This is a genomic window from Streptomyces sp. NPDC096040 (assembly GCF_040303265.1).
In the GTDB taxonomy this organism is placed as follows: Bacteria; Actinomycetota; Actinomycetes; order Streptomycetales; family Streptomycetaceae; genus Streptomyces.
On the sequence record NZ_JBEOTA010000005.1, the window covers coordinates 1 to 56138 of the forward strand.

Consider the following 56138-nt stretch of genomic DNA (forward strand, 5'->3'; position numbering starts at 1 on the left):
CCCGCAGCCCGCCCCAGCAGAATCCGCGAACTGTGCACCGCTCACGGCCTCGCAGCGGCCTGACCTCAACCAGTCGACTTCGCCAACGGAATCAGCCCTGCGCCAACCCGAACCACACGCGGACACCCAATCCCGCGCACCCCGGTCCTCGCCCACAGAACCCAACCCCGCACCCCGGACCACACCCCCAGAACTCAGCCCCGCGCCAACCCGAGCCACAGGCGGGGCACACTTCCCGCGCACCCCCAACCACACCCGCAGAACCACAACCCCCACCACCCGCATCACGCCCACAGAACCCGAACCCTGCGCCAACCCGAATCACGGGCGCTCAACACCCGCCACCCGAGCCCCGCCCCCAGAACTCAGTCCCGCGCCAGTCCGAACCGTGCCCGCAGTCCCGGTCGTTCGTCCGCTGCCACCGCGGCCGCGCCCGCCGTCACCGTCTCGTAGACCGACAGGATGTCCGCACCCACCGTCGACCAGTCGAAGCGGCGCACATGCAGACTGCCGCGTGCGCTCAGCGCGGCCCGGCGCTCCGGGTCCGCCAGGAGCCGTACCGCCGCCTCCGCCAGCGTGTCCGCGTCCTCGTTGGCGAAGAGTTCGCCCGCCGCCCCCTGGTCCAGGACCTGGGTGAAGGCATCGAGGTCGGAGGCGAGGACGGGAGCCCCGGCGGAGAGAGCTTCGACCAGGATGATCCCGAAGCTCTCGCCGCCCGTGTTGGGTGCGACGTACAGGTCGAGGCTGCGCAGGAAGCGGGCCTTGTCCTCGTCGCTGATCATGCCGAGGAACTCGACGCGGGAGCGCAGCTCGGCGGGGAGGGACTCGACCGCGGCGGCCTCGTCGCCGCGGCCCGCCACCAGGAGCCTGGTCCGCGGTCGGGCGGCGAGGATCGCAGGCAGGGCCTTCATCAGCACCGGGAGGCCCTTACGGGGCTCGTCGATCCGGCCGATGAAGCCGATGGTGTCGCCCTGCCACTCGGGGCGCGGCTCGGCCTTGGCGAAGAAGTCGACGTCGACGCCGTTGGGGATGACCACCGCGTCCCCGCCCAGGTGCTCGACCAGCGTGCGGCGGGCGTACTCGCTGACCGCGATCCGGGCGCTGATCTTCTCCAGAGCGGCCTGGAGGATCGAGTACGCGGCGATCATCGCGCGGGAGCGGGGGTTGGAGGTGTGGAAGGTCGCGACCATCGGGCCCTGCGCCGCCCAGCAGGTCAGCAGGCCGAGGGAGGGCGAGGCCGGCTCGTGGATGTGGACCACGTCGAACGCGCCGTCGTGCAGCCAGCGCCGCACCCGCGCGGCCGACAGGAAGCCGAAGTTGAGACGGGCCACCGAGCCGTTGTACGGCACCGGGACCGCGCGGCCGGCCGAGACGACGTAGGGAGGGAGTGGGGTGTCGTCGTCGGCGGGGGCAAGGACGGAGACGTCATGGCCGAGGCGGATGAAGTATTCGGCGAGGTCGCGGATGTGGAACTGGACGCCACCTGGCACGTCCCAGGAGTACGGGCAGACGATGCCGATCCTCACGACGGTCCCTTCGCGGGGTCGAGGTCGGCGAGCCACAGCCGCTGGAGCATGTGCCAGTCCTCCGGATGGTCGGCGATCCCGGTGGCGAAGGCATCGGCCAGCGCCTGTGTCATGACAGACGTCTTCGACGCCCGGTCACCTGACCCGGGTACGTCGATCGGGGCGTGCACCCGGCCCTTCATGACGGGAGTGTCGTCGTACCAGAGGGTCACGGGGAGCAGATACGCGCCGGTCTGCTGGGCCAGGAGGGCCGGTCCGGCGGGCATCCGCGCGGTGGCGCCGAAGAAGTCGACCTCGACACCGGAGGCGGACAGGTCGCGGTCGGCGACCAGGCAGATCAGGCCGCCGTCCCGCAGCCTGCGGGCGAGGGTGCCGAAGGCGGAGCCCCCGCTGTGCGGCAGGACCTCCATGCCGAGGCTCTCGCGGTAGGCGACGAAACGATCGTAGAGCGTCTCGGGCTTCAGGCGCTCGGCGACCGTGGTGAACGGGGTCTTCAGCTCGGTGGTGACCCAGGCGCCGGCGAGATCCCAGTTGGCCAGGTGCGGCAGCGCGATGATCACGCCCTTGCCGGAGGCGAGGCCGTCGGTGAGGTGGTGGACGTCCTTGACGTCGAAGCCGGACCGGATGCGGTCCTCGCTCCAGGCCGGGAGCCGGAAGGACTCCATCCAGTAGCGCAGGTACGAGCGCATGCCCGCGCGCGACAGCTCGCGCAGCCGCTCCGGGCCCGCGTCGGGCAGGACGCGCGCGTAGTTGGACTCCAGGCGCTGGACGCCCTTGCCGCGCTGCCTCCAGGCGAGGTCCGCGATGGACCGGCCGAGGCGCACGGCGACCGGCTCGGGGAGCTTCTTGACGGTGCTCCAGCCGAGCCCGTACAGACCGTCGGTGAGCCGGTCGGCGGCGGTCACTGCGCCGCCTCGCTCCCGTGGGAGGCCTTCTCCCGCTCGGCCGCCGCCTCCGCCTCGGCGGACTCCCGGCGGACCGTGACGACCCGCTGGACCAGCGTGATCAGGCTGCCCACGGCGACGACCCACAGGGCGATCGGGAGCAGAATCTGGATGCCCGGCACACCGAACTTGTGGAAACCGGCCAGACCGGCTGCCACCAGCGAGATCACCAGACGCTCGGCGCGCTCCACCAGACCGTTGACAGCGACCGGCAACCCGATCGACTCGCCGCGAGCCTTGGTGTAGGACACCACCTGGCCGCTCGCCAGGCAGAAGATCGAGACGGCGCACAGGACGTTGTTGTTCCCGTTGCCCGCGTACCAGAGGGCGAAGCCGCCGAAGATCGCGCCGTCGGCGACCCGGTCCAGGGTGGAGTCCAGGAAGGCGCCCCAGCGGCTGGTCCGGCCCAGCTGGCGGGCCATGTTGCCGTCCACCAGGTCCGAGAACACGAACAGCGTGATCACGATCGTGCCCCAGAAGAACTCGCCCCGGGGGAAGAAGACCAGGGCGCCCGCGACCACTCCGGCCGTGCCGAGGAGTGTGACCGTGTCCGGGCTCACACCCCGGCGGATGAGAAACGCGGCGAACGGTGTGAGGACACGCGTGAAAAATGCACGCGCGTACTTGTTCAGCATGGCCTTCCCGACGGTCGTTGCGCCGTGCGGCCCCTGCTGGCCACCCCGGCTGGCCCATCGTAGCCACGCGCGCCTGTGCGCGACGCCATCACGGACGCGGTGGTGAAGGTCTCGGTCATCGTAGCCACGGGCGCCTGTGCGCGACGGGTGGGCACTCGCGGACGGGACCCGCGGCGGCACGCGGAGGGGCACGCGGGCGCGATCACGTCCTTCGTATGGACGCACCGTGACGGGAGTGGAAAGCTCGAATAACCGCGGGCGTCATCGGAGCCGTCACCGCACGCGGCCCGGCATGCTCGCCCGCGCCCACACAGACCTCACCGTGCACGGGAGGCAAGGCCATGGGCGACAAGGTCAAGGAACACCCCGGAGCCGCCGGCAGGGCTACAGCGGCCGACCACCCCGCGTCCGTACGGAATGTGGTGCTGGTCGGCCACTCCGGATCGGGCAAGACCACCTTGGTGGAGGCTCTCGCGCTGACCGCGGGAGCGGTGAACCGGGCGGGCCGGGTGGAGGACGGCGGCACGGTCTCGGACTACGACGACATCGAGCACCGGCAGCAGCGCTCCGTACAGCTGTCGCTGGTACCGGTCGACTGGAACGGAATCAAGATCAATATCCTGGACACCCCGGGATACGCCGACTTCGTCGGTGAGCTGAGGGCCGGTCTGCGCGCCGCGGACGCGGCCCTTTTCGTCGTCTCGGCCTCGGACGGGGTGGACGGCTCGACCCGGATGGTGTGGGAGGAGTGCGCGGCCGTCGGGATGCCGCGGGCGATCGTCGTCACGCACCTGGAGGCCGCCCGCGCCGACTTCGAGGAGATGACCAGGGTCTGCGCCGAGGCCTTCGGCGCCGACGACCCCGACGCCGTACTCCCCCTCTATCTGCCGCTGCACGGCCCGCAGGGACCGGACGGGCACGCGCCCGTGACCGGCCTGGTCGGGCTGCTCACGCAGAAGCTGTTCGACTACTCCTCCGGGGAGCGCAAGGAGTCCGAGCCGGGGCCCGACCAGCTGCCGGACATCGACGAGGCCCGTAACCGGCTCATCGAGGGGATCATCTCGGAGAGCGAGGACGAGACGCTCATGGACCGCTATCTGGGCGGCGAGCAGATCGACCTCAAGACACTGATCGAGGACCTGGAGCGGGCCGTGGCACGCGGGGTGTTCTTCCCCGTCCTGGCCGCCGCCCCGGCCTCCGACGGCGCCCGCCAGGGGCTCGGCACGGTGGAACTCCTGGAGCTGGTCACCGGCGGGTTCCCGACCCCGTTCGAGCACCCCACTCCGGGGGTCACCACCATCGGCGGCGAGCCGCGCGACATCAAACCGTGCGACACGGGCGGCCCGCTGGTCGCCGAGGTGGTGAAGACCGCCTCCGACCCGTACGTCGGCCGGGTCTCGCTGGTCCGGGTCTTCTCCGGCACCCTGCGCCCCGACGAGACGGTCCATGTCTCCGGGCACGGTCTCGCCGACCGCGGCCACGAGGACCACGACGTCGACGAACGCATCGGCGCCCTGTCCACCCCGTTCGGCAAGCAGCAGCGCCCGGTCACCCATGTCATCGCCGGTGACCTCGCGTGCGTGGCCAAGCTCGGCCGCGCGGAGACCGGGGACACCCTCTCCGGCAAGGACGACCCACTGCTCATGGAGCCGTGGCAGATGCCCGACCCGCTGCTGCCGCTCGCCATCCAGGCGCACAGCAAGGCGGACGAGGACAAGCTCTCGCAGGGACTGTCCCGCCTGGTCGCCGAGGACCCGACCATGCGGCTCGAACAGAACCAGGACACCCACCAGGTCGTCCTGTGGTGCCTCGGGGAGGCGCACGCGGACGTCGCCCTGGAGCGGCTGCGCAGCCGGTACGGCGTCCAGGTGGACGTCGTACCGCACCGGGTGTCCCTGCGCGAGACGTTCGCCGGCCGGTCCGCCGGACGCGGCCGGCACGTCAAGCAGTCCGGTGGGCACGGCCAGTTCGCGATCTGCGAGATCGAGGTGGAACCCCTGCCCGGCGGCTCCGGCATCGAGTTCGTCGACAAGGTGGTCGGCGGCGCCGTGCCCCGGCAGTTCATCCCGTCCGTCGAGAAGGGCATCAGGACCCAGGCCGCCAGGGGCGTCGCCGCCGGCTATCCGCTCGTCGACGTGCGGGTCACCCTCCTCGACGGCAAGGCGCACTCGGTGGACTCCTCCGACGCCGCCTTCCAGACGGCGGGCGCGCTGGCGCTGCGGGAAGCCGCCGCGGACGCGAAGATCCATCTGCTTGAGCCGGTGGCCGAGGTGTCCGTGCTGGTCGGCGACGACTATGTCGGCGCGGTGATGAGCGACCTGTCCGGGCGGCGCGGCCGGGTCCTCGGCACCGAGCAGACCAGCGGCGGGCGCACCCTGATCAAGGCCGAGGTGCCCGAGTTCGAGATCGGCCGGTACGCGGTCGACCTGCGCTCCCTCTCGCACGGCACGGCGCGTTTCAGCCGCTCGTACGCCCGTCACGAGCCGATGCCGCCGCAGATCGCCGAGAAGATTCGCGAACAGGCCAAGGAGGCCTCGTAGTTGGTCTCATAGTTGGTCTCATAGTTGGCCTCGGGGTCGACATGGCCGATGTGGCCGCCTTGGTCGCCGTGGTCGCCGTGGTCGCCGTGGTCGACGACAAGGGTGTTCGGCGGACGGCTTCGGCCGTCCGCCGACGGTTGTCGGTGGCCGGGGATACCCTGAGTACTTGATCAACAGGTGTGCGGAGTACGGAAGTCGGGAAAGCCGCAGAAGCGGGATGGCGGCAAGTGGGGGCGGGAATGAGCTTCGAGGACTTCTTCGGGCCACAGGTGCCCAGGCCGGGCGGCGAGGCACAGGCCCCGACCTATGCCCTGGCCTCGGCGGCCTACCGGGACACGCCGATGGAGGAGATCAAGAAGGCCGACAACGAGTGGCACCAGTCCACGGTCAACGAGGGCCGCAAGTGGGCGAAGATCTTCCGGCCCAACTTCGGTGAGGCGTACTCGCAGGCGATCATCGACCGCATGCTGGGCGTCGGCCGCAAACCGCTCATCCAGTCCTTCGGCAGCGAACCCCAGGTGGTCGTCGAGCACTGCCTCGCGGCCAACCGCATCCGCAAGGAGCGGGACAAGCGGCTCACCGCCGTCATGTTCCTGTGCGGCGTGCTGTTCCTGCCCGGCCTGGTGGTCTGGCTGCTCGTCTTCCAGCTCCGGGCCGGCATGCTGAAGGCCGACAACAAGCGGGTCTCCGGTCTCGGCAGCGCCCTGCTGGCCGCCGTCGGCGTCCTCGCGGTGCTCTTCCTGATCAAAATGCCGCTCACCGGCTTCTGGGGCTGGTACGCGCGCGGCTGCATCGTGCTCCCCGTCGTCGGCTGGTACCTGGCCAAGCGGCTCTGCGAGCGGACCGCCACGGACCTGCGCAAGGCCTGGGGCGGTCTGCTCTCCGGCGGCAGCGTCGGCGCGAAGGTCCCCGAGGCGGTGCCGACCAGCCCCGACCAGGCCGCGGCCGAGCAGCTGCGCCAGTCGCTGGCCCGGCTCAGCGCCGAGCAGCAGTCCAACTCGGTCTTCTACGCCGGCTCCAAGGGCATACTCGGCATGGGCACCCGCTGGGGTTCCTGGGTACTCGCGGAGGAACTGGTCCCCCTCGACCCGGTCAAGGGCGTCCACGAGTTCCGGGCCTGGACGGTCGTCCGGGAGATCGAGAAGGAGCTGAGCGTGCTGCACCGGCAGCACCTGAAGACCGGCGGCTTCCCGGAACCCCAGGTCAGGCACTGGATCGTCACCCATGTCGGAGCGGGCGCCAAGGCGGTGTCCAGGCCCGAGGGCACCGACTACAAGGTGGGGCCCAAGGACGTCGAGAACATCTGCAACAACAACCACTTCGGCAAGGGCGACCGCCACTATCTGGGCGTGCAGTGGCCGTACCTGTGGAACGGCGATCTGATCATCACGATGATGGCGACCGTGACCGTGCTGAAGGAGACCCTGCGCATCGAGGTCAGCGGACACGCCCTGGGCCCGGTCAACGGCCTGTTCAACGGCAAGCCCGAGGCGCCCACCAAGAAGGTCGCCAAGACCGTGCGGTTCTGGGAGACCCGGACCGTCAAGCTGCCGCTGGTCACGACCGACGAGGTGGTCCGCCTCACCGCCCGTGCCAGCGTCAGCTGGTATCCGCCGGTGCTGAAGTGGCTCGGCGGTTCGATAGGCCTGCCCGAACCGTTCGGTCTGCGGCACGCCTGGGCCGACCAGCCCTGGGACCACCGCTTCATGGCCGACGACGCGCTGCGCGCGGCCACACCGATACTCCGTGCGGTGCACCGGGCGGCGCTCAGTGTGCTCAAGGAGCACGACGTCGACATCGACAAGTTCACCTCGCGGGCGGGAGCGCTCAGCGGGTCGGTCCAGGAGGCGTCACCGAAGAAGGCGGACAAGTACGACGCGTGACCCCCTCCCCGCGCCGGGGGACGGGAGCCGTCAGGCCTGCCCCGTCGGCCAGGCCTCTGCCAGCATCTTTCGGGTGTCCGCCAGCAGTTGCGGCAGTACCCGCGTGTGGCCCACCACCGGCATGAAGTTCGTGTCGCCGCCCCAGCGGGGGACGACGTGCTGGTGCAGATGGGCCGCGATGCCGGCACCGGCCACCGTGCCCTGGTTCATGCCGATGTTGAAGCCGTGGGCACCGGACGCGGTGCGCAGCGCGGTCATCGCCTGCTTGGTCAGCTCGGCCAGTTCGGCCGTCTCCAGGTCCGTCAGGTCCGTGTAGTCGGCGACATGGCGGTACGGGACCGTCATCAGATGGCCGCCGTTGTACGGGTAGAGGTTGAGCACCGCGTAGACGTGCTCGCCGCGCCGGACGACCAGCCCGTCCTCGTCGGATTTGGCCGGGATCGAGCAGAAGGGACAGCCGTCGTCGGCCCCCGGGCCGGTCGGCTTGTTCTCACCCTGGATGTAGGCCATCCGGTGGGGCGTCCACAGGCGCTGGAACGCGTCCTGCGTCCCCACTCCGATCTGCTGCTCCGGCTCACTCGTCATGCTAGGCAGCATATGGCTTCGCCCGTTCGCGGCGTGTCGCCGGGGCCAGCGCAAACCGCTCGGCGGCGAAGCCGGGCGGATGGACGACGACAGCCGCCTGGACCGCTGGGAGCGAGGGACGGACCTCCCGCTCGGCATCGCGTCCCTGGTCTTTCCGGGCTCGTACGCGGTGCATGTGCCGGCGCCCGGCTGCCCGGGGCCGTACACGTCCTGTTCCTGTCTTGTGACCCCGGTGACCACGCTCGGCCGGAGCATCGCCGCAGGGCCGATGGCGTGCGGGATCGCCCTGCTCGGCGCGGTCACCGGGTCGTTCTCCTCGATGCTGCTGCAGCGGTTCGCGCTGGAGGCGAGGAGGACGCACTGGAGGGCCGGGCAGCGAAGAGGCCCCCGGAGAAGTGATCTCCGAGGGCCTTTCGCAGGGGGCGGGATCAGACCTGGGTCCGCTCCTCGACCACCTGCACGATCTTGGCGATGGCCTCGTCGAACGGAATGCCGTTCTCCTGCGAGCCGTCGCGGTAGCGGAAGGAGACCGAGCCGGCCGTCATGTCCTCGTCGCCCGCGATGACCATGAAGGGCACCTTCTGCTTCTGGGCGTTGCGGATCTTCTTCTGCATCCGGTCGGACGACGCGTCGACCTCGACCCGCAGGCCCTTCTTCTTGGCCTCGGCCGCGAACTTCTGCAGATACTCGACGTGCCCGTCGCCGATCGGGATGCCGACCGCCTGCACCGGCGCCAGCCACGCCGGGAAGGCGCCCGCGTAGTGCTCAAGGAGCACCGCGAAGAACCGCTCGATGGAGCCGAACAGGGCACGGTGGATCATCACCGGGCGCTGCTTGGAGCCGTCGGCCGAGGTGTACTCCAGGTCGAACCGCTCGGGCAGGTTGAAGTCGAGCTGGACGGTCGACATCTGCCAGGTGCGGCCGATGGCGTCCTTGGTCTGCACCGAGATCTTCGGGCCGTAGAAGGCGGCGCCGCCCGGGTCGGGGACGAGCGGGAGGCCCTGCTTCTCGGCGACCGCGCGGAGGGTCTCCGTGGCCTCCTCCCAGACCTCGTCGGAGCCCACGAACTTCTCCGGGTCCTTGGTGGACAGCTCCAGGTAGAAGTCGGTGAGACCGTAGTCGCGCAGCAGGTTCAGGACGAAGGTGAGCGTCTTGTCGAGCTCCTCCGCCATCTGCTCCTTGGTGCAGTAGATGTGCGCGTCGTCCTGCGTGAACCCTCGGGCCCGGGTCAGGCCGTGCACGACGCCGGACTTCTCGTAGCGATACACCGTGCCGAACTCGAAGAGGCGCAGCGGCAGTTCACGGTAGGAGCGGCCGCGCGCGTCGAAGATCAGGTTGTGCATCGGGCAGTTCATGGGCTTGAGGTAGTAGTCCACGCCCTCGTCGAGCTGCATGGGCGGGTACATGCCGTCGGCGTACCAGTCCAGGTGCCCGGACGTCTCGAAGAGCTTCCCCTTCGTGGCGTGCGGGGTGTAGACGAACTCGTAGCCCTCCTCCTCGTGCCGGCGGCGCGAGTAGTCCTCCATCACCCGGCGGACGATGCCGCCCTTGGGGTGGAAGACGGCCAGGCCGGAACCGATCTGCTCGGGGATGGAGAACAGGTCCAGCTCGCTGCCCAGCTTGCGGTGGTCGCGCTTCTCGGCCTCGGCGAGGAAGTCGAGGTACTCCTTCAGCTCGTCCTTGGACGGCCAGGCGGTGCCGTAGATGCGCTGGAGCATCGGGTTCTTCTCGCTGCCGCGCCAGTAGGCGGCCGCGTTGCGCATCAGCTTGAACGCCGGGATGAGGCGGGTTGAGGGCAGGTGGGGACCGCGGCAGAGGTCCTTCCAGCACAGCTCGCCGGTCTTGGCGTCCAGGTTGTCGTAGATCGTCAGCTCACCGGCGCCGACCTCGACGTCCGCGCCGTCGTCGCTGGACGCCGAGCCCTTGAGGCCGATCAGTTCCAGCTTGTACGGCTCGTTCGCCAGCTCCTCACGGGCGGCTTCGTCGGTCACCACGCGACGGGAGAACTTCTGCCCCCGCTTCTGGATCTCCTGCATCTTCTTCTCGATGGCCTTGAGATCCTCGGGCGTGAACGGCTTCTCGACGTCGAAGTCGTAGTAGAAGCCGTCCTTGACCGGCGGGCCGATGCCCAGCTTGGCCTCCGGGAAGATCTCCTGGACGGCCTGCGCCATGACGTGCGCAGTGGAGTGACGGAGGATGTTGAGACCGTCCTCGGAGGCGATCTCGACGCCCTCGACGGTTTCGCCGTCCTTCGGCTCGTACGCGAGGTCCTTGAGCTCGCCGCCCACGCGCGCGGCGATGATCGAGCGCTCGCCGGCGAAGAGCTCGGCGGCCGTAGTGCCCGTCGTCACCACGCGCTCTTCCCGCTCGGAATCGCGTTGGATGATCACACGGACGTCTGACACCGGTCTCTCCTGCCTGAAGGTGGATGCGGCGCCATACCAGGAGCGCGCGCAATACCGGATCGTACCGACCCGGCCCCACCGACCGCTAAACGGTCACCCACAGTCCACGCTCAGTCGCAGTCGTCGCCGCTGCACGCCTCCTCGAAGAAGTCCAGGTTCTCCTGCAGCGACTTCATCAGCCGGTCCCGCTCGGCCTCGTCCACCTGCACCGGTACGACCCCGGAGGCACCGGACAGCCGCCGGAACCCGCCCCGGCTCTCCAGCCGCCCGTGCACCCGCACCGGCAGCCCGACGAGGTGGGCCTGCCCGGCTATCCGGTAGTCCTCCTCGTCGAGAGTGACCCGGACGTACGGCACCTCGGCGCCGGCGATGACCCGCAGCCGTACCGCGCCTTCGCCGCGCTGTTCCGAGCGGCGCATCCGGACCACGGTGCCGGTGATCCGGACCGGGACGGACGGTTCGTCGCGCAGGAAGCGGGCGCCTGCCTCGCGCAGCACGGGCAGGTCGCCGGGTGAGAACTCGACGGGCTCGGCGGTGGACGCGCAGTCGTCGGGGACCCCGGCGCCCGGGGCCCACTCGACGGAGATCCTGGCGCCCTCGGTGCCGCGCACGAGCGTGACGAGGGCGTCGGTCAGTTCGCGGCTCACGCCCGCCTCGACGGCTCCGTCGAAGGCGTCCATGCCGCCGGTGGCCCGCTGGTAGTCGATGGCCTCGCGGGCGGCGTACAGGGCCTGGTGGAGGCGTACGGCGAGGGGGCGCCCGGTGTCGACGGGCACGAAGGCGGTCAGGCCGCGGCCGCCCTCCGCCGAGCCGACGATGACGGACTCCAGCATGGCGGCGGCCGCACGCTTGTGCCGGGCGCCGTAGTAGCCGGCACGCGCGCGGGTGGCGAGCGCGCCGGCCAGCAGGGTCTGCCGGGCCGCGGTGCGCAACTGCTCCTCGACCGTCCAGGGCGCGGCGTCCACGGGCCCGCTCGGCACATCCCGCCACCAGCGGATCTCGTCGCTGGGCACCGCGAGCCCGACCAGCACCTCACGCGCGGCGGGCGTGCCGCTGCGCACGAGAGCCGTGAGCGCCTCCCCGAGCAGATCGTCACTGTCCGGGAAGGCGCGGCTCTCTGGTACGAGCAGGCTGGTGCCGGTGCTGCCCGGCCCGGGTGGGGTCCAGCGGCCGTAACGCCCCGGGGCTCCCCCGCGCCGCTGCCAGCCGTGCCGGCGCAGCAGGGCACCGAGCACGGCGGGGTCGACCTCGGTGGGCTCGGGAGGACGGTTCCAGTGGGGGTCCACGGGATGCGGCCGGACTTCCCGGAGCTGCTCCTCGTACGGACGGTGCCTCATGGTCGTCCTCCCGTCCCGACCCGCGTCATGATCTCGCAGAGCGCCCGGTCGTCGAAGATGCGCGAGGTCGGAATCCGCACGGTGGTCCGGTTCCGGCCGGTGATCGGGTGCCCTGCCAGGTTGACCCAGTAGCAGCAGTGGCGCAGATCGAGCCGGTCGTGGCTGGCGCGCAACCAGTCGTCCTGGGAGCGCGGAACCAGCATCACCACGAGGATCTTGTGCACCGACACCGGTGTGCGGGCGAGCTTGCGCAGGTGGTCGTTGTCCAGCGTGAAGGAGAAGAAACGTCCCGGTGGGTTGGGTGGGATCTGGTACGTGCACTTGAGCTGCACCTTTATGGTCACCTCGTCGTCGACGGTGTGCCCGGGCGAGCCATGGCTGACGTGCCAGTCGATGCCGTTGTCCGGGAATGGCTGCGAGAGCGAGCAGCCGGCCGCCGCGGCGACGGCGTGCAGATATCCCACCTGCAGTGTCTCCATGCAGGCGGTGGTGGCGAGTGTGCCGCGATGAGGGCCCGTGCGTTCGGGCAGCAGCCCGCCCCGCTCGGGCTGCGCTATCGCCATGACCAACAGCCTTCCCAGCCAAAGAGTTTCCCCGTGGCGGGCCGTTGAACTGCAAAGACCCGCACTCCTGTTGTGTCCTTCCGGCGTACGCCGCAAACGGCCCGGGTATCACCAAACGGGCAGAAGACGGAACGTCAGCTGCCGTGGGTGAACGAGGAGTTGTATTGGCATGACGTGCTGGTACGAGGGGCCCTTGGCGGCCTTCGACACGGAGACCACGGGCGTGGACGTGGAGACCGACCGCATCGTGTCCGCCGCGGTCGTCGTCCAGGACGCCCCGGGCACCCGACCCCGGGTGACCCGCTGGCTGGTGAACCCGGGCGTGCCGGTGCCGGAAGCGGCGACGGCGGTGCACGGGCTGACGGACGAACACCTGCAGCGCAACGGCCGTTGGCCGGCGCCGGTGATGTACGAGATAGCCGAGGAACTGACCGAGCACGCGGCGATGCACCGCCCACTGGTGGTGATGAACGCGCCGTTCGATCTGACGCTTCTGGACCGCGAGTTGCGGCGGCACCGGGCGTCCTCACTGGACCGCTGGTTCGAGGCGAGCCCCCTGCTCGTCCTCGATCCGCGGGTCCTGGACAAGCATCTGGACCGCTACCGCAAGGGCCGCCGCACCCTGACCGACCTCTGCGCGCACTACGAGGTCACCCTGGAGGGGGCGCACGACGCGGCCGCCGACGCACTGGCCTCGCTGGATCTCGTACGAGCGCTGGGCCGCCGTTTCGCGGCCCGGCTGGAGCGCCTGAGCCCCGCCGAGCTGCACACGTTGCAGACGACGTGGCACGCGGCGCAGGCGCGGGGCCTTCAGGCCTGGTTCGCGCGCAGCGGCACACCGGAGACGGTGAACACGTACTGGCCGCTACGGCCGGAACTGCCGACGGCGGCGTGAGTGACGGGGCGCCGGCACCGGCGGCCCGCAGCGAAAAAGGCCGGTCCGCTGGTGCGGACCGGCCTTCCCGGTGGTGGGCGATACTGGGTTCGAACCAGTGACCTCTTCGGTGTGAACGAAGCGCTCTCCCACTGAGCTAATCGCCCGGGAACGCAGGGAACGATACAGGGACCGGCGGGTTTCGTTCAAACCGCTTGCAGGTGCCTGAGCAGTCCCCGCCGCCCCGCCCGCATCATCAGCCGGTGGTTGGCGCGGAAGAACGGCCGCCCGGGGACCGCCAGTCGGCGCAGCAGCGGCTTGTTGACGTCGACGACCTGGTCGTAGCGGGCGAGGGTGCCGGTGCCGTCGGCGGTGATCGTCCAACGGGACCAGCCCTCGATGTCGCCGGTCATCACGATCTCCAGCACCCCGGCGGCCGGGTCGCGCCGCGTCTCGCGTGCGGTGAACGTCATGTCGTACGGCAGGACCGAGCGGATGGTGATGACGCCGGTGGTGTCGTTCAGCCGGGTGACCGTACGCACCTGCGGCCACCAGCGCGGGTAGTCCTCGACCCGCTCCAGGGCCTGGTAGACGGCGGTGGACTCGGCGGGCAGCGGCCACAGGCTGCGGAAGCGGTAATGGGTCCAGTCCATGGGCGGAGTCTGCCCACCGGGTCGACCTGAGTACGCGTACTCATGCCGTAGCGAGTGACCTGGACCACACTCATGGGTGCGAGCGCCGCCGCCCGTGCGACGGCGCTCCCCCGCCTTCTTATGAGGGCATCCTGTCGCCCAGCAGGGCGAGGTTCTCGATGGCCGCGAGCCCGTACAGCGCCGTGTCGTTCGAGGACACCCAGCTCGCCTCACTCCCCGCGACGAGCGTGACCGGCCCGGAGAGCGGCTCGGTCTTCCACGGCGAGGACTCCGTATAGCCGTCCGAGCTGTAGAACTTCGTCCACGCGCGCCTGGCGAGCGTCTCGTCACCGGTCTGTACGGCGGCGTAGGCGTCGAGCCGCGAGTGGCCCTGGAAGAGCAGGAGGGTGCCGAAGTTCGAGCCGTAGCGTGCCGCCTGTTCGGCCTTGGTGGCGTTGAAGTAGCGGCAGTAGTCGAGGTACACCTCGTTGAACTTCGGCATGTCGATCAGGTGGATGAGTTCGGCGCAGAGTTCGTTGAGGCCGAAGACCGCCGAGAGATGCGAGACCGAGACGACCGGAGCGGTCGCCGTGGCGAACCTGCCGGTGTCGAGGTCGTACAGGCCGCTGCCCTGGACGAAGCCGTTGGGCTGGGCGGCGATGCCCTCCATGGTCGACAGCACACGTGCCTTGGCCTTCTCCCACTTGGGGCCCTTGCGTTCCCACTCGGTCAGCCAGGCCGACACCAGGCCGCTCCAGTCGGTGCCGAAGCCGATGGAGAGGGCGTGCCGGTCCGGGGTGTAGGGGTCGGTGCGGACCTTGCGGAGTGGGTCGAGGACGAGGAAGGTCTCGTCGGAGTCGACGTTGGCGGCCATGAGGTCGCCGACGCGTTCGTCGGCGGTGAGGAAGTAGTAGAAGCGCCGGTAGGTGGTGTTGGAGATGCGCTGCTGCTTGGCGCTGTCCGCGAAGTGCTGGACGCCGTGCCGGGTGCCGAGGCCGGCCCACTGGCCGATGTGGTAGACGTCGACCTCGCCGGTGTGCCGGGTGAGCGCCTCCGCGAACCGGAAGATGTCCGAACGCCCGCTTCTGAGGTACGCGTACCAGAGCCAGAGGTCGGGTGAGAGTTCGGAGTTGTCCCAGGCGTACCCGCCCACGTCGTACCGCCACTGGTGGCGCACGGTGTCGTAGGTGTGCATGAAGTCGCCGTAGTCCCAGAAGCCGTACCAACGGCGTTGCTCCACCTGGTCCTTGTAGTAGGTGAAGAGGAAGTCGAGGTGGTCCTCGATCCTGGCCTTGGCGGCGGTGGAGCGGTCGGGCTCGGAGTAGAGGCCGGGGCCGAAGACCTTGGCCTTGATGAGCTGCTTGGGCGGGGCGGTGAGCTGGGGCAGCGTCCGTACGGCCTCGACCTGCGCGGCGAGGGTCTCCGGCGCGGGCGTCGACTCGTTGGCCCAGAAGAGGAGTTCGGAGGTGCGGGCGATGCCGTAGGGCGTGCCGAATTCGGGCTCGTAGTCCTCGTAGGTGATGTTGAGGCCTTCGAGTTGTTCGGCGTAGGTGTCCTGGCCCATGCCGTCGTGGTAGAAGCGCAGGTCCATCGGCTGGGCCTCGGGCGACCAGAGCCAGAGGGTGACCTCGGCCTCGTCGGTGTGGGCGTCGCGGATGTCGAGCTGGGCCGGGAACTTCTCCCAGAAGTCCCGCAGGCCGAAGGAGAATCCGCCGCTCGCGCCACCGACGTAACCGAAACCGGAGGCCCGCCTGCCGCCGCCGGCCGCGATCCAGCCGTACCCCTTCCTGGTGCGCTTGCGCAGGGTGAAGCCGTCGGCGGAGAGCTGGGAGAGGGTGTAGTCGCCCCAGTGCGGGATGTACTGCAACCGTGTCGTCACCCGCTGGTCCCAGGTGGACGGGTCGGGCAGCTTCTCCCCCGCGTACTGGGCCGCCTGCACGGCCGCGCCCGGGTCGCGCCGTAGCCCGGTGATGCCCTGGACGGCCTCCCGTAGCAGCCCCGTTCCCTCGCCGCCGAGGCGGATGTGCCGGTCGTAGGCCTCGTCGCGCATCGGCACGCCGAAGCGGACACCGAGCCCGCGGATGAAGTCACCGCTCGCCCCGCCCGGCTGCTGGGTGCCGTCGTAGGTGATCGTGTGGACCATCCGGAAGGAGTCGGCGCCCGCGTAGAAGTAGAGACGGAGGGAGAACGGCAGCCAACTCCGGCCTCCCTTGCGGTGTTTGCCGTCGATGCGGACCACGGCCCGGACCGGGCCCTCCTGCTCGACGGTCACCGCGTCGATGGCACCGTCGAAGCGCTCGGTCCTGACCGTGCCCTGGTCCTCGTCCTCGATCTCGGGCTGGCGGATGAGGACGAGCCGCCCGTTCCTGGCGATCTCCGTCGCACCACGAGTGACCGACTTGATGAGCGTCGAGCCGTTCTTGCCGATCCTCACGCCGATCACGCCGGTGGACACGTCGATCGTGCCGCCGCTCTTGTCGACGGTGACCTTCTGGGAGGGGGCGGCCGGGGTGCCCGCGGCGAGCGTGAGGTTGCCGTGGCCGGAACTCACCGCGTGGGCAGTCCACTTGAGGGAGCCGTCCGGCCAGTAGGCGATCGGCCAGGACTGGACGGGCACGTCCTTGCCGTCCTCGTCCGTCAGCGCGAAGGTCTGGTCCTCCTGGAACGTGCCCTTCGGCCAGGGCACACCGACGGTCGAGCCGGGCGCGGCGCCGAGACCGCCGCCCTCCAGCCAGTCGAGGGTCACCGGGTCCGCGTCGGCGGCCGCGGCTCTGGGCGCCGCCTGCGCCTCCTTCGCGCCCAGCGCCCAGCTGAACTGGGCGGCGGCACCGGCGACGGCGGCCGCCTTGAGAAGGGACCTGCGGGGGATGGGAGACATGGTCCGCCTTTCCTTTCCGTCCACGTGCGGGGTAGTCAGGGGCATGACAGTGCGAGGTGCGGCGCCGGGAGACGCCACCCCTGGGTATGAGGCTGGTCAGCGGCGGCGCCGGTGGCGCTCCTCCACGGCGACGGCCGCCGCCGCGACGGCACCCAGCACGGGCACCGCCAGCGGCGCGACGAGCAGCGCGGAACAGACCACCAGAACCGCTCCCCCGACGAGCAGGAAGGATCCGCCGGGGTCGAGGACGGTACGGCGGCCGGCCGCCGCGAGCAGGGTGCGCCAGCGGTCGCCCGGCGCCCAGACGGCCGCCGCGCGCAGCCCCGCGACGGCGAGACCCATCACCGCGAACAGGCCGACGGCCCCGACGAGCGGCCCGCCCGGCAGCCCGGCCCGCACGGCCTGGACGTCCACCCAGGCGACGGCGACCGCACCCCATCCGGCGAGCCCGACCAGCCGGCCGCCGCGCAGGGCGCTACGGAAGTCCTCGACGAACTCCCGCCAACCGCCGCCGACTTGGCCGGTGCGGCGGCGCAGATGGCGGGCGCCGGCGGCGAAGGCGGCCGGGTAGGTGACGACTCCCAGGGACGCGACGGCGATCCACACGCCGGTGAGCAGGCACTCGGCGAAGACGCCGAAACGGTCCGAGAAGGTGGCGGACTTCGCCCGTACGTCGTCGGCCACGGCCTCAGCCCTTCAGTCCGGAGGTCGCCATTCCGTCGATCAGATAGCGCTGGAAGGCGAGGAAGAACAGCAGCACGGGCAGCAGCGCGACCAGGGACATGGCGATCATCCCGCCGTAGTTGGCGGCCACGCCGTCGGAGTCGCGGAACATCATCAGGCCCAGGGAGACCGTGTACTTGCCGGGCTCGTTGAGGTAGATCAGCGGGCCCATGAAGTCGTTCCAGGCGTTGATGAAGGTGAAGATCGCGCTGGTGATGAGAGCGGGCCGGCACAGCGGCAGCACGATCGACCAGTAGATACGGAAGTGCCCGCAGCCGTCGAGCCGGGCCGCCTCGTCCAGTTCCCGGGGCAGGTTCCGCATGAACTGCACCATCAGGAAGACGAAGAAGGCCTCGGTGGCGAGGTACTTCCCGATCAGCAGGGGCGTGTAGGTGTTGATCCAGCCCAGCTTCTGGAACATCACGTACTGCGGGATCAGCAGCACGTGGTACGGCAGCAGCAGGGTGCCGATCATCAGGGAGAAGAGCAGGTTGCGGCCGGCGAAGCGGATCCGGGCGAAGGCGTAGGCGGTGAGCGAGCAGGAGATGAGCACGCCTGCGACGGCGCCGAGCGCGTAGAAGAGGGAGTTCTGGAAGAAGGTCCAGATCGAGATGTCCGCGATGCCGTCGGCGAGGCCCTTGAAGTTGGACAGGATCGGGTGGGACGGGACCAGCTGGAGGCTGTTGACGATGTCCTTGCTGGGCTTGAACGACGCTCCGAGGACCCAGACGACCGGATAGAGGACGACCGCGAGGATCAGCAGGGCGCCGAGGTGCCAGGCGAGCGAGCCGGTGCGCTTGTGGGAGAGACCGCTGCCCTTCTGCAGGAGACCGGGGGAACTCATCGGGAGACCTCCTCGTAGTGCACCCACTTCTTCTGGGACCAGAAGAGGACGGCCGTCACCAGGGCGACGGCGAGCAGCAGCATCCAGGCCATCGCGGCGGCGAAGCCCATCTGGGCGTTCTTGAAGCCCTGCTCGTAGAGGTAGCAGGTGTAGACGAGCGTGGCGTCGGCCGGTCCGCAGGTGCCGTTGGAGACGACATAGGCCGAGCCGAAGATCTGGAAGGAGTGGATGGTCTCCAGGAGCACGTTGAAGAACAGCACCGGGGAGATCATCGGCAGGGTGATGTTCCAGAACTTCCGGAACGGCCCTGCGCCGTCCATCTCGGCCGCCTCGTACAGCTCCTTGGGCACCTGCTTCAGGCCCGCCAGGAAGATGACCATGGGTGCGCCGAACTGCCACACGGTCAGCGCGACCAGGCAGTACAGCACCCAGTCGGCGTTGCCGACCCAGCCGCCGACATGCCAGCCGAAGAAGGTCTGGCCACGGTCCACGATCGCGCCGTCGGAGAACAGGGACCGCCAGACGAAGCCCACCGAGACACTCGCGCCGATCAGTGAGGGGGCGTAGAAGGCGGCCCGGTAGAAGGCCTGGCCGCGCCGGCTCTGGGCGAGGAGCAGGGCCACCCCGAGGGCGAGCAGCAGCTTCAGCGGGGTGCCGATGACCACGTACTTCGCGGTCACCTCCACCGACTTCTGCCAGCGGGGGTCGTCGAACATCTTGGTGAAGTTGTCGAACCCGACCCACTTCGGGGTGTTGAAGAGGTTGTAGTCGGTGAACGCGAAGTACAGCGAGGCCGCCATCGGGCCCGCGGTCAACAGCAGGAAACCCGCGATCCACGGGGACATGAAGAGGTAGCCGGCGAGGTTCTCACGCCGGCGGCCCGGCCGCCGTCCGGTGGTGGTGGAGGCGGCCGAACGCGTCCCGCGCGCCGCGGGGAGGGAATCCTTGACGAGCGTCACGGCACGTCCCATCAGGCCTGGAAGGCGGCCTCGGACTCGGTGAAGAACTGCTTCACCGCGTCCGCGACCTTGGTCTTGCCCTGTCCGAGGTCGCCGCCGATACGCAGGAAGGCGGCCTCGATGGTGTCGGCACCGGAGGGGTGCGGGGTGATCGTGCCGAGGACGCCCGCCTTGGCGGTGTCGTCCTCGTACTGCGCGATCTCCTTGTTCACCGGGTCGGTCGGCTTGAACGCCGCGTACTGCTCGGTGCTCGCGAGGATGCCCCGGTCGTAGCCCATGATCCTGCCGACCTCCGGGTCGTGGACCATGAAGTCGATGAACTGCGCGACCTCCTTCGGGTGAGCGGTACGGGCGGAGGCGCTCAGCATCAGGGAGGCCAGGTACTGCCCGGTGTGCTTGCCGTCCATGGTCGGGATCGGGGCGAGGTCGTAGGTGCTGTTGCCCTCCGACGAGTAACGGACGGTGAAGTTGTCCCAGGTGAACTCCGAGGCGCCGTGCCCGGCCGACAGGGAGGACTTGGGGTAGTCCTGGGCGACGACCTTCGGGTCGGTGACAATGCCGGCCTTGACGCGGTTGTAGCCGTCGGCCCACCACTCCGTCAGATCTGCCTGGTCGAAGCCGAGTCCGTCCTCGGTGTAGAACGCCTTGCCGTTCTGCCGGAGGTAGAGGTCATAGAGGTACATGATGGCGAAGTAGCCGGTGTCCCCCGCGACCTTCGTCCTGTCGTGGATGGTCTTCAGGGCCTTGAAGTAGTCGTCCCAGGTCCAGCCCGTGTGCGGTTCGACGCCGGCCTTCTCGAAGACCTTCTTGTCGATGACGAGCGCCATGGTGTTGGAGCCGACGGGGATTCCGAGCTGCTTGCCGTCGACCTCGCCGACCTTCGTCACATCGGCCCGGAAGTGATTCAGGCTCAGATTGCCTGCCTGAACCTGGGACTTGAGGTCGAGGAGAATTCCTCGCTTGTCGTACTTCCGAAGAAAGGTGACGGCATTTTGGAAAACGTCCGGGGGATTTCCCCCCGCGGCCTGGGTCTGGAACTTCTCCCAGAACGATTGATACGTCTGGAAGTCCGTCTTGACCTTGATCTTCGGGTACTTCTTCTCGAAGAGCTTGATGGTCTGGTTGATCTTCGTGGCGCGTTCCTCGGCACCCCACCACGAGTAACGGATCGTCACCGTCCCGTCCCCGGAACCGCTTCCGCCACCGCACCCGGTCGTCGCGGCGAGCCCGAGCGCGACCGCCGAGGCCCCGGCCGCCTTCAGGACGGTCCGCCTCTCCACATTCCTGCTCGTTCCCACAGTCGGGCCCCTCCCCGCAGCGTCGCCGACGCCTGCATGAATCGTTTCAAGTAAGCGCTTGCTGGCACAAGTTACGGAGGGGCCGGTGAGGCGTCAATGATTCGGACAGGAATTTCTTGTCGCCGGGGGCGGCGGAGCGGCGCGGTGGGGTGCGGGCGCGGTGGCTGTCGGGTGGGTGACGTCGCAGGTGAGGGACGTGCGGTCGGGCGGCCGAACGTGAAGTGGCTTGCGGGGGCGGCAGTGGCGGGTTGGCTTCGACGAGCGGTTCGGAGTGGCGGCGAGGCCGGAACGAAGAGCATGTCGAGATTCGACGAGGAGGGCTGCGCGGAGGGCGGGGCGGCCCGCAGATCCCCTTCCACGCGGAGGCCCCGTCGGTCCGACATCGAGAGGTGGGACATGGTCACGCACGGGCGATTTCAGCGGCGCCGATCCGAACGGCGGTGGCGAACACCTCCGACCACTCCGACCCGGCAGGCCCGGTCCAGCGGCCTTGCCCTGAAGATCGCCATCCGCCTGTGCCGGTACCTACCTGAGCCATCAGCCGACCGGCGGCCGAGCGTTTACGGACCGTGATCGCCCTCGCCACCGCGGACCCTCAAGAAACTGTCCGCACCGCGCGGAGCATGACGGAGCGCGACGGAGGCGATGCCAAGTACCTCGGCCTGCGTCGACTGCCGCCGTTGCCGCCGCCACACCGGGATGTGCCCGCCGTACGGCGGGCAGGTGCGGCGAAGGGCAGCCGGGTGGGGCAAGGCCCGTCGTACCGCTCCGCAGGAGCAACGACCGGCGGCAGTCGGCCGTCGCAGTGGAGCAAGCAGGGGAAGCGCGCAGGCGACGCGCTCGGCGGCGTCCCGCCGGAGTCGCACCGGCCCCACCCGACCGCGACACCGGCCCGCAGCAGCCCTGCCGAACGAGGCAGCCGTTCCCGCCGGAGCCCCGCCCCTCCCCACTCCTGAAACAACTGCGGCCCACCTGCTCTCTCGCAGGTGGGCCGCAGTTCCGGGTGGGCGATACTGGGTTCGAACCAGTGACCTCTTCGGTGTGAACGAAGCGCTCTCCCACTGAGCTAATCGCCCGGACGCAGGAAGAACATTACCCCATGTCAGCGGGTGCCCCCGACCAGTCGCCGGGGCCCGCGGCCGTCGGCCGGGTCACTCCTCGATCTTCCAGGGCATCACGACGCCGAACTTGGAGAGGTAGACCCCGGTCAGGCCGGCCACGATCACCAGGCCGACCGTCGTCAGCGTGATGTTCCGGCGGCGCACCTTGGGGTCGAGGGCCTTCTGGGCCGCCTCCGTGACCTTGCGTTTCGTCCAGCGGAGCACCAGCTGGGCCCAGACGAACTCGGTCGCCCAGATCGCCATGCCGCCGAAGATGATCACCCAGCCCGGCCCCGGCAACGGCAGCAGGACGATGCCCACGACGACCACCGCGAGGCCGACCGCGAAGACCCCGACCTGCCAGCTGAGGTGCAGCATCCGACGTGCCTTGATGAACTCGGGCGCCCGCGATCCAAGTCCCCGCTCGTCGCGTGTCCCGTCCGTCTTCGTTCCGTCCACCTCGCTCCCGTCCGAGGCCACGGCGACCTCGCCCGGTTCGTTACTCCCCGTATTCATACGACCAAACCCTACCTGAGCGATTCCTGTCACCGGAATGGTCGTAGCTCTCGTACGGGTTCTCGGCCGGAAGAGTTACGTAAACACACGCAAAACACTCAGAGGGGTTTACAACGGCACCGTAGGTGGCATGTCGATTTCGCCGACGTGCGAATCCCCGAGCGCACACTGAGCGAAAGGCCCTGGCGCTTATGAACACCACGGTCAGCTGCGAGCTGCACCTGCGCCTCGTTGTGTCGAGCGAGTCCTCCCTGCCTGTCCCCGCAGGCCTGCGGTACGACACGGCCGACCCCTACGCCGTGCACGCCACCTTCCACACCGGAGCCGAGGAGACCGTCGAGTGGGTGTTCGCCCGCGACCTCCTCGCCGAGGGGCTGCACCGCCCCACCGGCACCGGCGACGTCCGCGTCTGGCCGTCCCGCAGTCACGGTCAGGGCGTCGTGTGCATCGCCCTGAGCTCTCCGGAGGGGGAAGCCCTGCTCGAAGCCCCGGCGCGGGCCCTGGAATCCTTCCTGAAGCGAACTGACGCCGCCGTGCCGCCCGGCACGGAACACCGGCACTTCGATCTCGATCAGGAGCTCTCGCACATTCTGGCGGAGAGCTAGGGCGACGCCCCTCAAGCCGCCCGGCGCCGTCCACTCGGGGAGACGGCTCGGGCCAAAACAACCGCATACGGCAGCACCGGCGCCGCCACCGTGATCGGTCACGGGGCGGCGCCGGTGTGTCCTTGTGCCCTGGGAACCGCCACAGGGCGGTGAGCGTTCTACAGGGCAGCGACGAGTGGGGCAGAGCACGGTGCGGTGGAGCCGTGTGTCGCTACGATCGGCCACCATCGGCGGGCGCCCGCCCGACCCTCAGGCCAGGGAGCGAAACGTGCTGATCACCCACGACACCCGGTGTTCCCTCGACGCCGTGGTGGATCTGGTGAACACGGCGCCGGAGGACGACACGGCGCCGGACGGACTGCCCGATGTCGCGGCGCTCCAGGTTTTCGTACGAAACCACGACATCAGCGATGTGGGCGTGCTCTCTGAGTTCGACCTGTCGGCGGTGCGCAAGGTCCGCGGACGGTTCGCGGGGATCTTCGCCGCCCCTGACGCCCGGGCCGCCGCAGGGATGATCAACGAACTGGTCGCGGCCGCGGGCACCACGCCCCGGCTCACGGACCACGACGGCTACAACTGGCATGTGCACTACTTCGCGCCCGGCGCCTCGGTGGCCGATCACCTCGCCGCCGACTGCGGGATGGCGCTCGCGTTCTTCGTCGTCGCCGGAGAGCAGGAGCGGCTGCGGCGCTGCGAGGCCCCGGACTGCCGACGGGCCTTCGTGGACCTCTCCCGCAATCGTTCGCGCCGCTACTGCGACAGCCGGACCTGCGGAAACCGGCTGCATGTCGCCGCCTACCGGGCACGCCGCAAGGAAGCGGCGGGCTGATCGCCGGCTCTGCACCCGAAGGGCGAAGGGCCGTCGACGGCCGCCGGACGTCACAGAGCCGGCGACCCGGTCCGTCGTCGGGGTGGGTCGATGCCGACGCCTGTCCCGGCGGGTGGCGCCGGGACGGGCGGGTACGGCTCACAGCCACAGCAGGTCGTGCAGCGCAGCCATGAGGAGCAGACACCCGATCACCGCAAGGAAGATCATCAGCGGTGGCTGGGAAAGGGCGAAGAGGCACCCGCGCGGCTCGTCCTTCGGCGGCACGGCCTCGCTCTGTTTCGTGTCCAGCATCTCGCGGCGATGATGACCTAGCGAGCACCCGCCGCGCGATCAACACGCCCGGAATGGGCGGTAGTTCGCCGAATTCCGTAATGTCGGGTTCGCTTCCGGTCGCCCCGTGACCGCTTCCGCACGCGCCGTAGACGCACTGTGTCGTTTCAATGCCTCATGTGACTGTCATACGGATGCGCTGCATTCGCCCGCGACCGGCCTGAACAGCGTCGTCCCCAGGCGACGGGCGCCGTCTCCCGCACAGGAGGCCCCGCCGCCGCGGTCGGGTCATATTCCGTGCTTCTTGAGGATGGCCTCGATGTCGCTGAAGTCCTCACCCGAGTCGGAGCCGCGGGGCGCAGCCGCGGGCCTGGCCGCCGGGCGGGTGGCCGGTCCCAGCGACGGTGCCGAGGCGGCGGGGGGGACGGCGTCCCGCTGCGTGCCCCGGGCGGCCGCCTTACGCTCGGCCCGGGTGCCACCGCGTCGGCGCTCCACGGCCCGCGTGGTGGCGAACAGGGCGCAGGCCGCGCCGAGCACACCGAAGCCCGCCCAGGCGGTGGGACTGAACGCCGTGTCGGCGATCCAGCCGACCACTCCTGTCATGACCAGGCCGACGGGCACGAGCGAGTAGGCGGCGATACGGGCCGCCGACAGGTACCGCTTGCGGTAGGCGCTGACCACGGCGATGCCCAGGCCGGCCGCGGACACGGCGGAACACACTGTCTCGGCGATCATCCGGTCCTCCTGGCGGGCTCGGGCGGGCGGAGCGACGGACGCGGGCTGCGTCGCGCCCCTTCCATCGTGCACCGCCCGGCCCGCGCGATCCATGCCCAGGCCCGACAATCAGGGGCATCTCGGGGCCCTCTCCGGGTCGTCTCCACCCCAGGTACGAGCTGTGATCACAGCCGGCCACCGCCCGCCGCCCCCTGTCACGATTGGGTCGCGGGAGCCCGGCCTGGAAGACTGGTCGCCATGAACGACTCCCCCGCGCGCACCGACGCCCCGGTACTCGACGTCTGGTGTGAACTCCAGTGTCCCGACTGCCGCAGCGCCCTGGACGACCTCCGCGCCCTGCGTGCCCGGTACGGCGACCGGCTGGAGCTGCGGCTGCGGCACTTCCCGCTGGAGAAGCACAAGCACGCCTTCGCCGCCGCGCAGGCTGCCGAGGAGGCTCTGGAGCAGGGGAAGGGCTGGGAGTACGTCGAGGCGGTCCTCGGCCGGATCGAGGAGCTGGACCGCAAGGGCGAGCCGTTCCTGGTCGAGGTTGCCCGTGAACTCGGCCTGGACGCCGAGGAGTTCGATACCGCGCTGGTCGACGGCCGGCACATCCTGATCGTCGACGCCGACCAGGCCGAGGGACAGGCCATCGGCGTGACCGGCACCCCCACCTACGTCATCGGTGGTGAACGCCTCGACGGCGGCAAGAGCCAGGAGGGCCTGCGCGAGCGGGTGGCGGAGATCGCGGACCGGTTGCTGGCCGGGCAGGGGTGACCGGTCTCGGATCAGGTCCTTGCGGGGCTGGGCCTCAGATCAGGCCCTTGTAGAGGGAGTACGACGTGGTGACGTACCCCAGTGATGCGTAGAGCCGCTCGGCCGGTGTGTTGCCGACGAACACGTTGAGGCCCAGGGCCTGCTTTCCGGCGGCGATCGACTGGGCTTCGGCGAGCAGCATGAGGGTGCGGCCGTGACCCCGGCCCCGGAGGCCCTCGTCGACCACGACGTCGTAGACGAAGGCCGGCTCGCGGGCGAGTACGAGCCAGAGGGTGCCGACCCTGGCCCCCTCGTGCTCCAGGACGCTGATCCGCGTGTCCGGCGTCGACAGGCCCTGCGGCAGCCCGACGGCGTAGTCGCGCTCGGACTTGGCCAGGGCCTCCGCCGCAGGGACGCCACGGTCGATCCAGTCCTGAGCGTAGTCCACCGTGCCCGCCGCCAGCCACGGGCCGTACTCGGCGTCCGTCATGGCTCTCGCCCGGCTGCCCGCCGGCAGTTCGGGCGGGGTCGCGCCGAGCGGTTTCACCATACGGCGGTTGCGGTGCACGTACCCGAGCGTCGTGGCCAGCCGGAGTGCCCCTTCCGCATCGGCGGGCACCTCGATGCCCAGTCGCGCGCAGCCCCAGCCGCGGGCCACCTCCTCCGCCGCGAGGGCGGCCACCGTGCCCCGTCCGCGTCCCCGGTCCGCCTCCTCGACGTACAGATCGTGGAGCACGGCGACGGAGGGCCCGAAGGAGGGGTGGGTGGAGAGGCGTACCGACCCCACGGGCCGGCTGTTCACGCACACCTGGTAGCGGCGGGACAGCGCCCCGTCGGCGCCTCGCTGGAGCGGCTCGGTCGGCCGCAGGGTCGTGGTCATCAGAGGTGTTCTACCCGCCGCGGACGTCCACGTCAGCCCAATAAAAGAGGCTCTTACGGATCCAGGTCCTCGCCCGACCGCTCGTCGAAGATCCGCATCGCCTTGGCGGTCACCGGGCCGGGGGCGCCGGGGAGTTCGCGGTCGTCGACCCGGTGCACGGCCTGGACGTCGCGCAGGGTGGAGGTGAGGAAGATCTCGTCGGCCCGCTCCAGGACGTCGAGGGGCAGGTCGGTCTCCCTGACGCCGGTCCATTCGACGGTCAGGGCGCGGGTGATGCCGGCCAGACAGCCGGAGGCGACCGGCGGGGTGTGGATCTCGCCGTCGAGGACGACGAAGACATTGGAGCCGGTGCCCTCGCAGAGCTGCCCGACGGTGTTGGCGAACAGGGCCTCGGAGCCGCCGTGTTGGTGGGCGCGGGCCAGGGCCACGACGTTCTCGGCGTACGAGGTGGTCTTCAGGCCGGTGAGCGCGCCGCGCTCGTTGCGCGTCCAGGGGACCGTGATGACGGCGGTGGAGTCGGCGCGGCGGCCGGTCTCCCCTACGGCGACCACGAGGGTGGGTCCCCGGTCACCGCGGTCGGAGCCGAGCGGGCCGTGGCCGCCGGTGTAGGTGATGCGCAGCCGGCCCAGCGGCATCGGGTTGGCCGCCAGCACCGCCTCGCACGCCCGGCGCACCTCGTCGTGGTCGGGATCGGGCAGGCCGAGGCCTCGGGCCGAGCGGGTCAGCCGGTCGAGGTGCCGGGTGAGTGCGAAAGGCCTGCCGTCGGTCGCCTTCACCGTCTCGAAGACGCCGTCCCCCACGGTCAGCCCATGGTCGAACACGGAGACACGCGCGGACTCGACGTCCTGCAGTGCGCCGTCCAGCCAGATCTTCACCCGAGATCCCCTTCGTTCATGTCGTACGTACCCGACGCTACCGCGAGCAGCCGGGCGGCCTTCAGCTCGGTCTCCCGCCATTCACCCTCCGGGTCGGACCCCCAGGTGATCCCGGCCCCGGTGCCGAACCGCAGTACGCCCGCGTCCCTGTCGATCCAGAAGGTACGGATGCCTACGGCCAGCTCTCCGACGCCCCGGTCCGCGTCGACCCAGCCGATGCCGCCGCAGTACGGGCCGCGCGGCGCGGTCTCCAGGTCCTCGATGATCCGCAGGGCGCTCGACTTCGGCGCGCCGGTGACCGAGCCGGGCGGGAAGGCGGCCGCGAGCAGCTCCGCCCAGCCGGCGCCCACGCGCAGCTCACCCCGGACCGTCGACACCAGGTGGACGAGCCCGGGATGCTTCTCGACGGCACACAGGTCGGGGACGGTCACCGTGCCGGTGGCGCAGACCCGCCCGATGTCGTTGCGGACCAGGTCCACGATCATCACGTTCTCGGCGTAGTCCTTCTCCAGGAGGTCCGCCTCGGTGCGGCCGGTGCCCTTGATCGGCCCGCTCTCGACGGTCCGCCCCGCCCGGCGCAGGAACAGCTCGGGCGAGGCGGTGGCTATCTCCACACCGTGCTGGGGCAGCCGAATCGTTCCGGCGTACGGCGCCGGATTGCCGCGGGCCAGCAGCGCGGTCAGGGCGTCCACGTCGGCGTCCGGGGCGACCGGCGCGGACACCACGCGGCAGAGGTTGGCCTGGTACACCTCGCCGGCCGCGATCCGCGTACGGATCCGCTCCACAGCCGTCGTGTACGCAACGCGGTCGAGCGACGACCTCCAGTCACCCGCGGCGGGCCCCCGCCACCGCCCCGGCACCGGGGCGGGCACCGGTTCCTCCCGTACGTCGCCGAAGCGGGCGCAGGTCAGCCTGCCCTCGAAGTCGGCGCAGACGGCCCAGAAACCGGTGGAGTCGAGGACCGCGGGATCGCTGGTGACATCGAGGAGACCGGTGGCGAGACGGGTGCCGAAGCGGGCGAGAGGAGCGTGAGGGAGCACGTCGTCGAGTCTATGGTGGGTGTCGTCGGGGTGACCCGGGCATGTCGTCGAGGCGGCTCTGACCACGTCGTCCGCGGGGTCCGGCGCAGCACGCTGCGTAAACGCGTTTTTGTGCTGGCCCGGGAATCCGCTAGAGTTCAACACGTCGCCGGGCCGCGAGAGCGGACCGAAACGACAGGCGGACGTAGCTCAGTTGGTAGAGCGCAACCTTGCCAAGGTTGAGGTCGCGAGTTCGAGCCTCGTCGTCCGCTCGAAGGAACTAGGGGTCTTCCCGATCCCCTACACTCCTGGTGGAGTGGCCGAGAGGCGAGGCAACGGCCTGCAAAGCCGTCTACACGGGTTCAAATCCCGTCTCCACCTCCAAGGACGATTAGCTCAGCGGGAGAGCGCTTCCCTGACACGGAAGAGGTCACTGGTTCAATCCCAGTATCGTCCACTGGATCTTCATCACCTTCGTCGCTCTCGTCGAAGGACCGAGGATCTGACCCCGCGCGATTAGCTCAGCGGGAGAGCGCTTCCCTGACACGGAAGAGGTCACTGGTTCAATCCCAGTATCGCGCACGCAATGCCCGTGATCTTCGGATCACGGTCCCGAGGACGATTAGCTCAGCGGGAGAGCGCTTCCCTGACACGGAAGAGGTCACTGGTTCAATCCCAGTATCGTCCACACAGCACAGAAGCCCCCGGCCGTCTCGTACGATCGGGGGCTTCTGCGTGGACTCAGCTGGAGAAGAGCATGTGGGCCCAGCTCTTGTGGCCGTGGTGCCCGCCATGGCCGTAGTGGCCGTGGCCGCCGCCGTGGTGACCGCCGTGCTGCGGGGCGCCCCAGGCCGGCGCGGGCGGCGCCGGGTACGCCTGCGGGGCCGGCGGAACCGGCCTCGCCCACTGGGCCTCCATCTGCGTCAGCGCCTCAAGCTCGCCGTAGTCGAGGAAGATGCCCCGGCAGCCGCTGCACTGCTCGATCTGGACGCCATTGCGGTTGTAGGTGTGCATCGGCGCATGACACTTCGGACACTGCATGGTCGGCTCAACTCCTCGCCGGTCAAAACTGCTTCACGTTCTCCCAGGACAGACTCCGTCCGACCCTGGCCGGTTGCACCTTACTTCGGAAATTCGGGGGTCAACCGGGCGGGGACCGAGGCCGTTCGGGAGCGTCACGGGGTCATTCCGGGGCCATACGGGTACAAGCGTCGATCAAGGACTGCTCGACCTCGTCCAGGGGACGGTCCGCCGCGAGCGCCTTCGCGAGATAGCGGGCGGCGGTCTGGACGGTGAGGGCGCGGGCCGGGACGTCCAGGGCGGGCCAGGGGTCGCCGTCCGCCGGTACGGCCGGGCCGCCGGCCGCACGGTAGGCGGTCAGGAAACGGGTCCAGTCGTCGGGCGGGAGGAGACCGCAGGCGTACCAGGAGGCGGGGCGGGCGAGGTCCCAGGCCGGGACGCCGACACCGAGGTCGTCGACGTCGATGAGCCGCCACGATCCGCCCGGCGCCGGGTGCCGGACCAGCTGGCCGAGGTGCAGATCGCCATGGCAGAGGGTGCGGGTGCCGGGCATCGGGGCCTCGCCGCGGGCCCAGGCAGGCAGGGCGGACCAGGCACGGAGAACGGGCGGGGCGGCCGGGTGCTTCGCCGAGGTGGCCAGCGCGGCGCGGAGGCGGCCCATCGCGTGGGCGGCCTTGGCGGGGCCGCGCATCGGGGGTGTGCCGGGGGCGGGCGGGGTGCGGTGGAGGCGGGCGAGGAGGGTGGCGGCGGCTTCCCAGGGGGCGGCGTCCGGGGCGTCGGGGTCCACCGGACGGCCGTACGGCCAGAGGGTGACCGGGCGGGTGCCGAGCACGGTCGCCGGGGTGGGCGTGAGCGGCGGGAGGAACACGTCGGGAAGGTGTGCGGCGGTGGCCAGGCGGAGGGCGAGGGCGGTGGGGTCGGTGCCGGGGGCGTGGGCCTTCGCGACGGTTTCCGCGTGGCGGAGGACCGTGGTGTCCGGGCGGTGGGCGAGGGTGATGGTGGCGCCGCAGTGGCAGGGGGCCGCGTCGGGGTGGGCGGCGGCTCTGACCTTGGCGGTCAGCTGGGGTATTACGTCTGCGGTCACGGGTCCCCCGGGGTGGTACGACTTGCTGCGGTGAGCGTACGCGGGTGTGGCGGCGCGGCGTTCACAGCTGGCCGGCGTGGGGGTTGGGGTACCGGGGTTTCGCTTGCCGGCGCCGGCGGGGTGCAGCTGCGCCCACCCTCCCCCACTCTCGGCTTCGCTGGAGCGGGGGGACCCCCATCGCCCCAGCGGCACGACTGCCCGCAGCCATGTAAAAGCAATGCCGGCGCAGCTCCCCAGCTGCGCCGGCATTTTGCCGTCCGCCGCACCCCCGTCCCCACGGGGTTTCATGGGTGGATGTCCCCGCCCGGACCGCTCTTCCGGGCCTGGGGTCGCCGCTCAGCGCCCCAGCATCACTCCCACGGACGACGCCTGTGTGGCCACTGTCTCCCAGCCGTCGAAGACGAGGAGGAGCAGGGCCGCCAGGGGAAGGGCCATCAGCGTCGCCACCAGGGGGTGGCGGCGGCCCTGTCGGCGGGGGCGGGTGGTGTGTGTCCGCTGTGCCGTAAGAGCCATGGTCCCTCTCCTGACCGTTCAGTTGTCTTGGCAGCGGCGGGTGTCTGACCTCGGGGGACGAGTGCTGCACCCGCCGCTTGACCTCAAATCTAGGCGCGGGACACCTCGGGGACGTCATGCCCTCGTACCGAATCGCGGGCCTCCGAGAGGATGAGCCGTGACCTGCGCTCTACTACCCTGGGTGGAGACAGGTCCTACACCTCGTCCTACGCCTCGGGGTCTTCCCGGAGGGGGTGCCCGGTCCTTCCCGGTTTTTCCGAGCTGTCCTCGCGGGGTACCGGCTGCTCCACGAGGGCCAGGACCCGGGTCGCCATGAAACGGGCCGTACGGACGACACTGCCGTTTCGCGTGACTTCGCTCACTTCCACCACCCCTCGTCGTACCGCCGTCTCCACCCGGCGGCCCGCCCGGCCAGCCACCACCTCGTACGTACGGGTCGTGTCGCCGGCGTCGACGACTATCTCCACTCGGTCACCCTTCACAGCCTCAATCCCCCTCCTGTGACGGCTCGTTGGAGCGGACAAGTAGTCAAAGGCGCCGATATCGGCGTCTTCTTGACCACTCCTCAAGTCTCGCACCCGGCACTGACAATCCGTCGGGCCGAGAGGGCGCGGCCTCTGCGCGCGGGCGGCCGTGGAAACGTAAGCTGTGCCACGTCAGACGGACCGGGCAGCGGGGATGAACATGGCGATGATGCGCCTGAGGCGCGAGGACCCGCGCGTCGTCGGCTCGTTCAGGCTTCACCGAAGGCTCGGCGCCGGCGGGATGGGCGTGGTGTATCTCGGCTCCGACAAGAAGGGGCAGCGGGTCGCGCTGAAGGTGATCCGGCCCGATCTGGCGGAGGACCAGGAGTTCCGGTCCCGTTTCGCCCGTGAGGTCTCGGCGGCCCGGCGGATCAGGGGCGGTTGCACGGCACGGCTGGTCGCCGCGGACCTGGAGGCCGAGCGGCCGTGGTTCGCCACCCAGTACGTGCCCGGTCCCTCGCTGCACGACAAGGTCGCCGACGACGGCCCGCTGGGCGCGGCGGATGCGGCGGCGGTCGGCGCGGCGCTGTCCGAGGGCCTGGTCGCCGTGCACGAGGCCGGCGTCGTCCACCGGGATCTCAAGCCGTCCAACATCCTGCTGTCCCCGAAGGGACCGCGGATCATCGACTTCGGCATCGCCTGGGCGACCGGCGCCTCCACGCTCACCCACGTCGGTACGGCGGTGGGCTCCCCCGGGTTCCTCGCGCCCGAGCAGGTACGCGGGGCGGCGGTCACCCCGGCCACGGACGTGTTCTCGCTCGGCGCGACCCTGGCGTACGCGTCCACCGGTGACTCGCCCTTCGGACACGGCAGTTCCGAGGTGATGCTCTACCGGGTCGTCCACGAGGAGCCGCAGCTGTACGGGGTGCCGGACGCGCTGGCGCCGCTGGTGCGGGCCTGTCTCGCGAAGGACCCGGAGGACCGGCCGAGCACGCTGCAGCTGTCGCTCCGGCTGAAGGAGATCGCCGCACGTGAGGCGCAGGGGCTGCCCGACGTACGGCCGCCGGCGCCGCGTGCCGCGGAGGCGGACCGGCCCACCGGGCGGCTCACCGAGACCTACCCGGAGCCACAGCGCACCCAGCGGCGGCCGCAGTCCTCGGCGGGCACGCCGGTGCGGGGCAACGCGCCCTCGCGCGGCGGCAGCGGTCCACGGGCGAACGGCGGTATGCCGTCCCGGCCGGGCGGCACGCGTCCCACGCCTGCTCCGCGCGGCAACGGCACCCGGCCCGGGAACCCGAACGCCGGCGGGAACCGGCCCGCGTCACGCGGTGGTACGGGGCGTCCGGCGCCGCGTCCCACGGGCACCGGACGGCGCCCTGCCAATCCCCGGCTGCTGCGCCAGCGGCTGTTCGTGTTCGTCGTGGTGACCCTGCTGGTGGCGCTGGGGATCGCACTGGCTCAGGGCTGTTCCGGTCCGGCGAACGGGATGGGCGTGCCCCGTGGCGTCGTACCAGCGCAGTGGGTGACTCTCAGGGAGTAGGGGTCCGGAGCAGACAGGGGCCTACGCCTCCGGGCGGCCGGTGGTCACCGCGTAGAAGGCGACCGCGGCCGCCGCGCCGACGTTGAGGGAGTCGACGCCGTGGGACATCGGGATGCGGACCCATTCGTCGGCGGCGACCAGCGCCTGGGTGGAGAGGCCGTCGCCCTCCGCGCCGAGCATCAGGGCGACCCTGTCCATCCGGTGCGGGGCGGCCTCGTCGAGACTGCGGGCCTTTTCGTCCGGAGTGAGGGCGAGCAGCGTGAACCCGGCCTCGCGGACCGAGTCGAGTCCCTTGGGCCAGGTGTCGAGACGGGCGTACGGCACGGAGAAGACCGCGCCCATCGAGACCTTCACGCTGCGGCGGTAGAGGGGGTCGGCGCAGTCCGGGGACAACAGCACCGCGTCCATGCCGAGGGCCGCCGCCGAGCGGAAGATCGCACCGATGTTGGTGTGGTCGTTGACCGACTCCATGACGACGACCCGGCGGGTGGTGCGCAGCAGCTCGGTCGCCGTCGGCAGCGGCTTGCGCTGCATGGAGGCGAGCGCGCCGCGGTGCACGTGGTACCCGGTGACCCTCTCGGCGAGCTCGGGGCTGACCGCGTAGACGGGGGCCGGGAGTTCGTCGATGACATCGCGCATGACGTCGACCCACTTGGCGGACAGCAGCATCGAACGCATCTCGTAGCCCGCGTCCTTCGCCCTGCGGATGACCTTCTCGCCCTCGGCGATGAACAGACCCTCGGCCGGTTCGCGCTTGCGGCGCAACTCGACGTCGGTCAGGCCCGTGTAGTCGCGCAGGCGCGGGTCGTCGGGATCCTCAACGGTGATGAGATCGGCCACAGGGTGATACTGCCTTGTCCTGGGTGTGGTGCCAACGGGCTGGAGCGGGTTGTGTTACCCGGGGTTACGCCGGTGCCGCTCCGGCGGACGGGTTCGGGCCGCCGTTCACGACCTCGCCGATGACGATGACCGCCGGGGGCTTCACTTCCTCGGCGCGCACGACCTCCGCGACCGTGGCGAGGGTCGCGTCGACCCTGCGCTGGGCGGCGGTCGTGCCCTCCTGGACCAGGGCGACCGGGGTGTCCGGGGACTTGCCGTGGGCGACCAGGGTCTTGGCGATCTGCCCGATCTTGTCGACGCCCATCAGGATCACCAGGGTCCCGGTGAGCTTCGCGAGGGACGGCCAGTCGGCGAGCGACCGCTCGTCGTCCGGCGCGACATGGCCGCTGACCACGGTGAACTCATGCGCGACGCCCCGGTGCGTGACCGGGATACCGGCCGCGCTCGGCACGGAGATCGAGCTGGAGATGCCGGGCACGACCGTGCAGGGGATGCCGGCCTCGGCGAGCGCCTGGACCTCCTCCATGCCCCGGCCGAAGACATAGGGGTCCCCGCCCTTCAGCCGTACGACCGACTTGCCCTGCTTGGCGTGTTCGATCAGGGCGTTGTTGATGGCCTCCTGGGCCATGTAACGGCCGTACGGGATCTTCGCCGCGTCGATCACCTCGACATGCGGGGGGAGTTCGGCGAGCAGGTCGCGGGGGCCGAGGCGGTCGGCGATCACGACGTCGGCCTCGGCGAGGAGGCGGCGGCCGCGCACCGTGATCAGGTCGGGGTCGCCGGGGCCGCCGCCGACCAGGGCGACGCCCGCGGTGCGGGTGCGGTGGTGCGGGGCGACGAGGGTGCCGTCGCGCAGACCTTCGACGACCGCGTCCCGGATGGCGGCGGTGTGGCGGGGGTCGCGGCCCCGCGCGTCGGTGGTGAGCACGGCGACCGTGACGCCCTCGCTGTGGCCGGTGGCCGGGGTCCAGGCGGTGGCCTGATCGGCATCGTCGGAACGGACGCACCAGACGCGGTGGCGCTCGGCCTCGGCGGAGGCGGCGGTGTTGGCGTCGGTGTCGCTGGTGGCGATGAGGGCGTACCAGGCCTCGGTGAGATCGCCGTCCTGGTACGGGCGCCGGAGCCAGGTGATCTCGCCCGCGTCCGCCATGGCCTCGACCGAGGGGGTCGCCTCGGGGGATACGAGGGTGATGTCGGCGCCTGCCGCGACAAGGGCGGGGAGACGGCGCTGAGCCACCTGCCCGGCGCCGAGGACGACCACCTTGCGGCCGGTGAGGCGGAGGCCTACTGGGTAGGCGGGGTGTTCGGCCATGAGGGTGCGGCTCCCTGGTGTGGCGGCGGTGTTCGGTGCCCTGACGTGGGCATTTTAAGCGGCACCGGGTTTTGACGGGTCAGGTGTCCGATGGCTGAGCGTTGCGGGCCGGGTGCACGGCTGTGGGTGGTTGTGTCCACCCGTTCCGTCCCGGCGGAACGGGTGGACACAACCACCTGGTTGGCCAAGAGGAGACCCGGAACTGCCCTGCCTATTTCTCGGTCACGCCCGCAGAGTCGAACGTGGCCACCTCGTGCATCGCCCTCGCCGTGCTCTGCACCAGCGGAAGCGCCAGCAACGCGCCCGTGCCTTCGCCCAGGCGCAGGTCCAGGTCGACCAGGGGGCGCAGGCCCAGTTTGTTGAGGGCGGCGACATGGCCGGGCTCCGCGCTGCGGTGGCCCGCGATGCAGGCGGCCAGGACCTCGGGGGCGATCGCGCGGGCCACGAGCGCTGCCGCGCCTGCGCTGACGCCGTCCAGGATCACCGGGGTGCGAAGGGAGGCGCCGCCGAGCAACAGGCCGACCAACGCCGCGTGTTCGAAGCCGCCGACCGCGGCCAGGACGCCGATGGGGTCGGCCGGGTCCGGCTGGTGGATGTCCAGGGCGCGGCGGACGACCTCGGTCTTGCGGGCGAGGGTCTCGTCGTTGATGCCGGTGCCTCGGCCGGTGACCTCGGCGGGGTCGGCTCCGGTGTAGACGGAGATGAGCGCGGCGGACGCCGTGGTGTTGGCGATGCCCATTTCACCGGTGAGCAGGGCCTTGTTGCCGGCCGCCACCAGGTCGCGAGCGGTCTCGATGCCCACCTCGATGGCCTGTTTGGCCTCCTCGCGGGTCATCGCCGGGCCGGTCGTCATGTCGGACGTGCCCGCGCGGACCTTGCGGGGCAGCAGACCTGGCGTCGCCGGGAGCTCGGAGGCGACACCGACGTCCACCACGCACACCTCGGCGCCCACCTGGGACGCGAACGCGTTGCAGACCGCTCCCCCGCCGAGGAAATTGGCCACCATCTGCGCGGTGACCTCCTGGGGCCAGGGGGTGACGCCCTGCGCGTGCACGCCATGGTCGCCGGCGAAGATCGCGACGGCCGCGGGCTCCGGGATCGGCGGCGGGCACTGCCGGGACAGGCCGGACAGCTGGGCGGAGATGATCTCCAGCATGCCGAGCGCGCCGGCCGGCTTGGTCATCCGCTTCTGCCTCTCCCAGGCCTCGCCGAGCGCCTTGGCGTCCAGCGGGCGGATCCCGGCGACGGTCTCGGCGAGCAGGTCGTGCGGGTCCTCGCCGGGCAGGGCACGGCGGCCGTACGTCTCCTCGTGCACCACCCAGGACAGCGGGCGCCGCTTGGACCAGCCGGCCTGCATCAGCTCGGGCTCGTCCGGGAACTCGTCGACGTAGCCGACGCACAGGTAGGCGATGACCTCGAGGTGCTCGGGCAGCCCCAGCGCGCGGACCATCTCGCGCTCGTCGAAGAAGCTGACCCAGCCGACGCCGAGGCCTTCGGCGCGGGCGGCGAGCCAGAGGTTCTCGACGGCGAGGGCCGCGGAGTAGGGCGCCATCTGCGGCTGGGTGTGCCGGCCGAGGGTGTGGCGGCCGCCGCGGGTCGGGTCGGCGGTGACGACGATGTTGACCGGGGTGTCGAGGATGGCCTCGATCTTCAGTTCCTTGAACTGCTTCGCGCGGCCCTTGGGGAGGGACTTGGCGTAGGCGTCGCGCTGGCGCATGGCCAGTTCGTGCATGCTGCGCCGGGTTTCGGCGGACCGGATGACGACGAAGTCCCAGGGCTGGGAGTGGCCGACGGAGGGCGCGGTGTGGGCGGCCTCCAGGACACGCAGCAGCACCTCGTGCGGGATCGGGTCGCCGCGGAAGCCGTTGCGGATGTCACGGCGTTCACGCATGACCTTGAGGACGGCCTCGCGCTCGGCGTCGTCGTAGGCGGGCGCGGCCGGGCCGGTGGACTGACGTGCTTCTGCCACGGGGGCCGTGCTCTCTTCCTGGTCGGCGGCCCTGGTCTCCAGGTCCTCCGCTCGCTGTACGACATCGGGGTCCGCCACCGGACCGGGACCGGGCTCGGCCTCACGGGGCGCGGGGACGGTGGCGGCCTGCTCCCGTACGGTCTCGCCCTGGTCCTGGGCGGGGAGGACCAACGGGTGCGGCGGGGTCGGGGCGAGATGCGGGGTGGTCGGCACCTGGCCGTCGACGGCGACGAACTCGCCGAGGGTCTGGTCGGCCGTGGCTTCCGTCGGAACGGCCGCCGGGGGCTCCTCGGGCTGGGCCGCGGCGGCGCCCTGGGTCTGAGGGCCGGCGAGGGGCTGGGCAGGCGCCGGCTCAGGGAACTCGGGGGCAGCGGCCTCGGCCGGCGGTGCGACAGCCGCCGCGGGGAACTCGGCCGGAGCCTCCGGCGCTACGGCGTCCGGGGCGGCCTGTTCGGCCTCCGGGGCGGCGGGGGCGAAGGGCTCCGGCTGCTGCGGGGCCTCGGCGACGGCCGCTGGGGCGGGCGCCTCGGCAACGGCCTCCTCGGGCTGCACCGGCACGGGCGGCGCGGTGACCACCGGCTGACCGGCATCGGCCGGGGCGGCTTCCGGGGCGGGAACGGGCTCGGGCACCGGAACGGGTTCGGGCGCGATGGTCTCTGCGAGCTGCTCGGGTACGACCGGCTCCACGATCTGCGGCTCCGGCACGACGGGCGCCACGGGATGCACCGGCTCGGCCACCACGGCCTGGGCGGCCGGCTCCGGAACCACTGCCTCCACCACCGGCACCGCCTCAGGATCGGCAAACGAGCCGGGAGCCACTCCGGCACCGGGGGCCGGCACCGCGTCCTGCCCCGCCGGAACCTCAGGAACCGGCGCAACCTGCGGGATCTCCGGAACCTGCGGCGCCTCCGGAGCCTCCGCGACCACTGGCCCAGCCTCCGCCACGGCACCCGTCACAGGCCCCTGAACGCCTTCCGGGGCCTGCGCAACCTGCGGTGCCGTCGGTTCGGCAACGGGTACCGGAACGCCCCCGTCGACCGGCTGGGCCGCGCCCTCCGGACCGTACTCGGTGTCGGCCCGCATCTCGACTCCCACCGGTGCCTGCTGCTCCGCCGCGACGCCTGCGACGCCGGACGGATCGGCAGCGGGGAAGTGCTGAGCCACCACGGACTCCTGGGCGAAAGCCACGGGAGCCAGGGGAGCCTCGGGAGTGACCGTCTCCGGTGCCGGAACAACCGTTTCGCCAGCCGGGGCCTGTGCGCTCACCTGTGCCACCGGCGCGGCCTGCGGGACGGCGGCCTGCGGGACCGCCGTCTGCGGCGCGCCCCAGGGCGCGGCCGACTGAGGCGCGGCCTCGTGCAGCGGCTGTGCGTCGAGGTACTCGGGACCGGCCGTCGGCAGGCCCGGCTGCCGGACCGGCGTGCCGGCCGGCCCACGGTCGGCGAGGGAGCGGACCGGACTGGCGGAGGTGTCGGGGATCGGCGGACCGAGGTGCAGCGGGCGGCGCGGGGCCGGGGCGGCCGCAGGATCGTGGGGCACCGAGAGGATCGGGGACGCCGGTACCGAGTTGGGCAGCCGGACGGCGCTGAGGTCGACCGACCCGCTGTCCCGGCCGTCCGTCTCGTGCGGGCCGGGCTCGTGGACGGTCTCGACGACCGGCTCCGGGGCCGGCGGCGGCACTTCGTTGCCCCAGGCGCCCTGGGTGCCCGGCAGCAAGAGGTCTTCGTCCTCGGCGGGCGACTCGGAGAGGTAGGTGTACGCGCCGTGCGCGGGAACGCCCGGCTGTTCCACCATGCCTGCGCTCTCCGGCAGTCCCTCGCCCGGGACCTGGCCGGTGTCCGTCATGCGTACCCCTCGCCCATCGGTTAGTGCCTTCTACGACCAGCTCACCCGGGACGGCGCACCGACCGCCCCGCAGTGAAGAACGAGCGTGCGTGCCCAGCGGCACGAACGACCCGCCGGAAAAGGCGACAAAGCCATTCAGTGGCATTGTCCCGGCCGTTCGACCGTCGCGACAGCGTGATCCGCGACAGCCCGCTGTGGACTGCGCCACGTTGCGCGTCCCCGGTTCTGCCGTACCACACCCGCCCCAAAAGAGGCGCGTTTTCCGGATATTGACGAACGAATTTCCGGGCCACCGGTGCGGTGCAGCGATCGGCCAGCCTACCGCGCGCAGTATGACAACAGGATCACGGGGCGCGTTCGGGAAGAACGCCGCTGAGCAGGAACGCGACGTGCCGCTCGGTCTCCGTCCAGGCCCTGGTGTCGAGTTCGACGGACTGCAGGAGTGCGCACTCGACCTGATATCCGTGCTCGGTCAGGTCGCGTCCGATGAGTTCGGCCGCGTCGCGGGTGGCGGCATGGGTGACGATGCGCTGCGGGCGGCGGTCGGCGACCGCGGTGACCACGGCCGCTCCCCCGCCGCCGACCCGGACGACATCGGGTTCGGGCAGGTTCTCCAGCACATGGGGCGCACCGCCGTGCACGATCTGGAGCTGGACCCCGAACTTGCGGGCGGCCGACTCGCTGCGGACGCAGGCCGCGAGGTCCCGGTCGACGGCGATGACGGCGGCTCCGGCGCGCGCGGCCTCGGTGGCGAACGCGCCGCTGCCGCACCCGATGTCCCAGACCAGGTCCCCCATCCGGGGGCCCAGCCGGGCGAGTTGGGCGGCCCTCAGCAGATCCGTTTCCCCTTCGCCGAGCGCGGCTCCCTCGCCGTACTCCGCATCCGGCTGCACCCAGCCGCGCGGGCCGGCCGACGGGTCCCGGCCCGCGATCCAGCCACTGCCCTCGCCGGCCGCCAACGGTGCGGAAGGACCGCCGATGACGATGACGACGTTGGGGTCGCGCCAGGTGTGGTCGGCGGCCTTGTCGGAGGTGACGACGCTGACCTGCTCGCGGTCGGTGCCGAGTTCCTCGCAGATGACGAAGGTGCGGTGGACGCCCTCCATCAGCAGGCCGAGTTCGGCGGGTCCGGCGCCGGGTGAGGTGAGGACGGCGACCTTGGTGTGGGCGCGGCACACATTCACCGCGCGTCGCAGGGTGCGCCGGTGTGCGACGACCACCTGGGCGTCGTCCCAGGGCATGCCGGCGCGGGCGAAGGCGGCGGCCACCGAGGAGACGGCGGGGACGACCTCGACCTCCAGGCCGAACTCGGGCGCGCGCAGGGTCCGTACGACGCCGAAGAAGCCGGGGTCGCCGTCGGCGAGCACCACCGCGGTGCCGCGGTGGCCGGCGATACGGCGGGCGGCGAGGGCGACGCTGCCGAGGCGGATGCGCTCGGCGGTCTGTGGCACCTCGGGGAGGGCGAGATGGTGGGCCGCGCCCGCGACGAGCGTGGCGGCGCCGAGCGCGCCGCGTCCTGCGGCGGTCAGGGGCGAGCCGTCCCAGCCGATCACCGTGACCCGGTCGGCCATCGTCGTCAGTCTCCAGGGTTTTCGCAGGTCGTCATGGTCCGGGGCCCGTGGGCGGGCTCCGTGAGAGTACCTGGTGGAGCTGTCCGGCGCGCGGCGGGGCGAGTCCCGTCGGCGTCAGTTCCAGGAGGTGAAGCCACCGCTCTCGGCGAGTTCCTCGCCCGCGCCGTCCAGGTCCTCCGGGAGCAGGCTCCACACGATGAAGTCGGTGCGCACGTCCGCCCAGGTGCCGTCCTCGGTGCGGACGTGGACTATGCAGGCGTTGCGCAGCACGCCCTCGCTGATCGAGCCGATCTTCTGGGCCACCTGCTGGGAGGCGGTGTTGTCGGCGGCGGTACGGATCTCGATGCGTTCGAGTTTCTGGTCGCCGAAGAGCCAGTGGGCGGTGGCGAGCGCGGCCTCGGAGGCGTAGCCCTCGCCGCGGGCCCAGGGGGCGATGATGTACGACAACTCGGTCGACCGGATGTGCCAGTTGGTCTTGGTGAGCTGGATGACGCCGACCAGGCGCTGGGTGAGGAACTCGGTGACCGCGAGGTCGAGGCCCCGCCCCTCGGTGCGCTCGGCGGAGGCGTAGTCGGTGATCCAGTGCCGGGCCGCGTCCTCGGTGAACGGCTGGGGCACGTCGGTCCAGGCCGCGACCTGCTCGTCGTTCATCATCTCGGTCAGGGCGGGCACGTCGTCCTCGTCGAGGGGACGCAGCACCAACCGCTCCGTGCTGATGGAGATGTTGGGGAAGGTGCTAGCCATGCGCCACTCCGTAACCTTCGGAAATCCTTCAGGGCCCTGCGAACTGCCCAGCATGCAGCATGAAACCACTGAACCGCACGACGGGGTCCACCCGCGGTGAGCGAGTGGACCCCGTGCGTGGCGATACGCCGTATACGTGCCGTCGGAAAGTCGTACAGCTGCCGTCGGAGGGACGATCAGAAGGACGGGATGACCGAGCCCTGGTACTTGTCCTCGATGAACTTCTTGACCTCGGGCGACGTCAGGAGCTTGGCGAGCTTCTTCACCCGCGGGTCCTTCTCGTTGCCCTTCTTCACGGCGAGGAAGTTGCCGTACGGGCTGTTCTTCGCGGACTCCAGGACGAGGGCGTCCTTGGCGGGCTTGATACCGGCCGAGATGGCGTAGTTGCCATTGATCACCGCGGCGTCCACGTCGTCCAGGGAGCGCGCGGTCTGGGCCGCCTCGACCTCCTTGAACTGGAGGTTCTTCGGGTTCCTGGCGATGTCCTGCGGGGTCGCCTCGCTGCCGGCACCGTCCTTGAGGGTGATGAGCCCGTTGGCGGCGAGCAGCTTGAGGGCACGCGCCTCGTTCACCGCGTCGTTCGGGACGGCGACGGTCGCACCGCTCTTGAGCGCGTCGGCGCTCTTGACCTTGTGGGAGTAGAGGCCGAGCGGCTCCAGGTGGACCGTGACGACGGGCACGATGTGGGTGCCGCGCTTCTTGTTGAAGTCGTCGAGGTACGGCTGGTTCTGGAAGTAGTTGGCGTCCACCGAGCCGTCCTCGGTCGCGGTGTTCGGCACGATGTAGTCCTGGAACTCCTTGACCTCCAGGTCGAGTCCGGCCTTCTTCGCCAGGTGGTCCTTGACGTAGTTCAGGATCTCGGCGTGCGGGGTCGGGCTCGCGGCGACGACCAGCGGTCCGCTGTAGTCGGAGGAGCCGGAGGCGGAGTCCTTGCCCGAGCCGCAGGCGGTGAGCCCGAAGGTGAGGGCTCCGGCGGCGAGGACGGCGGTGGTGAGCTTGGCGGTGTTACGCACGAAAAGTGCCTTTCCTTAAGGGTGGAGCGACCCCGCGGTGGGTGGTGCGGGGAAATCTGTGGGGGGTGCGAGCGGCTCAGACGGTCTTGCTGGTGGCCGTCGAGGCCTTCAGCAGCCGCAGCTTCGGCGCCGGGCCGGACTGTCCGCCGCGCCGGTGCAGGGAGCGGGCCGTGTAGTCGCCGGCGAACTGGATGAGCGAGATGACGACGGCGAGGATCGCCACGGTGATCCACATCAGCTCGGTCTCGAAGCGCTGGTACCCGTACCGGATGGCGATGTCGCCGAGCCCGCCGGCGCCCACCGTGCCGGCCATGGCCGAGTAGCCGATGAGCGCGACGATCGTGGTCGTGGTGGAGGAGATCAGCGAGGGCAGCGACTCCGGTACGAGGACCTTCCGTACGACGGTCCAGGTGTTGCCGCCCATCGACTGCACGGCCTCCACGAGCCCGCCGTCCACTTCGCGGACGGCCGTCTCGACCAGACGCGCGAAGAACGGGATGGCACCGATGGCGAGCGGCACGATGGCGGCCTCGCGGCCGATGGTCGTCCCGGTGATCGAGCGCGTGAAGTTCATCAGCGCGACCATGAGGATGATGAACGGCATCGAGCGGGCGATGTTCACTATCTGCCCGATGACTTTGTTGGCCAGCACGTTCTGGAGCAGTCCGCCGCGGTCGGTGAGGACGAGCAGGACGCCGAGCGGGAGTCCGCCGACGACGGCGATCAGCGTGGACCAGCCGACCATGTAGAGGGTGTCCCAACACGCCTGGGACAGCAGCGGCTGCATCGCAGACCAATCAGTCCAGCTCACTTGGCACCTTCCTTCACCAGCGCGGGCTCCTGGCCCACCACGTCGATCTGCAGGCCCTGTTCGCGCAGGAAGCCGATGGGCACCACGTTGTCCTCGTAGCGGCCGGGCAGTTCGATGCGCATCCGGCCGATCTGAAGGCCGCCGACGGTGTCGATGGCGGCGCCGAGGATCGATATGTCGATGTTGTAGGTGCGGGAGAGCTGGGAGATGACCGGCTGGGTGGCGGCCTCGCCGCGGAAGGTGACGTCGAGGACGGTGCGGTCGTCGCCGGAGGCCTCGCCGCCCACCGGGAAGAGTGCGGCGGCCAGTTCGGACCCGGGGGTGCCGAGCAGCTCACTGACGGTCCCGGACTCGACGATGCGGCCCTTCTCCATGAGGGCGGCCGAGTCGCAGATCGACTTCACCACGTCCATCTCGTGCGTGATGAGCAGGACGGTCAGGCCCAGCTGCCGGTTCAGGTCGCGCAGCAGCTGGAGGATGGAGCGGGTGGTCTCCGGGTCGAGGGCGCTGGTGGCCTCGTCGGAGAGCAGCACCTTGGGGTCGCCGGCGAGTGCGCGGGCGATACCGACACGCTGCTTCTGACCGCCGGAGAGCTGGGCCGGGTAGGCCCTCGCCTTGTCGCCGAGACCGACGAGGTCGAGCAGCTCCAGCGCCTTGCGGGAACGTTCCTTCCCCGACGTGCCGAGGATTTCGAGCGGCAGCTCGACATTGTCCTGGACGGTCCGGGAGGAGAGCAGGTTGAAGTGCTGGAAGACCATGCCGATACGGCTGCGTGCCTGCCGCAGCTCCTTGCCGGCCCGGGGGCCGCGTCCGGCGAGGGCGGTGAGGTCCTGGCCGCCGACCGTCACGGTGCCGGCGGTGGGACGCTCCAGGAGGTTGACGCAGCGGATGAGCGAGGACTTGCCGGCGCCGGACTGGCCGATGACGCCGTACACCTCGCCCTCGCGGACATGCAGATCGACCCCGTCGAGGGCGGTGATCTCGCGGCCGCGGGAGCGGTAGACCTTGGTCAGGCCCGTTGTGGTGATCACTGGGATTCCATCACTGTTGAGTACGCGGGCGTGGGTGTGCCCTGGTACGGGAGGGAAAATGTGCGCGGGGCAGCCGGGTCACATACGGCTCAGGGCGTACGGACAGGCCACGGCGGCGGCTCGCTTCGGGGCGCGAGGCTCTGGGGTGGTGCGGGGGCCCTCTAGAAGGCGCACATTCGACACATACAACGAGCACCGGGCGTCATGGTCGCCTCGGTCGCAGGGGTGCGGTCGCTCGTCGTGGTCATGCGATCAGTAAACCAGACGGACGGTCCTGACAGGCCGCCGCTGTCCGCATGCTGGACAGCGGCGGACGCACGTCAGCCGCGCGTCGAGATCTCGACGACGTGGTCGGTGACCAGCGCCGACAGGGCCGAGAGGTCCTGCACCACGAGGTCGGCGTCCAGCTCATGCGCCTGGTGGGTTGTGGTCAACGCCACGGTGGTCATCCCGGCGGCGCGGCCTGCCTGGAGACCGGCCGGGGCGTCCTCGAAGACCACGCAGCCGGCCGGGTCGACGCCCAGCCTGCGGGCGGCGAGGAGGTAGGGCTCGGGGTCGGGCTTGCCGCGGGTGATGTCGTCCGCGGCTATCAGCGTCTTCGGTCGTATCCCGACCGCGTCCAGGCGGGCCTCGGCGAGCCGGCGGGTGGCGGAGGTGACGACGGCCCAGCGGTCGGCGGGGAGGGAGTCGAGCAGGACGGCGGTGCCGGGGAGCAGCTGGACACCGCCGTTGGGGACGTCCTCCACCTCCAGCTGCTCGACCCGGGCGACCGCCTCCGGGACGAGGTGGGCGGGGAGCAGGTCGGCGACGATCTCGGCGGCGGGGCGGCCGTGCAGTTCGACGCGGGCGAAGTCCTCGGTGACGCCGTACTCGACGGCCCAGCGGGTCCAGCAGCGGTCCACGGAGGCGAGGGAGGAGACCAGGGTGCCGTCGTTGTCGAAGAGCAGGGCTTGTGCGTGGATCGTCCGGAGCGTCATGGTCCCGACCCTACGGCGCAGGGCGGGGGCGACGACGTCGGGCCTTTTCGGCCGTAATAAGGTCACCGCATGCTCAATGCCCTGCTGCTGGTGACCGGAGTCGCCGCGCTGCTGCTCGCCGCGTGGTGCGGCTGGGCCGCGTACCGGGACCAGCCGACGAAGGACTGGCACTTCATCGGGATGGCCGTGGTGTCGGTGCTGGCGGTGATCCAGCTGGTGGCCGGGATCGTGCTGCTGGTGCGGGGCGACAAACCGGCGCAGGGTACGACGATCTTCGTGGCCTATCTGCTGGGGGCGTTCGCGTGTGTCCCTGCCGCGGGGTTCATGTCGCTCGCCGAACGGACCCGATGGGGTTCCGTGACCGTCGCCGCGGGCGGTGTGGTGCTGGCCGTGCTGGAGGTGCGGCTCTATGACATCTGGGGAGGGTGAGATGACGACCGTGGAGCAGAGGCCGAAGCGGCTCACCAGTGGGCCGGGCACGCTTCTCGTGTGGTTCTACGGCGTGATGGTCGTCGGGGCCGTGTCGCGATCCGTGTACCAGATCGCGACCGAGTTCGACCGGGCGCCGCTCGCGTACTCGCTGTCGGCGGTCGCGGGGGTGGTGTACGGGTTCATCACGTACACGCTCGTGCGGGGCGGCGAGGCCGCGCGCAAGGCGGCACAGGTGTGCTGTGCCGCCGAGCTCGCCGGGGTGTTGATCGTGGGTACCTGGACCCTCGTCGACCCTTCTGCGTTCCCGGACGCGACCGTGTGGTCGGACTACGGGATGGGGTACGTGTTCATTCCTGTGCTGTTGCCGGTTTCCGCGTTGTACTGGTTGCGGAAGGCGCCCAAGCAGCAGGAGGGCTGAGCGACATGGGCGACTGCGGACCGTTGTGGCCGGTCGCGCCCGCGCGGTGGTGGCCGCAAATCGAACACAGCCCCGCGCCCCTTTCGGGGCGCTCCGGTTCGGGGCGTTGAGAAGCTAGGCCGTTGTCGCGTACGTGCTGGCCGGCTTTTCCAGGACGATCATGGGTACGCCGTCCTGGCCCTTTGACGTGCCTACCGTCTCGTAGCCGACCCGGCGGTACAGGCGCAGGTTGCCCTCGCTCCTGTGGCCGGTGAACAGGCGGAACTTCTTGGCTCCGCGTTCTCCTTCCAGTGCCGCCTCCGCCGCGCGCAGCAGCCTCGCGCCGATGCCGTGGCCCTGGAGGCGGGGGTGGACGCAGAGCTTGCCGATGGCGGCGGCGCCGTCCTCGGTGACCGAGCCGCGGACCGAGCCGACGACCTCCTCGCCGAGGCGGGCGACGAAGACGCAGTCGGAGGCGACCTCCTGGCGGACCGAGTCGAGGCTCTGGACGAGCGGGTCGATGCGGTAGTTGCCGTACAGCGCCGCCTCGCTCTGGAAGCACAGGTACTGGAGCCTGAAGATCTGCTCTGCGTCCTGCTCGGTCGCCACCGAGATGGTCACGCTCATGCCCATGTGCGCACGCCTCCCGCTCACCTGATCGCCTGTCGTTCTCACTCCTATCCCCGCGCTTCGCGGGACGCAACCTCCGGCGTCAACAATCGGCGCAGACATCCCAGACATCTGGAACGTTCCGGTCCCAGACTGCCCTGTGAGATACCCAACTCCCCCGCGATCTCCCGGTATGTCAGGTCCTTCGGGGAGAGCAGGGCCTGGAGGAGGCGGGGGCAGCGGCCGGGGAGGCGGGCGACCGCCTCGCGCAGGGCGCGGTGGTGGGCGGTGGTGACGGCGCGCTGTTCGGGGGTGGGGGTGGTGTGGTCGGTGGGTTCGGTGCCGTAGGAGCGTTCATGCCGTGTCGTACGACGGGTGCGGCGGGACTCGGCCCTGACGGCTCTGCGCAGCCAGTCCTCGGGGGCCCGTGGCGGGCCGTGGGTCTCCAGCCGCTCCAGCAGACGGAGCCAGACGGTCTGTTCCAGGTCGCCGGGATCGCTTCCGCAGGCATATGCCTCGGCAGAGGCCTCGGCGGTGAGCAGGGGGCCCAGGGCGGCAACCAGGTCGTGCGTCATATGCGGAACGACGCGGCCGCCCCGGGGCAGGTTGCCGGGGCGGCCGGAGACACCCCGAACGGGGTCCTGGGGCTCAGCCGTTGACGAAGGCGTCGCGGGCCAGGATCGCGGTGTCGGCGTTGTCCGAGAAGACTCCGTCGATGCCGGTCTCGAAGTACGTCTGGAAGACGGGGAAGACATCGCCGTACGCGGTGACGTCGCCGCCCTTGCGGTAGGCCGGCGGCAGGAAGGGGTTCTCGTTGCGCATGGTGTAGGGGTGCAGGATCAGTCCCACCTTGTGCGCGTCCGCGACCAGCGTGCTCGGCGTGGTGAAGTTGCCGTTCGCGTCCTTCGGGATGATCAGGTCCACGGTCGGGCCGATGCCCTGCGCGTAGCCGGCGATCTCCCGCAGGCCCTTCGGCGTGATCAGGTCGGCGACGGTGCGCGGGTCGCCGGTCGCGACGAAGTCGTAGGGCTGGGTGTTCGCGGCGGAGAGCAGGACGACCAGCGGGTTGTCGACCAGCGTGTTCAGGCGCTGGATGCTGGTCGGCTCGAAGGACTGCAGGATGACCGGCGAGTTCCGCTTGTCCTTGCCGTACTTGCGCAGCAGCTTGGCGACCCGCTCCTCAAGTCCGAGGCCCAGCTTGCGGAAGTAGGTGGGGTGCTTGGTCTCGGGGTAGATCCAGACCTGCTTGCCACGCTTGCGGGTCTGCTCGTCCTGCCACTTGAGGACTTCCTCGAAGGTGGGGATCTCCCAGCGGCCGTTGTAGAGCGTGTTGTGCGGGCGGTTGGCCGGGATGCGCTCGATCGCGCGCAGTGTCTTCAGCTCGGCGAGCGTGAAGTCCTCGGTGAACCAGCCGGTGGTGGGGATGCCGTCCAGGACCTTGGTGGTCTTGCGGTCGGCGAACTCCTTGTGGTCGGCGACGTCCGTGGTGCCGCCGATCTCGGGCTCGTGACGGCAGACCAGGTAGCCGTCCTTGGTGGGGCACAGGTCGCCGGCCTCGACGACGTCGGCGCCGAGGTCGAGGGCCAGGTTGTAGGAGCCGAAGGTGTGCTCCGGGCGGTAGCCGCTGGCGCCCCGGTGGCCGATGACCGTCGGCTTGGGCAGGCTCTTCAGGCCGCCGATGCCGTGGCCGGACTGCTTCGCCTCGGCCGCTCTGGCGGCGCCGGGCAGTCCGAGGACCGCTCCGCCGGCGCCGAGCACCGCGGCACCGAGCAGCGCCCGCCGTCCGGTCGTACCGTTCACCTGTGTCCGCTCGTCCGAGTCGTTCGCGTTCATGAGCGCTCTCCTGACCTTCGCCCTTCGATGCCGGCTGATCGTAGGGCTGCGGACGTGACCGACGGGAGACCGCCGACCCAACGGTCGGGTGACGCCGTATGGCTGACGAACGGCGACTCATGACGGTCTGTCGGCGACTTCCGTCACATCGTCGCGACCGTGTCGCGAGCTGTCTCCTGGGCGGCACCGCAGGTAAACCAACGTCAACAGTGCGTAAGACCTCGGTGAACCGACGGTGCTCGATGTGCGCTCCCCACAGAGCCGCGAGTAATGTCCTCACCTGCACAGACTCATACCGCCCCCTCGACATCGGAGGACCCGTTGTCCCGCTTCGCGTTCATCAAGGCAGCGCTCGGACCGATCATGCGCCTGATGTTCCGCCTCCAGGTGGAGGGCGTGGAGCACATCCCCGGAGACGGTCCGGTCATCCTCGCCGGGAACCACCTGACGTTCATCGACTCGATGATCCTGCCGCTGGTGAGCAAGCGGCAGGTGTTCTTCATCGGCAAGGACGAGTACGTCACCGGGAAGGGCTTCAAGGGCCGGCTGATGGCCTGGTTCTTCACCGGGGTCGGCATGATCCCGGTGGACCGGGACGGCGCGAGCGGCGGTGTCGCCGCACTGATGACCGGCAAGCGGGTTCTGGACGAGGGCAAGATCTTCGGGATCTACCCCGAGGGCACCCGCTCCCCCGACGGCCGGCTGTACCGGGGCCGTACCGGCATCGCCCGGCTGACGCTGATGACCGGCGCGCCGGTGGTGCCGTTCGCGATGATCGGCACGGACAAGCTGCAGCCGGGCGGTGCGGGCATCCCGCGGCCCGGCAAGGTGACCGTCCGCTTCGGCGAGGCCATGGAGTTCTCCCGGTACGAGGGGATGGACCGGGACCGCTATGTGCTGCGGGCCGTGACCGATTCGGTGATGGCCGAGGTCATGCGGCTCTCCGGGCAGGAGTACGTGGACATGTACGCGACGAAGGCGAAGGCCGCCTGACACTCTTTCGGCGGACGGGCACGGACCGGGGGTCCGTGCCCGTCTGTCTGCCGTTCGCCTGACATCCCTGACGTCCGCCTGGCGGTGGAATCTGGCCCGACACTTCGGTTATTCCTGCGCATTTACCGGCCATATGAGCACACAGCATGTCTTATTCAGACATGCAGAAACCTTCTCGGCGTACCCTGCTCCTTGCTCCGTTCGCTGCCGCCGGTGCGGAGCTCCTGGCCGCTTGTTCCGACTCGGACTCCTCCTCCCGGTCCGGCCCGCAGCACACGGCCCGGACGGCGGCGTTCGTCCCGCAGGGACCCAAGGGGTTTGTCAACCCGTCGGATCCAGAGGTGCTCGCGACCGAGCGGAAGCGTGGCTCCGGCCCCGTCCGCATGGTCACGTTCACGGCTGCCGAGAGCCTGCTGGACCTGGGCGGGCAGTCCGTGCACAGCTGGGCTTACAACGAGTCGGTCCCGGGGCCGCTGGTGCGGGTCACCGCCGGTGACGTCCTGAGCCTGACCCTCAGCAACCGGCTGACCGAGAAGACCACGCTGCACGCCCACGGGGTGCGGCTGCGCTGCGACATGGACGGCGTTCCCGACCTGACCCAGCCCGGCATCGCGCCGGGGACGGACTTCGTCTACCGCTTCGTCGCCGCCCACCCGGGCACGTATCTGCTGCATTCACACGTCGACATGCAGCCCGACCGCGCCCTGTACGCGCCGTTCATCGTCGACGACCCGAAGGAGCCCCTCGCCTACGACAAGGAGTGGATCGTCGTCCTGGACGACTGGGTCGACGGCATCGAGGGCTCCACCCCCGACAAGGTGCTCGACCAGCTCAAGCCGGGCGGCTCCATGGCCATGCACATGGGGATGGGCATGGGCCCCGGCCACGGCAGCCCGAGCCCGCACGGGTCGGCGAGCGCGTCCGCGACACCCTCCAGGTCCAGCAAGCAAACGGGCCCCGACCGGGTGCTGCGCGACTCCCACAGCCGCATGCTGCACGGCGAGGGCGGCAACGTCGCCTACCCCCACTACCTGGCCAACGGGCGGCTGCGCACCGACCCCTCCGTCTTCCGCTGCCGCCCCGGCGACCGTGTCCGGATCCGCATCATCAACGCGGGCTCCGAGACGGCCTTCCGGGTCGCACTCGGCGACCACGCCATGACCGTCACCCACACCGACGGCTACCCCGTGCAGCACAAGCGGACCGACGCCCTGCTCGTCGGCATGGCCGAGCGGTACGACGTCCTCATCACCGCCAAGGACGGCGTCTTCCCCCTGGTCGCACTCGCCGAGGGCAAGAAGGGCAAGGCGCTCGCGGTCCTCCGCACGGACAAGGGAAGGAACCTTCCGGCGCCGGATGTCCGCCCGGACGAGCTGGACCGCGAGGTCGTGCCGGCGCGCCGTCTGCTGCCGGCCGAGTCCGTCGCCATGGACGACCGGGTGCCCGACCGCGACCTGCGGATCAGGATCACGGGCACGATGCAGAAGTACGACTGGGGGTTCGACCACAAGCCGTACGACGTGCGGCAGCGGCATGCGGTGCGGGCCGGTGAGAGGGTGCGGCTGACCCTCATCAACGCGACCGACATGTGGCATCCGATGCATCTGCACGGGCACACGTTCTCGGTCACCGGGCTGAACTCGGCGGGGGCCCGGAAGGACACGACGATCGTGCTGCCGCACCGCAAGCTGGTGCTCGACTTCGACGCCGACAATCCCGGGTTGTGGATGCTGCACTGCCACAACCAGTACCACTCGGAGAGCGGGATGATGACGGTGCTCGGTTACAAGAAGTGAGGTGTCACGCCTGCGTGCCGCTTTCCAGTTTCTGCCCCTTCAGCAGGAACCAGGCCTCCACTGCCGTCGCCAGCAGGACCACGGCGCCCGCGCCCGAGGCCAGGTGCAGGCCGTGGACGAAGGAGTTCCGGGCCGCCGCCAGCATCTCGGTCGCCGAGTGGGGAGGCATGGCCGTCGAGGCCTGCACCGCCGCGCCCAGGGATTCGTGGGCGGCGGCCGGGGTGCCCGCCGGGGCCGGGAAGCCGCGGTAGACGCCCATCACGATCGAGCCGAGCAGGGCGATGCCCAGGGCCGCGCCCAGTTCGTACGCCGTCTCGGAGACCGCCGAGGCGGCGCCGGCCTGGTCCTTGGGGACGCTGGAGAGGATGACGTCCGCCGTGACCGTGAAGGAGAAGCCGGCGCCGACGCCGACCACCAGAAGGGCCGCGCCGAGGATCGGGTAGCCGGTGGACTGCGCGAGCGTGGTCAGGGCCGCGAGGGCCACGCCGACGGCCGCCAGGCCGCCGGAGACCACCGCCCGTACCGAGTGGCGGCGGGCCGCCCGGCCGGCCACCAGGCCCGCCGCAACCGCGCCCACGGCGGCGGGGAGTTCGGCCAGGCCCGCCTCGAACGGATGCCTGCCCTGGACCAGTTGCAGATACTGGGAGAGGAAGAACACCAGGCCAGACATGCCGAGTACGGTCAGCAGGTCGGCGAGGACCGCCCCGCTGAAGCCGCGTCCGCGGAACAGCCGCATGTCCAGCAGGGGCCTGGGCATGGTGAGTTGGCGGCGGACGAAGCCGTAGAGGGCCGCGGCGCCGAGGAGGGCGGCGGCCGCGGTGACGCCGGTGACGCCGTGGGTCGCGGCCTCCTTCACCGCGTACACGACCGCGATCATGCCGACCAGCGACAGGACGACACTGGTCAGGTCCCAGGGGCCGGGGTCGGGGTTACGGGACTCGGGGAGCGTCCTGATGCCGACGAGGACCAGGACCACCATCACCGGCAGGTTGATGAGGAAGACCGAGCCCCACCAGAAGTGTTCGAGCAGGAAGCCGCCCACGATGGGGCCGACCGCCGTACCGGCGGAGGCGGTGGCGCCCCAGATGCCGACGGCGAGGCTGCGCTCACGCGGGTCGTGGAAGAGGTTGCGGATCAGGGCGAGGGTGGCGGGCATCAGGGTCGCGCCGGCGACGCCCAGCAGGGCGCGGGCCGCGATCATCGTCCCAGGGGTGGTCGCGTACGCGTTCAGGACGGATATCGCGCCGAACGCGGTGGCGCCGCCGAGCAGGATCCGCTTGCGGCCGATGCGGTCGCCGAGGCTGCCCATGGAGACCAGCAGTCCGGCGATGACGAACGAGTAGACGTCACCGATCCACAGCAGCTGGGTGCCGGAGGGTTTGAGGTCTTCGCTGATGTAAGGGGTCGCGAGGCCGAGGACGGTCGCGTCCACGGCCACCAGCAGCACGGCCAGTACGAGGACGGCGAGCGCGAGCCAGCGGCCCGGACGCTTGTCCGTCTCCCTCGCGAAGGCCGGCTGCAGGGTGCTGGTCATGATTCCTCTCTTCGTCGCGCGCCGCCGAGCAACAGCTCGACGATCATGTGGGTGAAGTCCTTGGGGGCGACCCTGCCCTCCGACACCGCCCAGGCGGCGGAGGCCAGCAGGCCGTACAGCGCCTCGGTGAGCCAGGCGGGCGTGAGATCGATACGGAACTCGCCGCTCTGCTGGCCGCGTCGGAAGAGGGCCGCGATGCGGTCGTCGATCCGGGTCCAGCCCGGGTTCTGCTGCCCGCCCTCGAACAGCTGGTTCTCGGTGTAGAGGAAGGCCAGGAGGCCGGCGGCCGGTTCGATCTCGCGGACCAGGCGGTGGACGGCCTCGGCCGCCGGGCCCTCGTTCAGGCGGGCCGCGTCCAGGGCCGCCTCGCACTCCTCGATGCCGAGCGCCTCCAGCGCGCGGACGAGCGCGTCCCGCCCCGCGAAGTGCCGGTGCAGGGTGGCCCGGCTGATCCCGGCGGCCTTGGCGACCTCGTCCATGGTCGCGGTGGATTTACGGGTCAGCAGGGCGGCTGCGCTGCGCAGCACCTGCTCACGATCGAGGGCCATGAGACAATGGTATCCCACTTGAGACAAACTTGTCTCACTCTGGGCATGCGCGACTCACAAGAGGCTGGTCGGAGATGGTTTCGCGTCAGTGCCAGGGCAGGCTGCCGCGCCGCTCCCAGTACGCCTCGGGCTCCTCGACCAGGGCGGCGAGGCGGGCCAGCTGGTCCTCGTCGAGATCGACCGCGGCCGCGTGGAGGTTCGAGACGAGCTGGGTGAGCGTCGCCGCGCCGGAGAGAACGACTCCGGCCCAGGGCTGTCGCAGTACGACCGCGAGAGCGACGGCGTCACAACCGAGGCCGGTCTCCTCGGCCACCGCCCGCAGCGCGTCGGGAGCGTGCGGCCCGGCCAGCCGGCCGTTGGCCATGCCCTCCTTCACGATCACCGTCAGTCCGGCGTCGTGCGCCTCGGCGAGGGCGGGGCCGGCCGAGGTCTCCAGCGCGTTGTACGTCGACTGGACGGTACGGAAGAGGGGCTCGCCGTCGACCGTGACGGCGAGGGCGGCGCGGACGGCGTCGGCCTGGGCGGGGCCGCTCGTGGAGAAGCCGATGGTGAGGCCGGTGGACGCGGCTTCCGCGAGGCGGGCGTGCAACTCCTTGTCGGTGAGGGCCGGGCTGTCCGGGGTCACCGAGTGGATCTGGTAGAGGTCGAGGTGGTCGCCGAGGAGTTCGGCGGTCTCGGCGCGCTGGCGGTCGTACGTCTGGACGGTGTGGTCCTTGACCTCGTGCGTCTCGGCGTCCGCCGACCAGCCGGCGGTGTAGGTGTAGCCCCATTTGCTGCCGACGACCACCTCGGCGGCGGCGTCGGGGCGGGCGTTCAGCCAGTCGGCGAGGAACTCCTCGGAGCGGCCGTACGAGCGGGCCACGTCGAAGTAGCGGACGCCCTGGGCGTAGGCGGCGTCGAGGAGTTCGTGCGTGCGGGTGCGGAGGGCGGCGACGCTGCGGTCCTCTCCGAGGTCCTCCTCGCGGCCGAGGTTGATGTAGCCGGGGCGGCCGACCGCGGCGAGGCCGAGGCCGATGTGACAGGTCGGCGTGGTCGCGGTCGCGAGGCGGGCGAAGGGCATCGCGGGCTCCGTTTCGGTCGGCTCCGGTACGGCTTCCGACCAACGTAACCCGCGATGACCTTCGCCTCGGAGCTCGGGCGGTGCGGTGTGTTGACGGGCGCGGACGCGTTGTGGCTTGTCGCGCCCACGCGGCGGAACCGCAAATTGATACAGCCCCGCGCCCCCTTCAGGCCTGTTGCCGGGCCGTTGCCCAGGAGTGCTGGGCCGCCACGTTCGCCTTGACCTCCGCCAGCTGGGTCGCCACCGCGCTCGGTGCCGTGCCACCCCGGCCGTTGCGGGAAGCCAGCGCGCCCGGGACGTTCAGGACCGACCGCACCTCCGGCGTCAGGTGGGCGGAGATCTTCGCGAACTGTTCGTCCGTCAGCTCGTCCAGTTCCTTGCCCTCGGCCTCCGCGGCCTTGACGCACTCGCCCGCCACCTCGTGGGCCACGCGGAACGGGACGCCCTGCTTGACCAGCCACTCCGCGATGTCCGTGGCGAGGGAGAAGCCGGCCGGGGCCAGCTCCTCCATGCGCTCGCGGTTGACGGTGAGGGTGGCCATCATGCCGGTGAAGGCGGGGAGCAGGACCTCCAGCTGGTCGCAGGAGTCGAAGACCGGCTCCTTGTCCTCCTGGAGGTCGCGGTTGTAGGCGAGAGGGAGGGCCTTGAGAGTGGCGAGGAGCCCGGTGAGATTGCCGATGAGCCGGCCCGACTTGCCGCGCGCCAGCTCCGCGATGTCCGGGTTCTTCTTCTGGGGCATGATCGACGAGCCCGTGGAGAACGCGTCGTGCAGGGTCACGAAGGAGAACTCCTTCGTGTTCCAGATGATGATCTCCTCGGCGATCCGGGAGAGGTTCACCCCGATCATCGCGGTGATGAAGGCGAACTCGGCGACGAAGTCACGGGAGGCCGTGCCGTCGATCGAATTGCCGACGCTGCCGTGCTCGAAGCCGAGGTCCGCGGCCACCGCCTCCGGGTCCAGGCCGAGCGAGGAGCCGGCCAGGGCGCCTGAGCCGTACGGGGAGACGGCCGTGCGGTCGTCCCACTGGCGCAGCCGCTCCGCGTCCCGGGACAGGGACTGGACGTGGGCCAGGACATGGTGGGCGAAGAGGACCGGCTGGGCGTGCTGGAGGTGGGTGCGGCCGGGCATGGCCACGTCCGGGTGGGCTTCCGCGAGGCCGATCAGGGCGTCCTGGAGGTCGGCGATCAGGCCGCCGATCACACGGGCGTGATCCCGGAGGTACATCCGGAACAGGGTCGCGACCTGGTCGTTGCGGGAGCGGCCCGCGCGGAGCTTGCCGCCGAGGTCGGGGCCGAGACGCTCCAGGAGGCCGCGCTCCAGAGCCGTGTGGACGTCCTCGTCGGCGATGGTGCCCACGAAGGAGCCGTCGGCGACATCGGCCTCCAGCCGGTCGAGGCCGGCGATCATGCGCTGGAGTTCGTCCTTGGTGAGCAGGCCCGCCTTGTGCAGCACGCGCGCGTGGGCACGCGAACCGGCGATGTCGTAGGGCGCGAGCCGCCAGTCGAAGTGGACGGACGCCGACAGTTTCGCCAGGGCCTCGGCGGGACCGTCGGCGAAACGGCCGCCCCAGAGCCGTACGTCACCGCTGTTGCTGCTCACTTGCGTTGCTCCTAGAGAGATAGGGATGTGGCGCCGCCTCCCCACCTGCGGGTGAGGAGACGGTAGTCACGCTACTGCTTAGGCCAGGTCGCGCTTGGCCGCGATTTTGGACGACAGACCGTAGATGTCGATGAAGCCCTTGGCCGCGGCCTGGTCGAAGGTGTCGCCGGTGTCGTAGGTGGCGAGGTTGAAGTCGTAGAGGGAGGAGTCGGAGCGGCGGCCGGTGACCACCGCGCGGCCGCCGTGCAGGGTCATGCGGATGTCGCCGGTGACGTGCCGGCTCGCCTCGTCGACGAAGCCGTCCAGGGCGCGCTTGAGCGGGGAGAACCACTGGCCGTCGTAGACGAGTTCTCCCCAGCGCTGCTCCACCTGCCGCTTGTAGCGGGCGAGTTCGCGCTCGACGGTGACGTTC

51 protein-coding genes, 7 tRNA genes and 1 pseudogene (1 of these 59 running past the window's edge) are annotated in these 56138 nt (G+C 70.5%); 17 read left to right on the forward strand and 42 right to left on the reverse strand.

All coding sequences use genetic code 11. The annotated features are described in order from the left end of the window. Positions 1-365: 365 nt before the first annotated feature. Genes ABTY98_RS07270 through pgsA form a run of 3 tightly spaced genes read right to left on the reverse strand, consistent with a single transcriptional unit; the run spans position 366 to position 3105 of the window. Complete coding sequence (locus ABTY98_RS07270; protein WP_352219899.1) at positions 366-1526, reverse strand: glycosyltransferase family 4 protein; 1161 nt, start codon at positions 1524-1526, stop codon at positions 366-368. Further along, entirely contained in the window at positions 1523-2431 is a 909-nt protein-coding gene (locus ABTY98_RS07275) for a phosphatidylinositol mannoside acyltransferase (protein WP_352219900.1), read from the reverse strand. Before ABTY98_RS07275 ends, ABTY98_RS07270 begins: the two co-directional genes overlap by 4 nt. Next, positions 2428-3105, reverse strand: a complete 678-nt coding sequence (pgsA, locus tag ABTY98_RS07280; protein WP_352219901.1) for a phosphatidylinositol phosphate synthase — start codon at positions 3103-3105, stop codon at positions 2428-2430. Before pgsA ends, ABTY98_RS07275 begins: the two co-directional genes overlap by 4 nt. Positions 3106-3446: 341 nt before the next feature. Between pgsA and ABTY98_RS07285 the strand changes: the two genes are divergently transcribed. Both ABTY98_RS07285 and ABTY98_RS07290 read left to right on the forward strand, forming a co-directional pair. Continuing rightward, positions 3447-5645 (forward strand): elongation factor G-like protein EF-G2, encoded by a 2199-nt coding sequence (locus ABTY98_RS07285; RefSeq protein WP_352219902.1) that lies wholly within the window; start codon positions 3447-3449, stop codon positions 5643-5645. A gap of 239 nt (positions 5646-5884) precedes the next feature. After that, positions 5885-7528 (forward strand): AbeC-like domain-containing protein, encoded by a 1644-nt coding sequence (locus ABTY98_RS07290; RefSeq protein WP_352219903.1) that lies wholly within the window; start codon positions 5885-5887, stop codon positions 7526-7528. A 30-nt stretch (positions 7529-7558) separates the two neighbouring features. On the opposite strand, the gene ABTY98_RS07295 is transcribed toward ABTY98_RS07290, so the two are convergent. Beyond that, on the reverse strand, positions 7559-8113 hold the full coding sequence (locus ABTY98_RS07295; protein WP_352219904.1) for an HIT family protein: 555 nt from the start codon (positions 8111-8113) through the stop codon (positions 7559-7561). A gap of 223 nt (positions 8114-8336) precedes the next feature. Here ABTY98_RS07295 and ABTY98_RS07300 point away from each other — a divergent pair. Continuing rightward, positions 8337-8459: pseudogene (locus ABTY98_RS07300) on the forward strand (potassium channel family protein); the annotation flags it as partial. Between the two features lie 82 nt (positions 8460-8541). Here the strand turns inward: ABTY98_RS07300 and thrS are convergent. The 3 genes from thrS to ABTY98_RS07315 form a co-directional block, all read right to left on the reverse strand. Continuing rightward, positions 8542-10518 (reverse strand): threonine--tRNA ligase, encoded by a 1977-nt coding sequence (gene thrS / locus ABTY98_RS07305; RefSeq protein WP_352219905.1) that lies wholly within the window; start codon positions 10516-10518, stop codon positions 8542-8544. Positions 10519-10628: 110 nt separating this feature from the next. Then, positions 10629-11855 (reverse strand): hypothetical protein, encoded by a 1227-nt coding sequence (locus tag ABTY98_RS07310; protein ID WP_352219906.1) that lies wholly within the window; start codon positions 11853-11855, stop codon positions 10629-10631. Continuing rightward, positions 11852-12418 carry a DUF4365 domain-containing protein gene (locus tag ABTY98_RS07315; protein ID WP_352219907.1) on the reverse strand — a complete coding sequence of 189 codons (567 nt, stop codon included), beginning with the start codon at positions 12416-12418 and terminating at the stop codon, positions 11852-11854. Before ABTY98_RS07315 ends, ABTY98_RS07310 begins: the two co-directional genes overlap by 4 nt. Before the next feature lie 169 nt (positions 12419-12587). On the opposite strand from ABTY98_RS07315, the gene ABTY98_RS07320 reads away from it, so the two are divergent. Then, entirely contained in the window at positions 12588-13313 is a 726-nt protein-coding gene (locus ABTY98_RS07320; RefSeq protein WP_352219908.1) for a 3'-5' exonuclease, read from the forward strand. Positions 13314-13384: 71 nt separating this feature from the next. On the opposite strand, the gene ABTY98_RS07325 is transcribed toward ABTY98_RS07320, so the two are convergent. The 9 genes from ABTY98_RS07325 to ABTY98_RS07365 all read right to left on the reverse strand — a co-directional run bounded on the left by ABTY98_RS07325 (position 13385) and on the right by ABTY98_RS07365 (position 22242). Continuing rightward, positions 13385-13459, reverse strand: a tRNA-Val gene (locus ABTY98_RS07325). A gap of 39 nt (positions 13460-13498) precedes the next feature. Beyond that, positions 13499-13945: an SRPBCC family protein gene (locus ABTY98_RS07330; protein ID WP_352219909.1), complete on the reverse strand. Its 447-nt coding sequence runs from the start codon at positions 13943-13945 to the stop codon at positions 13499-13501. 118 nt (positions 13946-14063) lie between these two features. After that, on the reverse strand, positions 14064-16802 hold the full coding sequence (locus ABTY98_RS07335; protein WP_352219910.1) for an exo-rhamnogalacturonan lyase family protein: 2739 nt from the start codon (positions 16800-16802) through the stop codon (positions 14064-14066). 96 nt (positions 16803-16898) lie between these two features. Further along, on the reverse strand, positions 16899-17486 hold the full coding sequence (locus ABTY98_RS07340) for a hypothetical protein (protein WP_352219911.1): 588 nt from the start codon (positions 17484-17486) through the stop codon (positions 16899-16901). A 4-nt stretch (positions 17487-17490) separates the two neighbouring features. After that, entirely contained in the window at positions 17491-18369 is an 879-nt protein-coding gene (locus tag ABTY98_RS07345) for a carbohydrate ABC transporter permease (RefSeq protein WP_352219912.1), read from the reverse strand. Further along, a complete protein-coding gene (locus ABTY98_RS07350; protein WP_352219913.1) occupies positions 18366-19328 on the reverse strand; it encodes a carbohydrate ABC transporter permease in 963 nt (320 codons plus the stop codon). Before ABTY98_RS07350 ends, ABTY98_RS07345 begins: the two co-directional genes overlap by 4 nt. Before the next feature lie 11 nt (positions 19329-19339). After that, positions 19340-20626, reverse strand: coding sequence for an ABC transporter substrate-binding protein (locus ABTY98_RS07355; protein WP_352219914.1), 1287 nt, complete (start codon positions 20624-20626; stop codon positions 19340-19342). Positions 20627-21630: 1004 nt separating this feature from the next. Beyond that, positions 21631-21702 (reverse strand) — tRNA-Val (locus ABTY98_RS07360). 75 nt (positions 21703-21777) lie between these two features. Continuing rightward, positions 21778-22242: a TIGR02611 family protein gene (locus ABTY98_RS07365; RefSeq protein WP_352219915.1), complete on the reverse strand. Its 465-nt coding sequence runs from the start codon at positions 22240-22242 to the stop codon at positions 21778-21780. A gap of 191 nt (positions 22243-22433) precedes the next feature. On the opposite strand from ABTY98_RS07365, the gene ABTY98_RS07370 reads away from it, so the two are divergent. Together ABTY98_RS07370 and ABTY98_RS07375 are read left to right on the forward strand one after the other, a co-directional pair. Then, a complete protein-coding gene (locus ABTY98_RS07370; protein WP_004002642.1) occupies positions 22434-22847 on the forward strand; it encodes an SsgA family sporulation/cell division regulator in 414 nt (137 codons plus the stop codon). Between the two features lie 268 nt (positions 22848-23115). Continuing rightward, positions 23116-23676 carry a CGNR zinc finger domain-containing protein gene (locus ABTY98_RS07375; protein WP_352219916.1) on the forward strand — a complete coding sequence of 187 codons (561 nt, stop codon included), beginning with the start codon at positions 23116-23118 and terminating at the stop codon, positions 23674-23676. 138 nt (positions 23677-23814) lie between these two features. Here the strand turns inward: ABTY98_RS07375 and ABTY98_RS07380 are convergent, their stop codons facing one another. Continuing rightward, on the reverse strand, positions 23815-23967 hold the full coding sequence (locus ABTY98_RS07380) for a hypothetical protein (RefSeq protein WP_352219917.1): 153 nt from the start codon (positions 23965-23967) through the stop codon (positions 23815-23817). Between the two features lie 267 nt (positions 23968-24234). After that, positions 24235-24681 carry a hypothetical protein gene (locus ABTY98_RS07385; RefSeq protein ID WP_352219918.1) on the reverse strand — a complete coding sequence of 149 codons (447 nt, stop codon included), beginning with the start codon at positions 24679-24681 and terminating at the stop codon, positions 24235-24237. A 237-nt stretch (positions 24682-24918) separates the two neighbouring features. On the opposite strand from ABTY98_RS07385, the gene ABTY98_RS07390 reads away from it, so the two are divergent. Continuing rightward, positions 24919-25437, forward strand: coding sequence for a DsbA family protein (locus tag ABTY98_RS07390; protein WP_352219919.1), 519 nt, complete (start codon positions 24919-24921; stop codon positions 25435-25437). 34 nt (positions 25438-25471) lie between these two features. Here the strand turns inward: ABTY98_RS07390 and ABTY98_RS07395 are convergent, their stop codons facing one another. Genes ABTY98_RS07395 through ABTY98_RS07405 form a run of 3 tightly spaced genes read right to left on the reverse strand, consistent with a single transcriptional unit; the run spans position 25472 to position 28211 of the window. Beyond that, positions 25472-26296 carry a GNAT family N-acetyltransferase gene (locus ABTY98_RS07395; RefSeq protein WP_352219920.1) on the reverse strand — a complete coding sequence of 275 codons (825 nt, stop codon included), beginning with the start codon at positions 26294-26296 and terminating at the stop codon, positions 25472-25474. 53 nt (positions 26297-26349) lie between these two features. Further along, complete coding sequence (locus ABTY98_RS07400; RefSeq protein ID WP_352219921.1) at positions 26350-27171, reverse strand: aminotransferase class IV; 822 nt, start codon at positions 27169-27171, stop codon at positions 26350-26352. Beyond that, the gene (locus ABTY98_RS07405; RefSeq protein ID WP_352219922.1) at positions 27168-28211 is read right to left on the reverse strand and encodes a chorismate-binding protein; all 1044 of its coding nucleotides are present in this window, start codon (positions 28209-28211) and stop codon (positions 27168-27170) included. Before ABTY98_RS07405 ends, ABTY98_RS07400 begins: the two co-directional genes overlap by 4 nt. A gap of 178 nt (positions 28212-28389) precedes the next feature. Between ABTY98_RS07405 and ABTY98_RS07410 the strand changes: the two genes are divergently transcribed. From ABTY98_RS07410 to ABTY98_RS07430, 5 genes are all read left to right on the forward strand, one after another. Next, positions 28390-28462: transfer RNA gene (locus ABTY98_RS07410), tRNA-Gly, on the forward strand. Between the two features lie 38 nt (positions 28463-28500). Then, a tRNA-Cys gene (locus tag ABTY98_RS07415) sits at positions 28501-28574 on the forward strand. A 1-nt stretch (position 28575) separates the two neighbouring features. Next, a tRNA-Val gene (locus tag ABTY98_RS07420) sits at positions 28576-28647 on the forward strand. A 53-nt stretch (positions 28648-28700) separates the two neighbouring features. Then, positions 28701-28772, forward strand: a tRNA-Val gene (locus ABTY98_RS07425). A 34-nt stretch (positions 28773-28806) separates the two neighbouring features. Next, positions 28807-28878: transfer RNA gene (locus tag ABTY98_RS07430), tRNA-Val, on the forward strand. A 53-nt stretch (positions 28879-28931) separates the two neighbouring features. Here ABTY98_RS07430 and ABTY98_RS07435 read toward each other — a convergent pair. From ABTY98_RS07435 to ABTY98_RS07450, 4 genes are all read right to left on the reverse strand, one after another. Further along, positions 28932-29231 carry a TFIIB-type zinc ribbon-containing protein gene (locus ABTY98_RS07435; protein ID WP_352219923.1) on the reverse strand — a complete coding sequence of 100 codons (300 nt, stop codon included), beginning with the start codon at positions 29229-29231 and terminating at the stop codon, positions 28932-28934. Between the two features lie 142 nt (positions 29232-29373). Then, complete coding sequence (locus tag ABTY98_RS07440) at positions 29374-30294, reverse strand: phosphotransferase family protein (RefSeq protein ID WP_352219924.1); 921 nt, start codon at positions 30292-30294, stop codon at positions 29374-29376. A gap of 336 nt (positions 30295-30630) precedes the next feature. Continuing rightward, entirely contained in the window at positions 30631-30807 is a 177-nt protein-coding gene (locus ABTY98_RS07445; RefSeq protein WP_046726640.1) for a hypothetical protein, read from the reverse strand. Between the two features lie 206 nt (positions 30808-31013). Beyond that, entirely contained in the window at positions 31014-31289 is a 276-nt protein-coding gene (locus ABTY98_RS07450) for a DUF8836 family protein (protein ID WP_352219925.1), read from the reverse strand. A gap of 196 nt (positions 31290-31485) precedes the next feature. On the opposite strand from ABTY98_RS07450, the gene ABTY98_RS07455 reads away from it, so the two are divergent. Next, positions 31486-32811, forward strand: a complete 1326-nt coding sequence (locus tag ABTY98_RS07455; RefSeq protein ID WP_352220189.1) for a serine/threonine-protein kinase — start codon at positions 31486-31488, stop codon at positions 32809-32811. Positions 32812-32832: 21 nt separating this feature from the next. On the opposite strand, the gene ABTY98_RS07460 is transcribed toward ABTY98_RS07455, so the two are convergent. From ABTY98_RS07460 to ABTY98_RS07500, 9 genes are all read right to left on the reverse strand, one after another. Continuing rightward, entirely contained in the window at positions 32833-33651 is an 819-nt protein-coding gene (locus ABTY98_RS07460) for a TrmH family RNA methyltransferase (RefSeq protein ID WP_351735755.1), read from the reverse strand. 64 nt (positions 33652-33715) lie between these two features. Next, complete coding sequence (gene cobA, locus ABTY98_RS07465; protein ID WP_352219926.1) at positions 33716-34963, reverse strand: uroporphyrinogen-III C-methyltransferase; 1248 nt, start codon at positions 34961-34963, stop codon at positions 33716-33718. A 211-nt stretch (positions 34964-35174) separates the two neighbouring features. Next, positions 35175-38777, reverse strand: coding sequence for a nicotinate-nucleotide--dimethylbenzimidazole phosphoribosyltransferase (cobT, locus tag ABTY98_RS07470; protein WP_352219927.1), 3603 nt, complete (start codon positions 38775-38777; stop codon positions 35175-35177). Between the two features lie 344 nt (positions 38778-39121). Next, complete coding sequence (cbiE, locus tag ABTY98_RS07475; protein WP_352219928.1) at positions 39122-40348, reverse strand: precorrin-6y C5,15-methyltransferase (decarboxylating) subunit CbiE; 1227 nt, start codon at positions 40346-40348, stop codon at positions 39122-39124. Positions 40349-40462: 114 nt separating this feature from the next. Continuing rightward, positions 40463-41092: a GNAT family N-acetyltransferase gene (locus ABTY98_RS07480; RefSeq protein ID WP_352219929.1), complete on the reverse strand. Its 630-nt coding sequence runs from the start codon at positions 41090-41092 to the stop codon at positions 40463-40465. Between the two features lie 176 nt (positions 41093-41268). Then, the gene (locus tag ABTY98_RS07485) at positions 41269-42105 is read right to left on the reverse strand and encodes a MetQ/NlpA family ABC transporter substrate-binding protein (RefSeq protein ID WP_352219930.1); all 837 of its coding nucleotides are present in this window, start codon (positions 42103-42105) and stop codon (positions 41269-41271) included. A gap of 76 nt (positions 42106-42181) precedes the next feature. Then, a complete protein-coding gene (locus ABTY98_RS07490) occupies positions 42182-42892 on the reverse strand; it encodes a methionine ABC transporter permease (RefSeq protein ID WP_352220190.1) in 711 nt (236 codons plus the stop codon). A gap of 20 nt (positions 42893-42912) precedes the next feature. Continuing rightward, complete coding sequence (locus ABTY98_RS07495; protein ID WP_352219931.1) at positions 42913-43947, reverse strand: methionine ABC transporter ATP-binding protein; 1035 nt, start codon at positions 43945-43947, stop codon at positions 42913-42915. A gap of 320 nt (positions 43948-44267) precedes the next feature. Continuing rightward, positions 44268-44924 (reverse strand): HAD family hydrolase, encoded by a 657-nt coding sequence (locus ABTY98_RS07500; protein WP_352219932.1) that lies wholly within the window; start codon positions 44922-44924, stop codon positions 44268-44270. A 69-nt stretch (positions 44925-44993) separates the two neighbouring features. On the opposite strand from ABTY98_RS07500, the gene ABTY98_RS07505 reads away from it, so the two are divergent. Both ABTY98_RS07505 and ABTY98_RS07510 read left to right on the forward strand, forming a co-directional pair. Then, the gene (locus tag ABTY98_RS07505) at positions 44994-45353 is read left to right on the forward strand and encodes a hypothetical protein (protein WP_352219933.1); all 360 of its coding nucleotides are present in this window, start codon (positions 44994-44996) and stop codon (positions 45351-45353) included. Continuing rightward, a complete protein-coding gene (locus ABTY98_RS07510) occupies positions 45334-45774 on the forward strand; it encodes a hypothetical protein (RefSeq protein ID WP_502994168.1) in 441 nt (146 codons plus the stop codon). The genes ABTY98_RS07505 and ABTY98_RS07510 overlap by 20 nt, the downstream gene beginning before the upstream one ends. 114 nt (positions 45775-45888) lie before the next feature. Here ABTY98_RS07510 and ABTY98_RS07515 read toward each other — a convergent pair whose 3' ends face one another. From ABTY98_RS07515 to ABTY98_RS07525, 3 genes are all read right to left on the reverse strand, one after another. Next, the gene (locus tag ABTY98_RS07515; RefSeq protein WP_352219935.1) at positions 45889-46386 is read right to left on the reverse strand and encodes a GNAT family N-acetyltransferase; all 498 of its coding nucleotides are present in this window, start codon (positions 46384-46386) and stop codon (positions 45889-45891) included. Positions 46387-46430: 44 nt separating this feature from the next. Beyond that, entirely contained in the window at positions 46431-46937 is a 507-nt protein-coding gene (locus ABTY98_RS07520) for a sigma-70 family RNA polymerase sigma factor (RefSeq protein WP_352219936.1), read from the reverse strand. 73 nt (positions 46938-47010) lie between these two features. Next, positions 47011-48195, reverse strand: a complete 1185-nt coding sequence (locus ABTY98_RS07525) for a glycerophosphodiester phosphodiesterase (RefSeq protein WP_352219937.1) — start codon at positions 48193-48195, stop codon at positions 47011-47013. 321 nt (positions 48196-48516) lie between these two features. On the opposite strand from ABTY98_RS07525, the gene ABTY98_RS07530 reads away from it, so the two are divergent. Beyond that, complete coding sequence (locus ABTY98_RS07530; RefSeq protein ID WP_352219938.1) at positions 48517-49188, forward strand: lysophospholipid acyltransferase family protein; 672 nt, start codon at positions 48517-48519, stop codon at positions 49186-49188. Positions 49189-49349: 161 nt separating this feature from the next. Beyond that, positions 49350-50984 (forward strand): multicopper oxidase family protein, encoded by a 1635-nt coding sequence (locus ABTY98_RS07535; protein WP_352219939.1) that lies wholly within the window; start codon positions 49350-49352, stop codon positions 50982-50984. A 4-nt stretch (positions 50985-50988) separates the two neighbouring features. On the opposite strand, the gene ABTY98_RS07540 is transcribed toward ABTY98_RS07535, so the two are convergent. From ABTY98_RS07540 to ABTY98_RS07560, 5 genes are all read right to left on the reverse strand, one after another. Next, positions 50989-52518, reverse strand: a complete 1530-nt coding sequence (locus ABTY98_RS07540; protein WP_352219940.1) for an MFS transporter — start codon at positions 52516-52518, stop codon at positions 50989-50991. Continuing rightward, the gene (locus ABTY98_RS07545) at positions 52515-53066 is read right to left on the reverse strand and encodes a TetR/AcrR family transcriptional regulator (protein ID WP_352219941.1); all 552 of its coding nucleotides are present in this window, start codon (positions 53064-53066) and stop codon (positions 52515-52517) included. Before ABTY98_RS07545 ends, ABTY98_RS07540 begins: the two co-directional genes overlap by 4 nt. Before the next feature lie 85 nt (positions 53067-53151). Continuing rightward, complete coding sequence (locus tag ABTY98_RS07550) at positions 53152-54126, reverse strand: aldo/keto reductase (RefSeq protein ID WP_352219942.1); 975 nt, start codon at positions 54124-54126, stop codon at positions 53152-53154. A gap of 166 nt (positions 54127-54292) precedes the next feature. Then, positions 54293-55726 carry an argininosuccinate lyase gene (gene argH, locus ABTY98_RS07555; RefSeq protein WP_352219943.1) on the reverse strand — a complete coding sequence of 478 codons (1434 nt, stop codon included), beginning with the start codon at positions 55724-55726 and terminating at the stop codon, positions 54293-54295. A 78-nt stretch (positions 55727-55804) separates the two neighbouring features. Beyond that, positions 55805-56138 carry the final stretch of an argininosuccinate synthase gene (locus ABTY98_RS07560; RefSeq protein WP_352219944.1) on the reverse strand. It continues 860 nt past the right edge of the window, so only the last 334 of its 1194 coding nucleotides appear in the window; its start codon lies off the right edge, out of view; it ends in the stop codon at positions 55805-55807.

Coding starts and splice junctions, on each gene's coding strand:
- pgsA (WP_352219901.1), bottom strand. CDS start 3,105: ATGCTGAACAAGTACGCGCGTGCATTTTTCACGCGTGTCCTCACACCG.
- ABTY98_RS07285 (WP_352219902.1), top strand. CDS start 3,447: ATGGGCGACAAGGTCAAGGAACACCCCGGAGCCGCCGGCAGGGCTACA.
- ABTY98_RS07290 (WP_352219903.1), top strand. CDS start 5,885: ATGAGCTTCGAGGACTTCTTCGGGCCACAGGTGCCCAGGCCGGGCGGC.
- ABTY98_RS07295 (WP_352219904.1), bottom strand. CDS start 8,113: ATGACGAGTGAGCCGGAGCAGCAGATCGGAGTGGGGACGCAGGACGCG.
- ABTY98_RS07310 (WP_352219906.1), bottom strand. CDS start 11,855: ATGAGGCACCGTCCGTACGAGGAGCAGCTCCGGGAAGTCCGGCCGCAT.
- ABTY98_RS07315 (WP_352219907.1), bottom strand. CDS start 12,418: ATGGCGATAGCGCAGCCCGAGCGGGGCGGGCTGCTGCCCGAACGCACG.
- ABTY98_RS07320 (WP_352219908.1), top strand. CDS start 12,588: ATGACGTGCTGGTACGAGGGGCCCTTGGCGGCCTTCGACACGGAGACC.
- ABTY98_RS07330 (WP_352219909.1), bottom strand. CDS start 13,945: ATGGACTGGACCCATTACCGCTTCCGCAGCCTGTGGCCGCTGCCCGCC.
- ABTY98_RS07335 (WP_352219910.1), bottom strand. CDS start 16,802: ATGTCTCCCATCCCCCGCAGGTCCCTTCTCAAGGCGGCCGCCGTCGCC.
- ABTY98_RS07345 (WP_352219912.1), bottom strand. CDS start 18,369: ATGAGTTCCCCCGGTCTCCTGCAGAAGGGCAGCGGTCTCTCCCACAAG.
- ABTY98_RS07365 (WP_352219915.1), bottom strand. CDS start 22,242: ATGAATACGGGGAGTAACGAACCGGGCGAGGTCGCCGTGGCCTCGGAC.
- ABTY98_RS07370 (WP_004002642.1), top strand. CDS start 22,434: ATGAACACCACGGTCAGCTGCGAGCTGCACCTGCGCCTCGTTGTGTCG.
- ABTY98_RS07380 (WP_352219917.1), bottom strand. CDS start 23,967: ATGCTGGACACGAAACAGAGCGAGGCCGTGCCGCCGAAGGACGAGCCG.
- ABTY98_RS07385 (WP_352219918.1), bottom strand. CDS start 24,681: ATGATCGCCGAGACAGTGTGTTCCGCCGTGTCCGCGGCCGGCCTGGGC.
- ABTY98_RS07390 (WP_352219919.1), top strand. CDS start 24,919: ATGAACGACTCCCCCGCGCGCACCGACGCCCCGGTACTCGACGTCTGG.
- ABTY98_RS07395 (WP_352219920.1), bottom strand. CDS start 26,296: ATGACCACGACCCTGCGGCCGACCGAGCCGCTCCAGCGAGGCGCCGAC.
- ABTY98_RS07435 (WP_352219923.1), bottom strand. CDS start 29,231: ATGCAGTGTCCGAAGTGTCATGCGCCGATGCACACCTACAACCGCAAT.
- ABTY98_RS07445 (WP_046726640.1), bottom strand. CDS start 30,807: ATGGCTCTTACGGCACAGCGGACACACACCACCCGCCCCCGCCGACAG.
- ABTY98_RS07455 (WP_352220189.1), top strand. CDS start 31,486: ATGAACATGGCGATGATGCGCCTGAGGCGCGAGGACCCGCGCGTCGTC.
- cobA (WP_352219926.1), bottom strand. CDS start 34,963: ATGGCCGAACACCCCGCCTACCCAGTAGGCCTCCGCCTCACCGGCCGC.
- cobT (WP_352219927.1), bottom strand. CDS start 38,777: ATGACGGACACCGGCCAGGTCCCGGGCGAGGGACTGCCGGAGAGCGCA.
- cbiE (WP_352219928.1), bottom strand. CDS start 40,348: ATGGCCGACCGGGTCACGGTGATCGGCTGGGACGGCTCGCCCCTGACC.
- ABTY98_RS07480 (WP_352219929.1), bottom strand. CDS start 41,092: ATGGCTAGCACCTTCCCCAACATCTCCATCAGCACGGAGCGGTTGGTG.
- ABTY98_RS07490 (WP_352220190.1), bottom strand. CDS start 42,892: ATGCAGCCGCTGCTGTCCCAGGCGTGTTGGGACACCCTCTACATGGTC.
- ABTY98_RS07500 (WP_352219932.1), bottom strand. CDS start 44,924: ATGACGCTCCGGACGATCCACGCACAAGCCCTGCTCTTCGACAACGAC.
- ABTY98_RS07505 (WP_352219933.1), top strand. CDS start 44,994: ATGCTCAATGCCCTGCTGCTGGTGACCGGAGTCGCCGCGCTGCTGCTC.
- ABTY98_RS07510 (WP_502994168.1), top strand. CDS start 45,334: ATGACATCTGGGGAGGGTGAGATGACGACCGTGGAGCAGAGGCCGAAG.
- ABTY98_RS07515 (WP_352219935.1), bottom strand. CDS start 46,386: ATGGGCATGAGCGTGACCATCTCGGTGGCGACCGAGCAGGACGCAGAG.
- ABTY98_RS07520 (WP_352219936.1), bottom strand. CDS start 46,937: ATGACGCACGACCTGGTTGCCGCCCTGGGCCCCCTGCTCACCGCCGAG.
- ABTY98_RS07525 (WP_352219937.1), bottom strand. CDS start 48,195: ATGAACGCGAACGACTCGGACGAGCGGACACAGGTGAACGGTACGACC.
- ABTY98_RS07535 (WP_352219939.1), top strand. CDS start 49,350: ATGCAGAAACCTTCTCGGCGTACCCTGCTCCTTGCTCCGTTCGCTGCC.
- ABTY98_RS07540 (WP_352219940.1), bottom strand. CDS start 52,518: ATGACCAGCACCCTGCAGCCGGCCTTCGCGAGGGAGACGGACAAGCGT.
- ABTY98_RS07545 (WP_352219941.1), bottom strand. CDS start 53,066: ATGGCCCTCGATCGTGAGCAGGTGCTGCGCAGCGCAGCCGCCCTGCTG.
- ABTY98_RS07550 (WP_352219942.1), bottom strand. CDS start 54,126: ATGCCCTTCGCCCGCCTCGCGACCGCGACCACGCCGACCTGTCACATC.